This window comes from Bremerella sp. JC817, assembly GCF_040718835.1.
Lineage (GTDB): Bacteria > Planctomycetota > Planctomycetia > Pirellulales > Pirellulaceae > Bremerella.
Window position 1 is genome coordinate 1 of the sequence record NZ_JBFEFG010000240.1, and the last position, 57,671, is coordinate 57,671.

General features: G+C 56.3%; 54 protein-coding genes and 2 tRNA genes (1 of these 56 running past the window's edge). 30 read left to right on the top strand and 26 right to left on the bottom strand.

The features are described 5' to 3' along the window. Positions 1-520: 520 nt before the first annotated feature. Both AB1L30_RS01590 and AB1L30_RS01595 read left to right on the top strand, forming a co-directional pair. Positions 521-766 carry a helix-turn-helix domain-containing protein gene (locus tag AB1L30_RS01590; protein WP_367011573.1) on the top strand — a complete coding sequence of 82 codons (246 nt, stop codon included), beginning with the start codon at positions 521-523 and terminating at the stop codon, positions 764-766. Positions 767-1,136: 370 nt separating this feature from the next. Beyond that, entirely contained in the window at positions 1,137-2,039 is a 903-nt protein-coding gene (locus AB1L30_RS01595) for a tyrosine-type recombinase/integrase (protein ID WP_367011574.1), read from the top strand. A gap of 93 nt (positions 2,040-2,132) precedes the next feature. On the opposite strand, the gene AB1L30_RS01600 is transcribed toward AB1L30_RS01595, so the two are convergent. Continuing rightward, a tRNA-Ser gene (locus tag AB1L30_RS01600) sits at positions 2,133-2,214 on the bottom strand. 200 nt (positions 2,215-2,414) lie between these two features. On the opposite strand from AB1L30_RS01600, the gene AB1L30_RS01605 reads away from it, so the two are divergent. The 6 genes from AB1L30_RS01605 to AB1L30_RS01630 are packed head-to-tail and all read left to right on the top strand — an operon-like array spanning position 2,415 to position 6,764. Beyond that, on the top strand, positions 2,415-2,951 hold the full coding sequence (locus AB1L30_RS01605) for a hypothetical protein (protein ID WP_367011575.1): 537 nt from the start codon (positions 2,415-2,417) through the stop codon (positions 2,949-2,951). A 39-nt stretch (positions 2,952-2,990) separates the two neighbouring features. Further along, positions 2,991-3,644: a hypothetical protein gene (locus AB1L30_RS01610; protein WP_367011576.1), complete on the top strand. Its 654-nt coding sequence runs from the start codon at positions 2,991-2,993 to the stop codon at positions 3,642-3,644. Continuing rightward, positions 3,644-4,108, top strand: coding sequence for a hypothetical protein (locus tag AB1L30_RS01615; RefSeq protein ID WP_367011577.1), 465 nt, complete (start codon positions 3,644-3,646; stop codon positions 4,106-4,108). The genes AB1L30_RS01610 and AB1L30_RS01615 overlap by 1 nt, the downstream gene beginning before the upstream one ends. 3 nt (positions 4,109-4,111) lie before the next feature. Further along, a complete protein-coding gene (locus AB1L30_RS01620) occupies positions 4,112-4,483 on the top strand; it encodes a hypothetical protein (protein WP_367011578.1) in 372 nt (123 codons plus the stop codon). A gap of 35 nt (positions 4,484-4,518) precedes the next feature. Next, a complete protein-coding gene (locus tag AB1L30_RS01625; RefSeq protein WP_367011579.1) occupies positions 4,519-6,027 on the top strand; it encodes a radical SAM protein in 1,509 nt (502 codons plus the stop codon). After that, complete coding sequence (locus tag AB1L30_RS01630; protein ID WP_367011580.1) at positions 6,024-6,764, top strand: prolipoprotein diacylglyceryl transferase family protein; 741 nt, start codon at positions 6,024-6,026, stop codon at positions 6,762-6,764. Before AB1L30_RS01625 ends, AB1L30_RS01630 begins: the two co-directional genes overlap by 4 nt. A 62-nt stretch (positions 6,765-6,826) precedes the next feature. Here the strand turns inward: AB1L30_RS01630 and rho are convergent, their stop codons facing one another. Then, positions 6,827-8,011 carry a transcription termination factor Rho gene (gene rho, locus AB1L30_RS01635; RefSeq protein WP_367011581.1) on the bottom strand — a complete coding sequence of 395 codons (1,185 nt, stop codon included), beginning with the start codon at positions 8,009-8,011 and terminating at the stop codon, positions 6,827-6,829. A 1,146-nt stretch (positions 8,012-9,157) separates the two neighbouring features. Here rho and AB1L30_RS01640 point away from each other — a divergent pair. Next, a complete protein-coding gene (locus AB1L30_RS01640; protein ID WP_367011582.1) occupies positions 9,158-10,384 on the top strand; it encodes a thioredoxin domain-containing protein in 1,227 nt (408 codons plus the stop codon). Positions 10,385-10,443: 59 nt separating this feature from the next. Here the strand turns inward: AB1L30_RS01640 and AB1L30_RS01645 are convergent, their stop codons facing one another. The 6 genes from AB1L30_RS01645 to AB1L30_RS01670 all read right to left on the bottom strand — a co-directional run bounded on the left by AB1L30_RS01645 (position 10,444) and on the right by AB1L30_RS01670 (position 16,875). Next, complete coding sequence (locus tag AB1L30_RS01645; protein ID WP_367011583.1) at positions 10,444-11,391, bottom strand: rhomboid family intramembrane serine protease; 948 nt, start codon at positions 11,389-11,391, stop codon at positions 10,444-10,446. Positions 11,392-11,421: 30 nt separating this feature from the next. Next, on the bottom strand, positions 11,422-12,672 hold the full coding sequence (locus AB1L30_RS01650; protein WP_367011584.1) for a rhomboid family intramembrane serine protease: 1,251 nt from the start codon (positions 12,670-12,672) through the stop codon (positions 11,422-11,424). Between the two features lie 107 nt (positions 12,673-12,779). Next, positions 12,780-12,998: a hypothetical protein gene (locus tag AB1L30_RS01655; protein ID WP_367011585.1), complete on the bottom strand. Its 219-nt coding sequence runs from the start codon at positions 12,996-12,998 to the stop codon at positions 12,780-12,782. Next, positions 12,998-14,491, bottom strand: coding sequence for a glycerol kinase GlpK (gene glpK, locus AB1L30_RS01660; protein ID WP_367011586.1), 1,494 nt, complete (start codon positions 14,489-14,491; stop codon positions 12,998-13,000). The genes AB1L30_RS01655 and glpK overlap by 1 nt, the downstream gene beginning before the upstream one ends. A gap of 21 nt (positions 14,492-14,512) precedes the next feature. Next, on the bottom strand, positions 14,513-16,093 hold the full coding sequence (locus AB1L30_RS01665; RefSeq protein ID WP_367011587.1) for a glycerol-3-phosphate dehydrogenase/oxidase: 1,581 nt from the start codon (positions 16,091-16,093) through the stop codon (positions 14,513-14,515). Positions 16,094-16,212: 119 nt separating this feature from the next. Further along, positions 16,213-16,875 carry a tetratricopeptide repeat protein gene (locus AB1L30_RS01670; protein WP_367011588.1) on the bottom strand — a complete coding sequence of 221 codons (663 nt, stop codon included), beginning with the start codon at positions 16,873-16,875 and terminating at the stop codon, positions 16,213-16,215. Positions 16,876-17,129: 254 nt separating this feature from the next. On the opposite strand from AB1L30_RS01670, the gene AB1L30_RS01675 reads away from it, so the two are divergent. Then, positions 17,130-18,134, top strand: a complete 1,005-nt coding sequence (locus tag AB1L30_RS01675; protein WP_367011589.1) for a hypothetical protein — start codon at positions 17,130-17,132, stop codon at positions 18,132-18,134. A gap of 110 nt (positions 18,135-18,244) precedes the next feature. Here the strand turns inward: AB1L30_RS01675 and AB1L30_RS01680 are convergent, their stop codons facing one another. Then, entirely contained in the window at positions 18,245-18,607 is a 363-nt protein-coding gene (locus tag AB1L30_RS01680) for a response regulator (RefSeq protein ID WP_345085646.1), read from the bottom strand. 531 nt (positions 18,608-19,138) lie between these two features. Here AB1L30_RS01680 and AB1L30_RS01685 point away from each other — a divergent pair. From AB1L30_RS01685 to AB1L30_RS01710, 6 genes are all read left to right on the top strand, one after another. Then, positions 19,139-19,663, top strand: coding sequence for a chemotaxis protein CheW (locus AB1L30_RS01685; protein ID WP_367011590.1), 525 nt, complete (start codon positions 19,139-19,141; stop codon positions 19,661-19,663). A gap of 148 nt (positions 19,664-19,811) precedes the next feature. Continuing rightward, positions 19,812-21,533: a methyl-accepting chemotaxis protein gene (locus AB1L30_RS01690; protein WP_367011591.1), complete on the top strand. Its 1,722-nt coding sequence runs from the start codon at positions 19,812-19,814 to the stop codon at positions 21,531-21,533. A gap of 102 nt (positions 21,534-21,635) precedes the next feature. Further along, positions 21,636-22,463 (top strand): protein-glutamate O-methyltransferase CheR, encoded by an 828-nt coding sequence (locus AB1L30_RS01695; protein WP_367011592.1) that lies wholly within the window; start codon positions 21,636-21,638, stop codon positions 22,461-22,463. Positions 22,464-22,513: 50 nt separating this feature from the next. Further along, positions 22,514-25,624 (top strand): chemotaxis protein CheA, encoded by a 3,111-nt coding sequence (locus tag AB1L30_RS01700; RefSeq protein WP_367011593.1) that lies wholly within the window; start codon positions 22,514-22,516, stop codon positions 25,622-25,624. Between the two features lie 11 nt (positions 25,625-25,635). Then, positions 25,636-26,241 carry a chemotaxis protein gene (locus AB1L30_RS01705; protein WP_367011594.1) on the top strand — a complete coding sequence of 202 codons (606 nt, stop codon included), beginning with the start codon at positions 25,636-25,638 and terminating at the stop codon, positions 26,239-26,241. Positions 26,242-26,374: 133 nt separating this feature from the next. Beyond that, positions 26,375-27,907, top strand: coding sequence for an AarF/ABC1/UbiB kinase family protein (locus tag AB1L30_RS01710; RefSeq protein ID WP_367011595.1), 1,533 nt, complete (start codon positions 26,375-26,377; stop codon positions 27,905-27,907). Positions 27,908-27,926: 19 nt separating this feature from the next. Here AB1L30_RS01710 and AB1L30_RS01715 read toward each other — a convergent pair whose 3' ends face one another. The 3 genes from AB1L30_RS01715 to AB1L30_RS01725 all read right to left on the bottom strand — a co-directional run bounded on the left by AB1L30_RS01715 (position 27,927) and on the right by AB1L30_RS01725 (position 29,437). Continuing rightward, a complete protein-coding gene (locus tag AB1L30_RS01715) occupies positions 27,927-28,235 on the bottom strand; it encodes a polyhydroxyalkanoic acid system family protein (RefSeq protein WP_345085628.1) in 309 nt (102 codons plus the stop codon). A 102-nt stretch (positions 28,236-28,337) separates the two neighbouring features. Beyond that, positions 28,338-28,547: a hypothetical protein gene (locus AB1L30_RS01720; RefSeq protein WP_345085626.1), complete on the bottom strand. Its 210-nt coding sequence runs from the start codon at positions 28,545-28,547 to the stop codon at positions 28,338-28,340. A 182-nt stretch (positions 28,548-28,729) separates the two neighbouring features. Then, the gene (locus AB1L30_RS01725) at positions 28,730-29,437 is read right to left on the bottom strand and encodes a (5-formylfuran-3-yl)methyl phosphate synthase (protein WP_367011596.1); all 708 of its coding nucleotides are present in this window, start codon (positions 29,435-29,437) and stop codon (positions 28,730-28,732) included. 339 nt (positions 29,438-29,776) lie between these two features. Between AB1L30_RS01725 and AB1L30_RS01730 the strand changes: the two genes are divergently transcribed. The 3 genes from AB1L30_RS01730 (at position 29,777) to AB1L30_RS01740 (ending at position 33,737) form a co-directional block, all read left to right on the top strand. After that, positions 29,777-31,354 (top strand): sodium:proton antiporter, encoded by a 1,578-nt coding sequence (locus tag AB1L30_RS01730; protein ID WP_367011597.1) that lies wholly within the window; start codon positions 29,777-29,779, stop codon positions 31,352-31,354. A gap of 144 nt (positions 31,355-31,498) precedes the next feature. Then, positions 31,499-32,683 (top strand): HRDC domain-containing protein, encoded by a 1,185-nt coding sequence (locus AB1L30_RS01735; RefSeq protein ID WP_367011598.1) that lies wholly within the window; start codon positions 31,499-31,501, stop codon positions 32,681-32,683. 79 nt (positions 32,684-32,762) lie between these two features. Beyond that, positions 32,763-33,737: an SMP-30/gluconolactonase/LRE family protein gene (locus AB1L30_RS01740; RefSeq protein ID WP_367011599.1), complete on the top strand. Its 975-nt coding sequence runs from the start codon at positions 32,763-32,765 to the stop codon at positions 33,735-33,737. A gap of 24 nt (positions 33,738-33,761) precedes the next feature. Here AB1L30_RS01740 and AB1L30_RS01745 read toward each other — a convergent pair whose 3' ends face one another. Both AB1L30_RS01745 and AB1L30_RS01750 read right to left on the bottom strand, forming a co-directional pair. Further along, a complete protein-coding gene (locus tag AB1L30_RS01745; protein ID WP_367011600.1) occupies positions 33,762-34,613 on the bottom strand; it encodes a hypothetical protein in 852 nt (283 codons plus the stop codon). A gap of 252 nt (positions 34,614-34,865) precedes the next feature. Continuing rightward, positions 34,866-37,112 carry a hypothetical protein gene (locus tag AB1L30_RS01750; protein WP_367011601.1) on the bottom strand — a complete coding sequence of 749 codons (2,247 nt, stop codon included), beginning with the start codon at positions 37,110-37,112 and terminating at the stop codon, positions 34,866-34,868. 166 nt (positions 37,113-37,278) lie between these two features. On the opposite strand from AB1L30_RS01750, the gene AB1L30_RS01755 reads away from it, so the two are divergent. From AB1L30_RS01755 to AB1L30_RS01765, 3 genes are all read left to right on the top strand, one after another. Next, positions 37,279-37,605 (top strand): tetratricopeptide repeat protein, encoded by a 327-nt coding sequence (locus AB1L30_RS01755; RefSeq protein ID WP_367011602.1) that lies wholly within the window; start codon positions 37,279-37,281, stop codon positions 37,603-37,605. A gap of 160 nt (positions 37,606-37,765) precedes the next feature. Beyond that, positions 37,766-39,841 carry an excinuclease ABC subunit UvrB gene (uvrB, locus tag AB1L30_RS01760; protein ID WP_367011603.1) on the top strand — a complete coding sequence of 692 codons (2,076 nt, stop codon included), beginning with the start codon at positions 37,766-37,768 and terminating at the stop codon, positions 39,839-39,841. 228 nt (positions 39,842-40,069) lie between these two features. Further along, complete coding sequence (locus AB1L30_RS01765; RefSeq protein WP_345085599.1) at positions 40,070-40,486, top strand: hypothetical protein; 417 nt, start codon at positions 40,070-40,072, stop codon at positions 40,484-40,486. A 72-nt stretch (positions 40,487-40,558) separates the two neighbouring features. On the opposite strand, the gene AB1L30_RS01770 is transcribed toward AB1L30_RS01765, so the two are convergent. After that, the gene (locus AB1L30_RS01770) at positions 40,559-41,392 is read right to left on the bottom strand and encodes a hypothetical protein (protein ID WP_367011604.1); all 834 of its coding nucleotides are present in this window, start codon (positions 41,390-41,392) and stop codon (positions 40,559-40,561) included. Between the two features lie 194 nt (positions 41,393-41,586). Here AB1L30_RS01770 and AB1L30_RS01775 point away from each other — a divergent pair, with 194 nt between their 5' ends. Next, the gene (locus AB1L30_RS01775; RefSeq protein ID WP_367011605.1) at positions 41,587-42,378 is read left to right on the top strand and encodes a DUF1223 domain-containing protein; all 792 of its coding nucleotides are present in this window, start codon (positions 41,587-41,589) and stop codon (positions 42,376-42,378) included. Between the two features lie 39 nt (positions 42,379-42,417). On the opposite strand, the gene AB1L30_RS01780 is transcribed toward AB1L30_RS01775, so the two are convergent. From AB1L30_RS01780 to AB1L30_RS01795, 4 genes are all read right to left on the bottom strand, one after another. Continuing rightward, on the bottom strand, positions 42,418-42,711 hold the full coding sequence (locus tag AB1L30_RS01780) for a hypothetical protein (protein WP_367011606.1): 294 nt from the start codon (positions 42,709-42,711) through the stop codon (positions 42,418-42,420). Positions 42,712-42,820: 109 nt separating this feature from the next. Next, the gene (locus tag AB1L30_RS01785) at positions 42,821-44,173 is read right to left on the bottom strand and encodes a mandelate racemase/muconate lactonizing enzyme family protein (protein WP_367011607.1); all 1,353 of its coding nucleotides are present in this window, start codon (positions 44,171-44,173) and stop codon (positions 42,821-42,823) included. A gap of 129 nt (positions 44,174-44,302) precedes the next feature. Then, complete coding sequence (locus AB1L30_RS01790) at positions 44,303-44,935, bottom strand: response regulator transcription factor (protein WP_345085584.1); 633 nt, start codon at positions 44,933-44,935, stop codon at positions 44,303-44,305. A 644-nt stretch (positions 44,936-45,579) separates the two neighbouring features. Continuing rightward, positions 45,580-45,651 (bottom strand) — tRNA-Cys (locus AB1L30_RS01795). Between the two features lie 243 nt (positions 45,652-45,894). On the opposite strand from AB1L30_RS01795, the gene AB1L30_RS01800 reads away from it, so the two are divergent. Together AB1L30_RS01800 and AB1L30_RS01805 are read left to right on the top strand one after the other, a co-directional pair. Next, positions 45,895-46,221 (top strand): hypothetical protein, encoded by a 327-nt coding sequence (locus tag AB1L30_RS01800; protein ID WP_367011608.1) that lies wholly within the window; start codon positions 45,895-45,897, stop codon positions 46,219-46,221. Between the two features lie 145 nt (positions 46,222-46,366). Next, positions 46,367-46,714 (top strand): hypothetical protein, encoded by a 348-nt coding sequence (locus AB1L30_RS01805; RefSeq protein WP_367011609.1) that lies wholly within the window; start codon positions 46,367-46,369, stop codon positions 46,712-46,714. 34 nt (positions 46,715-46,748) lie between these two features. Here AB1L30_RS01805 and AB1L30_RS01810 read toward each other — a convergent pair whose 3' ends face one another. From AB1L30_RS01810 to AB1L30_RS01825, 4 genes are all read right to left on the bottom strand, one after another. Then, complete coding sequence (locus AB1L30_RS01810; protein WP_367011610.1) at positions 46,749-47,015, bottom strand: hypothetical protein; 267 nt, start codon at positions 47,013-47,015, stop codon at positions 46,749-46,751. A gap of 123 nt (positions 47,016-47,138) precedes the next feature. Further along, on the bottom strand, positions 47,139-50,699 hold the full coding sequence (locus AB1L30_RS01815) for an efflux RND transporter permease subunit (RefSeq protein ID WP_367011611.1): 3,561 nt from the start codon (positions 50,697-50,699) through the stop codon (positions 47,139-47,141). A 54-nt stretch (positions 50,700-50,753) separates the two neighbouring features. Continuing rightward, positions 50,754-52,034 (bottom strand): efflux RND transporter periplasmic adaptor subunit, encoded by a 1,281-nt coding sequence (locus tag AB1L30_RS01820; protein WP_367011612.1) that lies wholly within the window; start codon positions 52,032-52,034, stop codon positions 50,754-50,756. Further along, positions 52,031-52,510: a MarR family transcriptional regulator gene (locus tag AB1L30_RS01825; RefSeq protein ID WP_367011613.1), complete on the bottom strand. Its 480-nt coding sequence runs from the start codon at positions 52,508-52,510 to the stop codon at positions 52,031-52,033. Before AB1L30_RS01825 ends, AB1L30_RS01820 begins: the two co-directional genes overlap by 4 nt. Before the next feature lie 209 nt (positions 52,511-52,719). Between AB1L30_RS01825 and AB1L30_RS01830 the strand changes: the two genes are divergently transcribed. Together AB1L30_RS01830 and AB1L30_RS01835 are read left to right on the top strand one after the other, a co-directional pair. After that, positions 52,720-53,457, top strand: coding sequence for a hypothetical protein (locus AB1L30_RS01830; protein ID WP_367011614.1), 738 nt, complete (start codon positions 52,720-52,722; stop codon positions 53,455-53,457). Between the two features lie 103 nt (positions 53,458-53,560). Beyond that, positions 53,561-53,977: a nucleotide pyrophosphohydrolase gene (locus tag AB1L30_RS01835; protein WP_367011615.1), complete on the top strand. Its 417-nt coding sequence runs from the start codon at positions 53,561-53,563 to the stop codon at positions 53,975-53,977. A gap of 61 nt (positions 53,978-54,038) precedes the next feature. On the opposite strand, the gene AB1L30_RS01840 is transcribed toward AB1L30_RS01835, so the two are convergent. After that, positions 54,039-54,404 carry a hypothetical protein gene (locus tag AB1L30_RS01840; protein WP_367011616.1) on the bottom strand — a complete coding sequence of 122 codons (366 nt, stop codon included), beginning with the start codon at positions 54,402-54,404 and terminating at the stop codon, positions 54,039-54,041. Positions 54,405-54,543: 139 nt separating this feature from the next. Here AB1L30_RS01840 and AB1L30_RS01845 point away from each other — a divergent pair, with 139 nt between their 5' ends. Beyond that, a complete protein-coding gene (locus tag AB1L30_RS01845) occupies positions 54,544-55,158 on the top strand; it encodes a nitroreductase family protein (RefSeq protein WP_367011617.1) in 615 nt (204 codons plus the stop codon). 19 nt (positions 55,159-55,177) lie between these two features. Here AB1L30_RS01845 and AB1L30_RS01850 read toward each other — a convergent pair whose 3' ends face one another. Further along, on the bottom strand, positions 55,178-55,693 hold the full coding sequence (locus AB1L30_RS01850) for a hypothetical protein (protein WP_367011618.1): 516 nt from the start codon (positions 55,691-55,693) through the stop codon (positions 55,178-55,180). Between the two features lie 38 nt (positions 55,694-55,731). Further along, positions 55,732-56,856: a tRNA 2-thiouridine(34) synthase MnmA gene (gene mnmA / locus AB1L30_RS01855; protein ID WP_367011620.1), complete on the bottom strand. Its 1,125-nt coding sequence runs from the start codon at positions 56,854-56,856 to the stop codon at positions 55,732-55,734. 13 nt (positions 56,857-56,869) lie between these two features. Between mnmA and AB1L30_RS01860 the strand changes: the two genes are divergently transcribed. Further along, entirely contained in the window at positions 56,870-57,103 is a 234-nt protein-coding gene (locus tag AB1L30_RS01860; protein WP_367011621.1) for a hypothetical protein, read from the top strand. 217 nt (positions 57,104-57,320) lie between these two features. Continuing rightward, positions 57,321-57,671, top strand: partial view of a prolyl oligopeptidase family serine peptidase gene (locus AB1L30_RS01865; RefSeq protein ID WP_367011622.1) — the beginning only. 1,701 nt of this gene lie beyond the right edge of the window; only the first 351 of its 2,052 coding nucleotides appear in the window; it begins with the start codon at positions 57,321-57,323; the stop codon falls past the right edge of the window.

Genomic DNA, 57,671 nt, shown 5'->3' on the forward strand with positions numbered 1-57,671 from the left:
TCAAATTCTATAGCCACGAACGCCCTCACCAGTCGCTAGGCAATCGAACCCCGTGGACCGTCCACACCAGCCAGCGACTTGGAGCCCAGCAATCCACTTAAGAAACCGGCTCCCGTGGTCCGAAAATTGGGGTCCACTTCATGGGATTCTGAAAGTGGTCGACTATTCTACCGCGGCCAGTTAATTCGCCAGGTTAAGAAGCTGGGGCAAGCTAAAAACTTGGTCCGTATTCTGAGTGCTTTTGAAGAGGACGGATGGCCCTATCGCATCGACGATCCGCTTGACACAGATACCGGACGACGACGCGTAAACGATGCCATAAAGTCACTAAATAAAGGCCTCACTTCTATCCGTTTCTTAGGAGATGGTACCGGTGAGGGAATATGTTGGGAACTCAGAGACGGCTCTTCTGCTACCTGAGTGCTCCCCCTCTGCTCCGTGAAGGGATTTCGGTTGTCTATGGCATACTGCTTCTGTCGGCAGTTTGCCCTACCGTTTCAAGGCCATTCGGAGCTATTCGATGTCACAAGGTTCTAAATCTAAGTTGACGATCGAGGAAATTTTCAAAGCGTTTGCGGACCCGACGGTCGCCGAGCGCTTTCCGCCAATTTTGACTCTAGAGCGTGCATCGGAGCTTTTTGGCGTTCCCGAAGGCACGATCCGTGACTGGAAGTCACGTGGCCACTTGGACGCTTTTACCTCCAAGAAGGGAAAGCATGTCCGTTTCTTCCGCGACCGATTCGTCTTGTGGTTCTTCACAGATTGAATCGAAGTCTAGCCGAAGTTCTCGCGATGGCACGTTTCGACGTTCATCGAACCTGGCAATACGGACAACGTCAGTGTGCCATGCCTATTTGGACTATCCCCCAACGATGATTAGCCAAGTGAAAGAAAGAGATGATAAGAAGTCTCGCGTAGAGTACGAGCAAGTCGGCGAAATAGTTAGTATCTACCAGCGCGGCCAGTTTTGGTGGATTCACTACAGTTGGGAGGGACGACAGGTACGTCATTCCCTAAAGACACGAAGCAAAAAGGAAGCTCGTAGCAGAGCTCTGGCTGAGGAACGAGACCTAGTCAATGGGCAATTGAAGTGGCGAAGCAAGGTCCCTGCTATCTCAGAAGCTATCGAATTGTACATGAACCACTTGAGAGCAAAGGGGCGTGCATCCCGAACGCTCGACAAGTACCAGTTCTGTTTTGATCTGTTGGAAAAGATTGCCAAAGATCGTGGCGTCAAGAAGGTATCTGACGTTGACTTAAATCTGATAGATGCGTTTCGCGCGGATCGGATTGCCGGGAATACGGCGGAAAAGAGAAAACCCGCTGCTCCGAAGACGATTACGAACGACATCGTGTCTATCAAGCAGCTCGTGAATTTTTGCGTCAAGCGAAAGCTCATTCGCGAGAATCCACTATCGGATCTCGAAATTCGCAAGCCCCCCCGGACGATTCAGCCAGTTTGGTCTAGAGATGAGGTACAGGCGATATTGAATAAGGCCAGATCGCCTTTCCTGGAACCATTGATTTTCTACGCAGATAGCGGAGCGCGTTTCGGCGAGGGACGCTGGCTAACTTGGAAAGATGTGGATCTTGAGAAGGGGGTTGTCCATATTCAACCCAAGCAGGGCTGGAAACCCAAAACCGGAGAACAACGGGTATTCCATATGAGCGAACGGATGAAGGAGATGTTTGGGCAGATGCCGAAAAAGTACCGTTGGGTATTTACGGCCAAGCCAACTGCCCGCTATCCCGAGAAGGGACGGCAGATTTCCGAACGTACGCTGCTAACTTATCTCAGGAGAATCCCGGATGAACTCGGCCTGGAAGGTCATCTCCATACCTTTAAGCATTCTTTCGTAACGCATGCCCTGATTGATCTGAAAGTTCCGCGTGAGGTGATACGCCGCAGTGTGGGAACGCTGGACGATCGTGTGCTGGACTACTACGTCCATGTGCATGATCAGGAGGCCCAAAATATGATGAAACTTGTTTCCGGGACGTACCGGAAAACAACGGAAGATAACGATCCGTTAAAGTAGTACAAAACTAGTACAACTAGGAGAATCGAAGATGAAGCAATCGGCGCAAAATAAAGGCCGTCAACAGGTTACGTTGACGGCCTTGGCTCGAAGCGGAGGGCACGAGACTCGAACTCGCAACCCCTGACGGGGCATCACATTTCCAATGTGACCGCTAACCATTCGCTTACCCTCCAGCAGATACACCGTGAAGCATCCCATAAAGGGAAGCCTGACGGGGGCTCTAGGTTCACGGTGCATCTTACTTGATCGACTGATTTTAGAAAATAGCGGCAGAGGAAATTGACCGCAATGGGGGCCCTTTTCGCGTATGATGGTCGGGCAAGTACCAATCTTGTGGCGAACTCCTCTTCCGAAACTGATCTTAGCCAAACCATGACCGAGCCCTCTCGCGATCCTAATCCGTTTCAGTCGCCCCAATCCGAAGGGGAAATCGCGTCGGTCGCAGGTCGCCGCTCTTACGTCATCTTTTACTTGGCCGTGGCACTGACGATCGCAGTGGTCACGGGATTGCTCTTCCTGGCGCCAGGCTTGGCGCTTCTCGCGGCTCTGGTGCTCGTGCCGGCTAATATCCGATTCTTTTTGCGACTGGGACGCGATGCCGAGTATTCCGGACAATGGCCAACCATTGGCCATCAGCTCGGCCTGGTGATCCTTTCGGTATTGATGACAATCCCAGTCGTGATTGCCGCTGGTATCGCGTTTTATGCGGTCTGTTTAGCCGGCGCCACGATCGCCTTATACACTCTTCCCAAAACCGACGACTACGGATTTGGAACGGCCTTGCTTGGTGGCGTGCCGTTGGGATTGGCGGCTGGGATCGCCATGATTGTGCTTTGTTATCGATATACGATGAAAGTTATTCCGGACAGACCACGCCGCCTTGTCGATAAGGAAGAGAATGCCGAATAACGTTCGCTTCGCCTGGTCTGCCAAGAAAGTTACGACCTCATGAACAGTTCGTCGGATGTGTCGAAGGATGTCGCGGATCGGCAATGGTTCATTGTCCGGCGCTGGCAGGCCTATGCCGGAGAGCTCCGAGCGTTGGTGATTCGGGCCGTCTCGGTCGTGGTGTTGTACGGCTTCCACCTTGTTTCCCACTTCGGAGAGACGCCGGAGGTTCAAGAAACCTTTGCCGAGATGCATCGTCGGCTCACCATTATTTCGGTGCTGATGCTGGTGGTTTCGCTGTTGACCCTGCTTTTGATTTTGAAGCGGGTGCTGCCTGGCTGGCTTGCATTCCTGACGACAGCGGTCGATCTGCTGGCCGTCACGGCCGTCATCGCGTCGACCGGTGGGCCGATGCGATCGGCACTGATGGGCGGCTTCTTTCTCGTGATCGCGATGGCAGGCCTCCGTTTCGATTTGCGGCTAGTCTGGTTCGCTACCTTGGGAAGCATGGCTGGGTTCATGGCTGCCGTTGGGATACAGGACCCAAGCTGGTTCGATGCCGACCATGTTGTACCAGTGATCTATCAGCAAGGCATGCTCGTCTGCCTGGCCGCGACCGGCCTGGTCATTGGGCAAATCGTGCGGCTGAGTCGGCCACTGGCTGAAGAGTACCATGCACGCGTCGAACGTGCCGAGGCGAAGGAGACCACCTGATGCGTTCCGATTTGCCTCATGTGACTTGTCCCGAGTGTGGTGCAGAGAACAACTCGTTCGCCAACAACTGCTGGATCTGCCGGCATCCGCTGCATCAGGGAGAGGAAGTAGTTGAAGGAGAATTGCTGGCACCACCTCCGATGCCAGCGACGCGTCGACCTTGGGTACCAAACCTGGCATTGGCTCTGCTGATCATCGCAACCTGTTTGGTTGCGCTGGGGGTTGCGTCGGATAGTGCCGGAGCGTTGATAACCTTCGCTATCTTTGTGCTGCCGATTGCGGTGGCCTGTGGCGTCGTGATTTACCAGGGCTCGCAAAGTGAAAATAAAGCTTTCCGGACGATCTCCGAGATCTTTTCGACGTTGATCGTCACGGTGGGGGCGATGATCCTACTGGGTATCGCTGGGATTATCGCACTGTTTGCGTTCTGCTTGATGCTATTCGCTGGGCTAGCTGGGAGATAAATCATGGAACCTTTCGAAGGTGGTCCGGGGGAAGATGGGTCACTTGACCCCGATCAAGAACCGCGGAAACAACCGCACTGGTATGCCTGGCTACCGGTGGGCGTCGGCATCTGCGTTGTGCTGATGATTGCCGGGCTGATCGCCTTCTCCAGCATAATTCCTGGTGTACGGTGGGGAATTATTTTGCTGCTAACGCCAGTCTTGCTGCTGAATTTGTGGTGGCTGGTCGTCTATAGCCGTCGCATCCATACGCCGGCAGGCAGAATGATTTCAGGGCTGGCTAGTTTGGGCGTAGCGGCTGGAATGTTTGGGCTAGTCGTGATGGCGTTTGTCATTGCCTTTTTCTACTGCGCGTCGCAGTACCAATCGCTTTGATTGGCTTTGAGCCTGGGACCAAGAAAGATTCTTTGATGAACTACAACTTCCGCGACTACACCGTTTTGGGAATCACACAAAGCTTGTGCCCCGAATGTCATGGCGTTGTGCCGGCCAAGATCATCACACGCGGTAACCGGGTTTACTTCCGCAAGCGATGCCCGGAGCATGGCCAACGCGATGACTATGTCTGCTCGGACGTGGCCTGGTACGATCAAGCTCAGTTCAATGTGCCTGGCAAGATTCCGCGGGACTTTGGTGTCGAGCCTTCCAAAGGGTGTCCACTCGACTGCGGGCTTTGTACCGAGCACGAGCAGCATACGTGCATCGGCTTGCTTGAGATCACTTCGAGCTGCAACCTGGCATGTCCGATGTGCTACGCCGCCAGTGGTCCTGGCGGGAAGCATTTGACGCTGGAGGAATGCCAACGAACGATCGACCGCTACGTCGAAGTGGAAGGCAAGCCGGAAGTGCTGCAGCTCTCGGGCGGCGAACCGACGATTCATCCCGACTTCAGGGCAATTCTCGATTACGCTCTCTCGCGCCCGATCGACTACGTGATGATCAACACCAACGGAATTCGCCTGGCGCACGATCCTGGTTTGATCGATTTTCTCGCGGCGAGACGGGATCGCGTCGAGGTCTATTTGCAGTTCGATGGTTTCCGCGAGTCGACGTCGCTCCAGCTGCGTGGCGAAGCCTTGGTCGAAACCAAATTGAAGGCGGTCGAGAACTGCGGCGAAGCGGGCCTGCATGTGAATCTGGTTGCGACATTGCAGCCAGGCGTGAACGACGACGAACTTGGCAAGCTGGTCGAGTACTGTGCGGCCCGGCCTTGGATCACCGGTTTGAGCCTACAGCCGGCAACCTATTCCGGGCGGCACGTGTTGCCGGAAGAGCTGGAAAACCGGATCACGTTTCCAGATGTGATTCGCGGCATTGTCGAACAAACCGGTGGTATGTATACCGAAGCCGATTTCATGCCGCTCCCCTGTGCCCATCCCAACTGCCATCAAATGTCGTACGCGTACCGTCGCCAGGGAGAACTCGTTCCGCTGATGCGGTTCATCAAAGCGGCCGAGCATCTCGATCTGCTGTCAGGCGGGATTTCCTTTCAGCGTGGTGCGGTGAAGGATCTGCTCGAACGCTATCTGGTGCGCGAGGCCTGTTGTCCTGGCGGCAGTTGTGCCCCGCCCTCCTCTTCCGAGAGTAGTGGCATGCCTCTGACCGTTCTAAGTTCCAAGAGCCCGCTCGAAGAATTGATCGGCGCGTTAAACACTTCTGACCCACGCTATGCCGAGGCGGCCGTCGATTTCTTTTCCCGGGCCATGCAGGAACAGATCGGTGCGGAAGATGTTTTCCGGATCATGATCACCTCGTTCCTCGACGTCTACAACTTTGACGTCCGCCGGGTGATGAAGTGCTGCGTGCATCATCTATTGCCAAGCGGACATGTCGTTCCGTTTTGTGCCTACAATGTGCTCTATCGCGACGGGCACGTGCCGCTCCCGCCTCTCAAGTCGACTGCTGAGATCTCTGGATGAATCAAGTCATTTACATGGCCATCATGGGCGTGGCGATCACGGTCGGCTTTGTGCTACTGCGGTTGTTTCAAGAGAAGCTCGAACTGGCTCGGTGGGAAAAACTGGGGATTGCGGTCGGTGGTTTCTGCGGCGCTATGATCGGCGCGAAGCTCCCTTTCGCCCTGTACGACTACAACGGGCTGATGGATGGCACGGCCTGGTTCGCGCATGGCAAGACAATCATCGCCGGACTGCTGGGCGGCTACTTCGGCGTCGAACTGGCCAAGTGGGTCATGGATATCCGCACCAAAACGGGCGACAGCTTTGTGGTGCCGGTGGCCGTTTCGATTGGCATCGGACGCTGGGCCTGCTTTATGGCAGGCTGCTGTTTCGGGAAAGAGTGCAATCTGCCTTGGAGCTTTGCGTTTCCTTTGGCACCCGATGGCGGCACCCTGCTCCGCCATCCAACGCAGATCTACGAATCGATCTTTCACCTGACATGCGCTGTGGTCTTCTTCGTGCTGTGGAAGAAGAAATGCTTCCCGGGGCAGTTGTTTAAGATCTACCTGATCGCCTACATGACGTTCCGGTTCTTCACCGAATGGTTGCGACCAGAACCAACGTTCGCATGGGGATTGACGGCCTATCAGTGGGCAGCGATCGCGGCGATTCCTCTGTTTGCTTTTCTGATCTGGCGCGATCAGCAGCAACTGGATGCCCTAGCAAAAGAGCCGCCCATATCGGACGGCTCTCGTTGATTTGCTTTGTGCCGGCAAGGCCGCGGTGAAGTTGTTCTCGCCGCGGCGACAGCCGAACAATCTTATTGATATCGATCGCGGCTATTGGCGATCAAGCTCACGAACTGGTCGTTGTTCTCGTACTTGGTCAACTGTTTGGTCAGTTGTTCCATGGCATCGATGTGGTGCATCGAGGTCAACGTACGACGCAGAGCAATCACGGCATTGTGAGTCTCCGGATTAAGCAACAGTTCTTCGCGACGGGTACCCGACTGCGAAATGTCGATCGCCGGCCAGACGCGGCGGTCGGCCAACTTGCGATCGAGAACCAGTTCCATGTTGCCGGTTCCTTTGAATTCCTGGAAGATCACTTCATCCATCCTGCTGCCGGTGTCGACCAAAGCCGTACCGAGGATGGTGAGCGAACCACCTTCTTCAAACGAACGAGCCGTTGCGAACAGCTTCTTCGGGATGTCCATGGCCTTGACGTTGATACCACCCGACATGATGGCATTGTTGCCGCGGTTATCGCCAACCCATTTGTTGAAAGCACGAGCCAGACGCGTAATCGAATCGAGCAGTAAGAAGACGTCCTGACCTGCTTCGGCCAGACGTTTGCAACGTTCGATCACCAGTTGCGACAAGCGAACATGGCTTTCGATATCGCGGTCGAGGCTGCTCGCGATGACTTCACCCTTGATGCTACGCTGCATATCGGTGACTTCTTCCGGACGTTCGTCAATCAGAAGCACGACCAGTTTCACATCGGGATGGTTGGCGGTGATACCGCGGCTGACATTCTGCAGCAGCATCGTCTTGCCGGTACGTGGCGGAGCGACAATCAACGCACGCTGGCCTTTGCCAAGCGGAGTCAACAGATCGACGACGCGGTTGGTAAGTGGGCCGCCGTCGTATTCCAGCCTCAAGTGATGGGAAGGATTGACCGGAGTCAGGTCGTCGAACGACTTCACATTCAAATAGTCTTCTGGCAGCATGCCATCGACATCGAAGACATCTCGCAGGCGAGGACCTTGGCCGCGGCGGAAACGCTGGATCATGCCGCGAATCATCACCCCTTCGCGAAGTCCATAACGTTCGATCATTGTGCCAGGCACGAATGGATCGGTGCGTTCGCGAGCATAGTTGTTGGCGGGACTGCGGAGGAACCCGTAGCCATTGGGGTGCATCTCGAGAAGACCATAGCCAGGTTCCAATGGAATTGGTTCGCCTGGTTCAAATTCTTCGTTGTCGAGATTGTTACGTGGCACATTCGAGCTTGGCGGAGAAGATCGGCGACGTCCTCCTCCGGATCGTCCGCGACCCTTGGGGCCCGATCCGGATCCAGACTGAGAACCGCCGCTGTTGCCGCGCCGTCGCCCACCCGATTTCGAGCGGGTCTGCCGTTTGTTTGACATGAAAACTACCTAATCACAGAAGTCAGGTTCGACCCGGGACTTTAGAAAGTAGACCGGATCGCGGGTACAGATTCCTGAGGTTGCATCCCTGGTAAGGGACTACGACCTGAACGTGTTTGAAAGATTCCTTTTGCCTTGGGAGCTGGAAAAACTCGCCCTGCCTTTGCCGAGGACCGGCATCAGGCCGCTGCGAATTTGCCCACACACCTCTCTCAGCCTGGGGACGGAACATTCCGCCTGGAATGTCGCTGCGTGAGAGGTATCCGAGTTGCAATTCATCGAAAGCGAAGTTGCTCGTGAGAATTGCGACTTACGACCATGCCGGGTGCCCGAGGGCAAGCTGGCTGGCCATGTATGATTGCCGAGAGGTAATTCCGTTACCAATCGAGTCACAAATGAAAAATCGGTGGCTACTCAAAGCCCACATCGGAGAAGCCGTTGCTAGTTGCCTGGCAAGAGCTAGTTACCCGAGTGAGGTCGAATGGTAACCGAAACAGTTCCCTGAAGAACTGAAAGCTTCCTTGGTTTTCAAACTAGCCACCTAACGCCGTGGCCGCAAAAAGAAAACCGTACCTGCTCGAAGAACTTGACGTTAACTGATCATTGTCAGTTCGACGCCGTTGAGCAGAAAGGATGGTCATTGGCTCCAATGGGGTGAAACGCGAAGTTTCGTGGACAGACCAATGACGATCAAACTACTGGAATCATAAGGATTTACCAGAACGTGTCAAGCTATCATTCTTATTCCATCGACATACATTCTCTTTTTCTGCAAGCAATTTTGCGGAGTCGTAGCAAACCTTTGTGCCCAGGTGACTTATCGCCGCGCCAGTTTCTCTAACTGGTAGCTACCACGCGACTGTCTCGGCAATTTCATTCAGGAAATTCCGCAAAACCGGCATTTTCGATGCATTTCCCTTTGCAGCCGTCCCGATATCACCCCATGGAAAACCGAACCAAGCCAATCTTTGGAACTCGCTTACCGGGGCTCGTTCATTCATGTCGTCCATTATCCGAAATACCGCCCTCGTCCTCTTGTTGGCGATGCAGACGACGATTCTCGCCGAGGACGCCGTTCGCTGGGCACCAAGTGTTGATCTGGCCAAGCGTGTTGCCGCGGCTCAGAATCAACTCGTGCTGATTCACTTCTATGGGGATAACTGCCCGCCGTGCCGTCGTCTGGAAGCGAATGTTTTTTCGCAAGCCAGCTTCGCACAAGAACTGGAACGTAACTACATTCCAGTGAAGGTGAACGCCAGCAGCGAGCCGGAAGTCGCCAAAGAATTTGGTGTCGATCGTTGGCCGCAAGACGTGGTGATCACGCCTGCCGGTCAGATCGTTTACCGCATGATCAGCCCGCAGGATCAGAACCGCTACACCACCGTCCTGGCTCAGGTCTCAGCCAAGATGAATCCCAATGCTGGTCCTCAATCTGACCGCATGATTGCCCAGGCCGCGAACACCACCCCGGTCACTTCGCCAGCACCACCACAGCAGCCAGAACCTAGTGTCGCCGCGAGTGGCTCGCGTTACTCGAACTTCTCGGGCAACAGCACCGCTCCACCAGCGGCTGCTCCTAATGGCATGGCTCCTCAGCAGCCTGCCGCTGCACCGTCGAACTACTCGCGATTCGCTTCCCATGGCGGCAACGCCCAGCCAGGCATGCCAGCCGAACCAGCTTCACAAAGTCGCTTTGCTCCGGCTAATCCAGCCGCTTCGGCACCAGGCCCGGCAGCCGCTCCCGCTTCGTCGCAGTTTGCCTCGAACCAGCAGCCAGTCGCTCCACCAGCGATGCCACCACGCCAGTCGGCCCCTGCTCCATCGGCTCCTCCTGCTGCGGCACCGGCTGCTCAGCCAGGCCAGCCTAAGTTCGCCATGGATGGTTACTGCCCAGTGACTCTGGTCGAGCAGATGAAGTGGCAGAAGGGTGATCCACGCTGGGGTGCTCAGCACCAAGGTCAGGTTTACCTCTTCTCGTCGCAAGCCGATCAGCAGAAGTTCCTGTCGAATCCAAACAAGTTCAGCCCGGTCATGTCGGGTATCGATCCAGTCGCTTACCTCGGCAAGGGCCAAGTCGTTCCTGGCGATCGTCGCTTCGGTTTGACCTATCGCGGAACGCTCTACCTGTTCAGCAGCGAAGAAAGCCTGCAGGCCTTCTGGGGCGATCCACAGCGTTACTCGTCGATGGTACAGCAAGCCATGGCTTCGCAGAACATGCACCGCTAGTCGACGACCACCGATCATTCTCCACGAAAAAGCCCCGCTTGTTATAAGCGGGGCTTTTTTCATACGCCGATGATAAAGTCCACCAGGTCAGGTTCGTCATCGCCAGGGATATTCAATCGAGAGATGATCGCGCCGATTGCCATGCCCAAGGCAAACCAGCCGAGCATTGGGGCAACGACCCACACGGTCGCTCTGATGTCGAACAGATACAGGATAAAGCCGTACCCCAGCAGGATCCCGAAATGGAAGAAGGGTGATTGAAAGCTGAAGGTGACGTCGTCATCCATCGGATCATCTCGCCAGTGATGGCGCGTGAGTGTCGCGATCAGGATGTTGCGGCTGGGTGAGATGAAGAAAGCGATTCCCATCAGCAGAAAGATGATTGTCGTCATGCCGCAGGTCATCGGGGGAACAGGATTCGTGACACCCAACGAGTTCCATTGAATCAGACCGTTGCTGATTGCTTCCAGCAGCAGGAACAGCAAACCGAATTTCCACCTGCCAAGCTTTCCTTCGACGATCAGTCCCATCATCCACAGCATGTACAAGTTGAAGAGCAACGCGACGTAGCTGCTGTGCAGAAAGGGAGCGGTGAACCATTGCACCGGTTGCAGCCCCTTTCCCAGATGCAGTGTGAACGGATGGATCGGCTCGAGAGCTTCATGTTCGCGGGCTTGCTTCTTCAAAGCATCGAACTGTGTCTCTGCCTCTTTCAGCGAAAGCTGCCCGACGCCGGAAGGATCACGCATTCTGGTAGCACGTGGGTTCTGTTGAAGCCGCGCGATGTGAAACTGGAGGTCGCTGAGTCTCGCTTCCTCTGCTTCGGTTAACGGAGGAATGGAATTCGACTGCGATGGCAGGCGAAAGTTCAGATAGGGATCGACGATGACGCAAAGGCCGACCAGCACGATGATCGCCACCGAGATCACCGGCGGATACTTGGCACTGGGGAAGATATCGTGCGGAATTCGAATCCCACGACGTCGTTCAAATAGATCGAAAGACACGAGGCAGACCAGTCGGAGGGAAAGAGTTGGCTAGAATTCGAGTTCGTTCGCGGCGGCATTGTTCATTCTGCGAGCTTTGGCTTTCGCTGAAATGTCGTCATAGATCTGACGTTCGCGATGGCTTAGCTTATCGTAGTTGATCGCGACCAGGGTTCGCAGCGCCTGGCCTGGCTGGGCCATCGAACCAACAAGCATCGAAGCGAGTTTAAGGCGAACCTGGTTTTGCTTTGGCCGGCCTGCTTTCAAGTACTCTTCCATCGCGGCCACCGCGTCGTTTTCGTACTGCTGGTCGCAAAGCTGCTTGATGATGATCAAGAACTCTTTCTCAGGCAAACTCCAACTGGCATATTTCTCGCGCATGCTGATGTGAGCTCGATAGGCAAGTTGCGGGTTGTCCCCTGCGGCCAGGATCTCACGAATCTGCTTGACGCCCTGCTCGACCACTTTGGCCTGCTTCCGGGCAACCCCTTCCGGATCGCGTTCTTCCGGTTTCATCGTGTGACGACCCGCCCAGACCGAGAAGATATCGTAGTGCTCGCAATCGACCCAGTTGCGTTTGACCATCACCACGCCAATTGCCAGGCCCAGGATCGTTCCAAGAAGGTGGAGTGTGTGCGCCGTGGGGGCGATGATGCCGTGACGTTGCAGCATGGCCAGCGTGTAGATTACTTCAATCAATAAGAAGCAGCCTGCGAAGCCGTAGATTGGGACATCGACTTCCGAGACCTCTTGCTGAGTACGATATCGATTGCCGGCAAATGTGACTTGAATTGTATTGAGAGGAGCCCATACCAAGGCGATCCCCATCAGGCCAAATACGACACTGGATGCACCCATCGAGGCAGTGTGCAGGTTGGGTAAAAAGATGATGCAGAAAAGCTGTGCGAGGATGCCACGCAAAAGCGCGATGCCAAAGTAGATTGCCAGGAAACGCGGCCAGCCAATCTTGCCTTCGACGATCATGCCGAACATCCACAAAAAGACCATGTTGATCAGCAGGTGGATCATGTTTGCATGCAGAAAGGTCGAAGTGATCCCCTGCCAAGGCTTCAGGCCGACACCATATTGAAGTTTGTAGGCGTCGGGCCCGTCGTAGCCACCCCCTTCAAACGTCCAATCCGCGATCGTATGCCCCAGGCGGCGATGGGCCTGATCGAACTCTTGGAAGTGATGGACGAACGGGGTGGCGAAGAACAGCAGGACATTCAGCACGACGATCGTGAGCGTCGCGATCGGCGGATGGTAGATCGGGGCGTCGGTGCCGTGAGGGATGAATACCATGGGGCCATGTGGTACGAGGAGCAGGAAGGTTGAACGGGTATTCGCCGTTCGGGGGGCGATCTTCGCGGGAAGCTCAAGAAAGTTTGGCTTTCTTCCCAATCGCTGCGCTAACGCGGTGGAATCAAGACGAAGCTAATCGCCAGCAGCACGATCAAGAATCCAGCGATGCCAACGACAAGCCGCGTCGCGGAGTGCCCCAGGCGACGATCGAGAAACCCGATCTTATTCGATTGAAAGACGGCCGGCACGTCAAAAATCGCGGCCCACATGCCTCCGATGCCGATCAGCCCGGTAAAGATCGTCATGATCCATTCGCTCAACAGCATTAAGGGGCTCCTCCCTCCCAGTTCTGACTTCGTTTGACTGCTTCCAGCCACTTCGCATACATGCGGTCGATCGATTCGCGGTCGCCTTGGGGCGTGAACTCGCGATCGAGGGTCCACAGTTTACGCAGTTCGTCCTGCGATTCCCAGAAGCCAACGGCCAGGCCTGCTAGGAAGGCCGCACCCAAGGCAGTCGTCTCGCTGATCTTCGGTCGGCGAACGGTCGTACCCAGCAAGTCGGTTTGGAACTGCATCAAGGAATTGTTCACGCTGGCACCACCATCGACCTGCAGCACTTGCAGGGGCACGCCTGAGTCGCGCTGCATCGCTTCAATCAAATCGCGTGTCTGAAAGGCCATCGCTTCCAAGGCTGCCCGGGCAATGTGACCGGCAGTCGTACCACGAGAGATGCCGATGATGGTTCCGCGAGCGTTTGGATCCCAGTAAGGGGCACCCAAGCCAACAAACGCCGGCACGAAATAAACACCACCATTGTCGGAAACGGTCTCGGCCAACGGTTCGACTTCGCACGAGCTTTCGATGATACCCAGGCCATCACGTAGCCACTGCACCACCGCGCCGGCGATGAAGATCGAACCTTCCAACGCGTAGCTGACCTGATCGCCGATTTTCCAACCGACGGTGGTCAGTAGATTGTTTGTCGAGAGGACCGGCTTGTTGCCGATGTTCATCAAAGCGAACGCACCGGTTCCGTAGGTGTTTTTCACCATCCCTTGATCGAAGCAGGTCTGCCCGAACGAAGCCGCCTGTTGATCGCCAGCCATGCCGGCAATTGGGATCGCATGGCCGATGACGGCCGGATCGGTCTCGGCGAACTTGCCACTGCAATCGACGATCTCTGGCAGCATGCCGCGGGGAATGTGATAGGCAGCCAGAAGCTCGTCGTCCCAATCAAGCGTTTCGTAATTCAGCATCATCGTGCGCGAAGCATTGCTGAAATCGGTGACGTGACGCTTCCCGCCGGTCAGCTTCCAGACCAGATAGCAGTCGATCGTACCGAACAGCAGATGCCCCTGCTCTGCCGCTTCCCGGGCACCGTCGACTGTTTCGAGCAGATGCATCAGCTTGGTCGCCGAGAAGTAGGCGTCGAGCACCAGGCCTGTTTTCTGACGGATGGTGTCTTCCAGTCCTTCGCTGCGAAGTCGATCGCAGATGTAGCTGGAAACACGGCTTTGCCAGACGATCGCATGATGAATTGGTTCGCCGGTGCGTTTGTCCCAGACGACGGTCGTTTCGCGCTGGTTGGTGATCCCGATCGCCGCGATCTGGGCGAGATCGACCTTGCCGATCGCTCCCTTCACGGTGTTCAGTTGGCTCGTCCAGATGTCGTTCGGGTCGTGCTCGACATTACCAGGCGTCGGCAAGATCTGGCGAAACTCTTCCTGGGCGGTCGAGACAATTTTGGCGTCACGATCGAACAGAATCGAGCGACTGGAAGTCGTGCCCTGATCGAGGGCAAGAATATACTGGGCCATGAAAAAGTCCTTCAGGTGGGGTTAGGCAGGAAGAACCTGTTTGCCAAATCGAGTGTCCATCCGCTGAATGTATTGGTCGATGGTCGTTTGCCGGGCATCGGCTGAAAGCTTGCCAGCTTCAATCAAGGCATCTGCCACTGCTTCCAGATGCGCGACTGAAAGCGTCGGATCGAAGACCAGCATCAAACGACGTTCGATCACGTCGGCCATTGTCTTGGCGTTCAACTGCTCGATCGAAGCGGCCGCCGCCGTTTTCGTATCGGCTTCCGGGGCGACACCAGTCAGGTGCTGAAGCACAAACCGGGCGCGACCGCCGGGCGAGATTTTCGGCTTCTCCCCTTCTTCGTAGGTCTTCCGGTCCTGTGAATTGGCGACCTGCTTCTGACCGAGTTGTTTCAAGATCGTTTCGGCGGAATGCTCTGCCAGCGAACGACAGGTGGTCAGCTTGCCACCAACAATCGTATAGCACGGCCAAGGTGTGCCTTCGTGCGTGTGCAGCCAGTGACCGCGCGGGATCGATGCGGTCGAGCCCTCAGGCACGAAAGGCAAAGGTCGCACGCCACTGTAATGCTGCGTGATGTCTTCGTGCTTCAGTTCCACGTCAGGCAGCACCGAGTTCACACAGCGAAGCAGGTAATCAATTTCTTCTGGCGTTGCCGTGGCGACTTCGGGATCGCCATCGTGGCGCAGGTCGGTCGTGCCAATTAACGCTCCGCTATTCCACGGCAAGATAAAGACCGGGCGGCCATCGAAGGCTTCGGCATAGATGCCAGTTCGTCCGAGCTTCTCGACCAGGACAGGCTTATGCGAAATCAGATGCGAACCACGCGTGCCGCCAAACAAACGATTGGAAGGAATGCCCAACTGCTCAAGCGTTTCGTCTCCTGCGGGCCCCGATGCGTTGACGAGGGCGGAGGGTGTGATCGGATCGGTCGGCGAGTCGAAGTCGAGCAGGTTCTCAAATTCAAAGTGTTCGCCATTGAGTTTCGGGCGTCGATAAGTACGAAGCGTGAAGCGGACACCATTCTGCTGAGCGATCGTTTCGGCGTCGCGAATCAGCGTCGAGACGTACAACTCAGGGAATTCGATCTGACCATCGTAATAGCTGAACACATCCATAAAGCTCGGATCGAAGCCAATGGGTTTCCAGCGTTGGCTGCTGAGTCGTTTGTGTTTACCAAGCTGCTGACTGCCCGCCAGAAAGTCGTACATAGTCAGCCCGCTGCGAATCGCCCACGAGCCACGCGAAGGATTGCCAGACTGAAAGATTGGCAGGTTAAAGAACCCCGCCGCTGAAGAAACCAGTCCGGCAAACTGAGATTTCACCGGAATCATGAGTTCGAGAGGCGCGACGTGCTCCGGAGAATTGCGCAGAAAGCGTTCCCGTTCTGCGAGAGATTCGTAAACGAGTGACGTTTCGCCATGCTCTAAATAGCGAAGTCCACCATGAATCAGACGCGTCGACCAGCTAGTTGTGCCTGAGGCGATGTCGGCGTGATCGACCAAAACCACCGGAATGTGGTTCAGCAGAAGCTCGCGAGCCAGGGCCGCGCCGTTGATACCGGCCCCAAGGATCAGAACAGGGTTAATCTGGGGGGGCATAGTCGCGGTCCTTGCCATGGTGGCGTGCAATGGTTGAGATGACTCTCTATTATTGCACGCTATGGCCAGCTTTCCACAACCAACAGCCCCCTGGCCTGCGGTTGTGGTGCCGGTGACCGCTACATTTCTTCCAACTGGCGTTCCAGGTAGCTGATCTGAGTTCGGATCGATTCCAGGTTCGGATTCAATCGCAAAGCTCGGCGAAAACTATCCAGGGCCATGACATTTTCTCCCTGACGCAAGTAACACTGCCCCATGCCAATGGCGGCGGGAAAATGATACGGATTGATTTCCAGCGTCTGGTGATTGTCTCGCAGCGACCGCTCGAAGTTCTTTCGCTTGTAGTGGACCTGGGCTCGTTGGTTGTACGCTTCCGAATACCAGGGAGCATCGACAATCAAAGAATCGGCTTCCTCCAGAGCACACTCGAGCGAGTTGCCTTGGATTTGCGACATGACTTTACGCAGCCGATGCCGTTGGCTTTGCGTGCCGGCGCGGATCCATAGCGAGCGGATCCCGTTCTCGGCAATCAAGCGAACCCCACGATCGGAATCGTTCAGGGCCATGCCAACGGTATGGTTCGAGGAGTAGTCGCTTACAAAACACAGTGCCATCACGGCAGCTCGGCGAACTTCGGGCGAGCCATGCAATGAAAGTCGTTCCAAAGTGCCACACGTATAGACTGCAGCGACCCGATGAATGAACGAGGCGGTGTTTTCTTCCGCAAGATACTTTTGGAAGATGGAAAGCAGGACAGGTTGACGTTCTGGGCTCTCGCTCACAGTTCGATCTTAAAGCAATTGGGGCACATTCCACTCGTCCTGAGTACGAAAATCCTTTATGGTCAATCCATTGAATAAGTTCCGAGTGTAATCACGAGGTACCCGGGAGCAAACCCTCGATGACCCTCTCTCTATACAAAGTTCCGAACCTTTTTTTTGCACTCTTGACAGCCAGTTTCTGGCTATTAACGGGACCCATTTTGGGGCAAGAAAGGGTTGACTGGCGGACCGAAGCTGATCTCGATAAACAGCTCTTGTCGACCTTCGATTTGACGTGGGATCAGGTGCCGCTGCGGGATGGACTAACACGTCTATCGCGGACGCATCGCGTCGCGATCTTTCTCGATCGACGCGTCGATCCTGACCAGCCGATTCAAATGACCTTCAGTAACGAGCAGCTTGGCCTCGGGCTGCAGCGCATCGCAGCGACCGTGGGCATTGGCATGTCGCGTGTCGGCGACGTGATTTATCTTGGGCCGGAAGAAACCGCTTCACGATTGCCGACCGTTGCCGAGTTGCAAGCCGAGTTCGCGAAGGCTTGCGGGTTGCCCGCGGCGCTCGAACTGCTGGATCGCAAGCCACGTAGCTGGGAGCGTTTGTCGAAGCCTTCGGAGATTGTGACTTCCGTGGCCCAGCAAGCAGGCATGAAGATTCCGAATCTCGACGCAGCGATTAAGAACGACCTGTGGCCAGCGGCCGACTTTCCGGCGATGCGAACGACCGACTATTTGACGCTGGTCCTTGCTGGCTATCACGCTTCGTATCGATTGGCGAAAGCAGGCGATGGCGTCGAGATGATTCTGGTGCCGATCCCAGAAGAGCTGACGCTGACCCGCGTCTATCGCTTCGCGGGAAAGCATGACGAGGCGATCGAGAAGATTCGCCAGCTATTCCCCGACGCGAAGGTTGAGTCCGATGGCAAGAGCCAGTTGGCGGTCACCGGATCTCAGCAGATCCAGGAACAAGTCGCCAAGCTGTTGAAGGGAGGCACGGCCCGCAGCACGGTCGTGATGCCCGGCAAGAAACAGTACACGATGAAGGTCGAGCAGTTGCCGCTACAGTTGGTCGTGAACTCGCTACGGCAACAACTGGGGATGGAGTTTGAAATACCCAGCGGCCTCGAAGATCAAATGAAGACGCGAATCTCTTACAACGTCAAGGAAGCCGATCTGACGGCTTTGCTCGATGCCGTATTCGGCGACACGACACTCACCTACGAGATTGACGGCGACAAGATCGTTGTGTCGAAAAAGGAATAGTGGCCATGCCTGGCCCCCTTTCGAAACAGCGAAATGCGACGAAGTACCAGTAATGGACTTCGTCGCATTGCAAAGTTCGTGAGGGTTTCCCGTGGGGATGCCCTTCGTGCTTAGCAGCCGTGCTTTTCCAGCTTTTCGCGAAGCGTGTCCGCTGTGAATGGCTTCACCAGGTAGTCGGAAACACCGGCCTGGATCGCTTCCATCACGCGCGATTTTTCCGCTTCCGTGGTGACCATCATGATCTTCACGTCTTTGTCGATTTTGCGAATTTCCTGAATCACTTCCAGGCCGCTCTTGCCGGGCATATTCCAGTCGGTCAGGACCAGATCGAATTCGCCTGGCTTGAAGATTTTGACGGCTTCTTCACCGTCTGCTGCTTCGACTGCACTCGGCACACCAACCGCTTGCAAGGATCGAAGGATGATTTTTCGCATTGTGCTGGAGTCGTCGGCGACGAGAACGCGTACAGCCATGATTCGTATAGCTCCTCTTAGTAGCCTGCCCTCACGACCATGAATTGGTCGGTTGAGATTGCCGATTGGAAATGAAAATTTCTACCGAACGATAGGTTGTTCCGGGGTGCGGTCAAACGTGCTGCTTGAAAATTTCGCCAAATAGATCTGGCTCGTTCCGACCGCTAATAAGAAGGTCGAACGCCGAATTGCGGGCCTGCCGCACCCGGCTCGATTTCCCCTGAGATGGCGTGGTGCGGTAACGCACCTTTGTGTGGTGCGATTGTTCGGTTTGTTACGTCTAGGTTACGCAGGATGTGGAAAACACCTGGAGAAAAAATGACACCTGGGCAAACATTCTCGCTAACACAGACCGACCTTTATACGTGAACGTCGCAGGTACGCAGTTGGCTGGCTGCACCTTTTGACCACAGACGTAAATCCGAAAGTGACGGAGCACTCCATAGGGACAAGGTCGTCCCGCCCGATTTTCTCGGGGCAGCGGATCGGATCGAAATATTCGTTCCAGCACACTGATCGGGAGACTGAGCTTTGTCCGTCACAACTGAAGATCTGCAGAAGGAAGAACGTTCGGGCCACGAATCACAGCGGCGCGAAGGGCTGAACTCAATGCAACTGGTCAGTTTCCAACTGGCCAAAGAAGAATATGGGATCGAGATCACCCGCGTTCAGGAAATCATCCTGATGGGCGAGATCACCCGTGTTCCTCAAACTCCGAATTATATCAAGGGGCTGATCAATCTCCGCAACACGGTCATCCCGATCGTGGACTTGCGGCTCCGTTTTGGCCTGCAGCTGCAGGACGCAAACGACGAAACCCGCATCATGGTCATGAACGTTGGTGGAAAGACGGTTGGCATCATTGTCGACGCTGTCAGCGAAGTCCTGCGTATCTCGAAAGACCAGATTTCCTCGCCACCTCCGACCGTTGCTGGCTTGGGACGTGAATACCTCACTGGCCTGGTGAAGCTGGACAAACGCCTGCTTATCTTGCTCGACATCGACAAGATTCTCGGCAAAGCAGACGTGGAAATGCTCGAATCGCGAACCAGCTAAGGTTCGGAAAGAGCCTCGGATCGGCAATTGATTAAGGGAAGTCTCGCCACGCACGCCTGGCAGGACACGAATGCAGGGAGCAGACGAAATTCATTGGATGGGGCAGCTACAAATAAAATATTCCTTGAATTTTGCGAGACACGTGATCATGGCTTCGACCAAAGCAACCAGCAATCCAGCTAACGTACAAAACCTTCAGAAAGAACTGTCGGTAGCACACGCGATGAGCGAGAACTCGCCAGTCAACATTATGATGGCCGACAAGGACCTGACGATCACCTACGTCAATCCAGCCAGCCTCGCAACGTTGAAAAGCCTGGCTGCTTACCTTCCTTGCAAGCCCGAGGAAGTGGTTGGCCAAAAGATCGACATCTTTCACAACGACCCATCGATGCAGCGGCACGTCTTGGAAAACCCTAAGAACCTGCCGGTCCGCACGCTGATCAACGTTGGCGATCAACTCGCCGATCTGCTCGTTTCGGCTACCTATGACCACGACGGCAACTACCTTGGTCCCATGGTGACCTGGGAGGTGGTTACGGAAAAGCATGCCCTGGAACAAGCCGCTGCCGAAAAGTTCGCCATCGTCGAGAATGCTCCGATCAACATCCTGTTGGCGAATCTCGATGGCGTTATTACCTACATGAATCCAGCTTCAGAAAAGACGCTGCGTTCGATCGAACACGTCTTGCCAGTCCCGGTCGACCAGATCATCGGCAACACGTACGACATCTTCCACAAGAATCCAGCCCATCAGCGTAGCTTGTTGTCCGATCCGGCCAACTTGCCGGTCAAAACGCAGATCGAACTGGAAGGCGAATACCTCGACCTGCAGGCCAGCGCCATCTACGACAAGCAAGGCAACTATACCGGCCCGATGGTGGCCTGGTCGCTGATTACGGAACGCATCAATGCAGAAAAGGCCGAGCAGGCACGGGCCGTTCGCGAACGTGAAGAACAAGCGGAGCTGAAGCGTAACGTCGACGCCATTTTGGATGTCGTCAGCGCTGCTGCCGAAGGCGATCTCACCAAGCGTACCAATATTGAGCGTGCCGACGAAATCGGCCAGCTGGCAGCGGGGATCGATCGAATGATCGCCGACCTGCGTGACATCATCAGCCAGGTGGTCGACAGTGGTTCGCAGTTCGCTGAAGGTGCCACGGTGATCGCGGAAAGCTCGCAGTCGATGGCCAATGGTGCCCAGACTCAGAGTGCCTCGGTTGAAGAAATGAGCGCTTCGATTGAAGAACTGACTCGCAGTATCGACTCGGTCAAAGACAACGCCAGCGAAGCCAACGCCATGGCCGGCGACACCAGTCGTATGGCACAAGACGGCGGCAACGCGGTTCAGAAGTCGATCGAGGCGATGGAACTGATCAAGACCTCTTCGGAGCAGATCAGCGAAATCATCCAGGTCATTTCCGAAATCGCCAGCCAGACCAACCTGTTGGCCTTGAACGCTGCCATCGAAGCTGCTCGTGCCGGTGAACATGGTCTGGGGTTCGCGGTCGTCGCTGACGAAGTTCGCAAACTGGCCGAACGCTCGAGCGAAGCGGCCAAAGAGATCTCGTCGTTGATCAAAGAATCGACGCAGCGAGTTTCGGACGGTTCGATGCTTAGTGCTCAGACCGGTGCGGCCCTCGAGAAGATCATCGCCGGCGTCAGCTCGACCGCCAACAAGATCTCGGAGATCGCGACCTCGACAGTCGAACAGGCTCAGAACGCCAACGAAGTCGCTGGTGCCATTCAGCAGGTCTCTGGTGTCACCGAACAGTCGGCTGCCGCGGCCGAAGAGATGGCATCCAGCAGCGAAGAACTGGGAGCCCAGGCGACCATGCTTCGCGAACTGGTCAGCCGGTTCCGCATCTAAATCGGAACAACAAGTTATCTACGGTCGTCCCTTGCCTGGTGGCACGGGACGACGTGTTACTCGCATATCTCAGGAAAGACCGACAGGAAAAGGAAGGCAGGAATGACCGCATTCTCCGCAACATCGCAAGTTACTGACGATCAAATGCGGCGCTACGCCAAGATGATTTACGAAGTGGCAGGGATTGAAATCTCGCCGGCTAAGAAGCAATTGCTTTCGAACCGGATTCGTCGTCGTCTGAAAGAAACTGGCATCGCCGACTTCGAGCAGTACTTTAAGTTTTTGAGCAAGCTGCCGACGTCGCACCCGGAATGGGACGGTTTTCTGCAGGAAGTTACGACACACGAGACCTATCTCTTCCGCGATGAGTCGAATTGGAAATGGCTTCGTGGAGAGTTTCTGCCACAGTTGCAGAAGGACGGGAATGGTTCGTTGAAAGTCTGGTCGGCCGCGTGCAGCACCGGCGACGAAGCTTACACGATCGCTTGTTGCGTGGCCGAAGGGCTGCGGAACCCAGCGGCGTGGAAAGTCGAAATCCTGGGGACCGACATCGGCATCGGTGCGGTTCAAGAGGCTCAACAGGCCAAGTTCGGCGAACGTTCCATGCGTTTGGTACCGGCCGACCTGAAGCAGAAGCACTTCAACCAAATGGGCGGAGCGCATATCTGGGAGCCAAACTCAAAGTTGCGAGCAATGACGCGATTCCGCCAGCACAACCTGCTGGATCGAGTCACTGAGGGGCCGTTCAACCTGGTGTTTCTGAAGAACGTCTTGATTTACTTTAACGCGGACTCGAAACGACGCGTGATTGCCAACATCCAGAAGGCCATGAAGCCAGGTAGTTACCTGGTGGCTGGCGCCGCGGAAGGAATCAGTGATCTGATGGACGGCTTTGAACGTATCCATCCTTGGCTTTACCGTCGAACCTAATTGCCAAGGGATGGAGGCGTTTTCCTCCACAGTGAAACTGGGGCAGTAACATGAACAACAACAGTGCGACCCGCGACGATTGCTCCGACGATTTGTTGGCGGATTTTCTCGATGAGTCTAATCAACTGATCGAGCGAATCAACGAGCGTCTGATGGAGCTGGAAGAGTGGACTCGCAATGAAGAGACACGCGACCTTCCCATCGACGAGGCGTTGCTGAACGACATGTTTCGCTCGGCCCACAGCATCAAAGGCCTCTCGGCCATGCTCGGGCTGCCGCGGATCAACGAACTGACGCACAACATCGAAAATGTCTTTGATGCGGCTCGTCGAGGCCAGCTGCATATCGATCATGAAGCCGTAAAGGTGGTCTACGTCGCTGTGGATCGCCTCAGCGAAATCATCGACCATCTGCGTGACTATCAAAATGACGATTTAGACTGCGATAAGCAGCTAAACGCCATCACCGAGATCTTAGAAGCTGGCGGCGTTCTAAAGAGGCAAGGAGCCCAAGGCGACGTCGAGTCAGCTTTCAGTGATGTGCCCAATTCGTCATCCACCCAGCCGAGCCAATCCAGCGTAAGTGAGCCGATTATGGAACCTGCTGAATCGAACCGTGCGCCCGCCTCCTCTCCGGTTCAAGTCGACTGTCGCGAAATGTTCGCTGATGTTCATGATGAATCGGAGGTACCTGCCAAGTACCTGGCCATCTTCCTGGACGAGACGGAACTGTCTCTCGATGAAATGGTCGACTTGTTACTGGGCAATGACAGTGCCCAGCAGGAAGAGTCGGTGCGCACGATGATGTGCACCGCTCACCGAATCAAAGGGTCCGCGGCATCGATCGGTTTGAACCGACCTGCCAAGCTGGCCCACTTGATGGAAGACGTGTTGCAGCAGCATCGCGATGAAGGCAAAGCTCTCGTTCCGCTGTTGATCGACGCCCTGCTCGGCTGTGCCGATGCCCTTCGGACCTATCTCAAAGGTTTGCGAAGTGGCGAGCCGGTCGACGTTGACTTCGCAAATTTCGCCGGCGAATTGCTCGCCGCGGAAGCTGCCGGTGAATCGACTGATGGTGGGGCAGCCGAGCCTGCTGCGGCTGTTCAGGAAGATAAGTCAGAAGGAATCGATCTAGCCCAATTGCAGGAGTTGGCCAACGCCCACTATCAGTCCGACGAAGATACCCTGGTCCTGGCTCGGGTCGAACTCAATCCGGCGACGCCGCTGGTTGGCTTGAAAGCCCAACTACTTTGCGAAAAGCTGAGTCGCCAAGGGGTGCTCTTACTCACGGCACCACCACGCGAAAAACTGGAAAGCATGAGTGACCTGTCGGAAGTAATCATCGGAATGGTTACGTCCGCCACAGATTTCACTTTAGGCAGCGTCTTGAATGTCTCAGGCGTGAACAACGTTCAGCTTGATCGTCTGCCTCGTGAAGGTGGCAGCCTGCCTGCATCGGCTGCTCAGCCAACCGGAGAACAACAAGTTGAACAAACGGTTGCCCAGGCCGAAGAACTGGTGCAGTCGCTGATCAATGAAGAAATGGTGGAAGAGGTCGCGAACGACGAAACGCCGGTGAGCATCGAACCACCGGTCATCGAAGTTTCCGTGCTCGCATTGCCGCCGGAACCTGCCCCGGTGATTGTTACGCCGCCCAAAGTTGAGCCTGCTCCGGTGGTTGTGAAGCCAGCCGCCACGGCTGCTCCGGCACCTGTGGCCGCCACTGCGAAACCTTCCGCGGAAGCAAGCAAGCAAGTCGAAACCCACGCCAAGCCAGCGGAAACGCTGCGAGTCGATATCGAACGCCTCGATCAGTTGATGAACCTGGCCGGTCAGTTGGTGATCAGCAAGGCACGCTTCAACCAGTTGGGCGAAAACCTCCGCAACGCCATCCCGCACAAGCAGTGTCATCAATGGATGGAAGCAATCGATCTGACGTGTCAGAAGATGCTGCGAGAAGCGGAAGATGGCATCGCCAACAAAGAACTGGCCAATATGCATGGCCAGATCCGCAAGATGCAGCAGAACCTGGCTTCGATCGGCAAGGAAATGCAGCGTATCGATTCGATCCGTACCGGCCTGACCAGCTTCTTCGATGCCGTTCATCAACTCGACCGAGTGACCGATGGTATCCAGAAGACGATCATGGATACCCGCATGGTTCCGATCGGCCCGCTGTTTGGCCGCTTCCGCCGTGTGGTTCGCGACATCTCGCGCACCAACGGTAAGGAAATCACGCTGGAAATCTTCGGCGAGAAGACCGAACTTGATAAGCGAATGATCGACGAACTAGGTGATCCACTGATCCACATGGTTCGCAACTCGTCCGACCACGGGATTGAAACCCCAAGCGAGCGTAAGGCTGCCGGTAAGCCCGAGTGCGGTGTCATCACGCTGAATGCGTTCCATCGCGGAAACAGCATCGTGATTCAGGTCACCGATGATGGTCGAGGCTTGAGCCGCGACAAGATCACCAAGAAGGCGATCGAGAAAGGCCTGGCGACCCCCACCGATCTCGAACGCATGACCGACCAGCAGATCTATCAATTGATCTGGGAACCAGGCTTCAGCACGGCCGAAGCGATCACCGAGATCTCAGGTCGTGGCATGGGGATGGATATCGTCCGCGCCAAAATCGAATCGATCAATGGTGTCGTCGAAGTCGATAGCAAACTGGGCCAAGGAACGATCTTCACGATCAAGTTGCCACTCACCATGGCGATTTTGCCAAGCCTGATGGCCAAGATCGACGGCGACCTGTTCTCGATTCCGGTTGAATCGATTGTCGAGATTGTATGCTTCCGTCGCGACGACATTACGACCGTGCATGGCAAACGAACCGCCTTGGTTCGTGGTCGTCCGGTATCGATCTGCGAATTGCATGATACGTTTTCATGGGGACAGCCGTCGCTTCGCAAGGTCCAGAGTAACGATGTCACGATGATCATCATCCGCAACGACAGTCGCGAGATGGGCTTGGTGGTCGATGGCATCCTGGGCGAAGAAGACGTTGTAGTCAAATCGCTGGCTGAGAACTACCAGAACGTCGAAGGTATCTCAGGGGCATGTGTGCTGGGGAACGGTCGGGTGGCCCTGATCCTCGATCCTGCAGCCGTCATCGATCTGGCTGTCCGCAGCCAGGTGGAAGAAGCCATTTGCTAAGGAATGATTTCATGGATACAACCAGTACCAATCACCCGCCCCATTTGCACGTGCTTCACGACGTGCTGACGGCCGCCACTTACGAGGCGTCGTCGGCCATGAGCATTTGGACCGGCGGCAAGATCTCGTTAACGCTGGATTGCGTGCGTGAAGTCCCGCTCGAATCGATCACGGAAGAGTTCGACCTTGGCATGGAACCGCTGACGATGGTCGTGCTGACCATCGATGGTGATGCTGGCGGCACGATGATCCTCACGTTCGACGAAGAGAATGGCCGCGGCCTGGCGGCTTCGCTGTTCAAGCAGGAAGTTTCGACCGATCCCGAATGGTCGGAAACCGAAAAGTCGGCCTTGATGGAGACCGGCAACATTCTCGGATGTGCCTACTTCAACGCCATCGCTCGACTGGTTCAGGCCGAGTTCGTGCCGTCGCCCCCTGCCTTCCTGCAGGACTATGGGCCGTGCGTTCTCGAGCAGGCTTTGATGCTTCAGGCTCAATGCTCGTACGATGTTCTGATCTGCCAGACCACTTTCCTCAAAGGGGAAGAGAAGCTGAACTGGCATATCTTGTTCATCCCAAATCCGAAAATGGGCGAAGCCCTGCAGTCGGCCCAGTAACGCCACTACTATCGGTAGATTCGGAATTGTCGCCCCGCGATTCACACGCCTGCCTGGCAGACGTCGATGATCGATCGGGGCGATTTCGTTTGCCTTCCCATCTGGCTCTGATTTACGAAGCGGGACGAATGGCATGGCATCTCAAGCAATCAAGCGAACATGGGACTACGCCCAGCTGGCGAAGGACTCACTCAAGCTGCGTTGGTCACGCGATGACAAATCGCGTGAGGCCGCCCAAAAGATAGTTGCCCAGCGACTCGGGAAAATGCGAGGCCTGCCACAGAAGGTTGGCCAGATGATTGCCTTTCGAGCGAATCCATCCACGGCTGATTCGTTTTCGGAACTATACGAATCGACCGAGCCACTGCCTTGGGAGACGATGCGTCCGCTGCTGAAGGCGGCCTGGGAAATCGATCCGGAAGAGTTGTTCCGCGAGATCGATCCCAACGCGAAAGCAGCGTCGCTAGGCCAGGTGCACGCCGCCACCATGCAAGATGGACGCAAGTTGGCGATTAAGATTCAATACCCAGGCATTCGCGATGCCGTGATGGCCGACCTGAAATCACTTGGTTGGCTGGCGAGTCCATTTGGCAGTCTCTCACGAGACTTCGATCTGGATGGCTATCGGCAGACGATCCTCAGCGGACTCGAAGAAGAACTCGACTATCGCCGCGAAGCGGCCGCTCAGCATGCGTTCGCTGAAGGACCAGGCCGACATCCTTGGATCGTCGTGCCGGCCGTTGAAGCCGAATTGTCGACCGAGAACATTCTCGTTTCGCATTGGGTCGATGGCGATACATGGGAGGAAGTGCAAGCGACCTGGAGTCAGGACGAGAAGCAGGAACTTGGCCGCCGATTATTATTCTGGTTTGTTGATTGCCTGTTCGAGTATGGACAACTGCATGCCGATTTGCACCCAGGCAATATTCGTTTTCTTCGTACGAGCGATGGCCCGAAGATCGTGCTGTACGACTTTGGTTCCATTTATCGCATGCAGGACACCGAGCGGTGGGCACTGCTGCGATTGATTCGAGCCACGCGCGATCAAAGCGAAGCCCCCCTGCCCTTGTTCGTTTTGCTGGGGTTCCGTTTCGATTTGTTGGAACCAATGTCGGAACGTTTACCGGCGATGTGCCGCTTGCTATTCGAGCCGTTTCAGTCCGAGTTTCCTTACGACGTCAAGCAGTGGCAACTTGGCACGCGACTGAACGACTTGCTGGCCGACCACCGGATGAACTTCCGCATGGCAGGACCGCCAAAGTTGGTTTACTTGCTGCGGTCGTTTCAGGCCGTCATTCAGTACCTAAGCGGACTCGAGGCGAAAGTGGCGTGGGGACGCGCTGTCGAGCCTTATCTGACCCGCTACCAGCAACAAGCCGCACGACTGGCGGTGCCAAAGTTGCCAACTCATGACTTCAGTTCGCTCGCGCGGCACTTGAAGGTCGAAGTGAAACGGGCAGGCATTGTGAAGGCCAGCATCGCCTTAGGAGCCTCCGCGATCGAACGCTTAGAAACCTTGCTCGACCCCGAAACGCTAAAGCGGATCGAACAGGAGAAAATCGACCTGAAAGAGATCGTCCGCAACGTGCGACGCCGCGGCTATGTGCCTGGCGACGTCTTCGCATTGGTCGATACCCAGCGAGAAGTGAAAGTATGGCTCGAGTAGCTGGGGCCTGCCGCGTGGCTTAGCCGGCGAGGCACTTCACGAGTTCTTCTTTGATCGAACTTTCGATCCGGCCTTTGAACAGCATGGCGGCGAACGGAAGATCGCCATGCACAACGACCGAACTCGGCTGCACGTCCATTTCCCCTTTGATCGTCAAGCCAGCGGTCTTGAACGAGAACTGCATCACGTCGTCCTCGGTCCAGGTCTGCTGCATATCTTTGACCTGGCCTTCGAAGCGGCCGCGCAAATGCTCGAGCAAGTCCTTAACCCGCTTCGCGGCTTCTTCTTGACCGAGGGAATGGGGAACTTCGACCTTGAATCCAGGCATGATGTCTCTCTTCGTGAAAGGACTTAGGGTGGCAATCGCACTAAGCCAATCTTCGCCGATTGGCCCCAGATTTCAACCCGCCGCCGCAATCCACGAAAGAAACTAGTCTTCCATGCGGACGATGTCGTCGTAAGAGCGACGATCTTCAGGGTGCCACAGTGGAAGGCCCGTGGCGAGACGTCTTGCCAAGATGTCCAATTTCTCGTTCGATCCCGGGAGAGCACCCGTTGGATCAAATCGCTGCGAATCTACCTTTTCTGGTTCGTAATCCCAAATACCTAAGCGAATCGCATCGAGTACGGAACTTGGCACGGTCGAATTCTCCTGGGAGGCAACAAGAGCAATCTAAACGTCGATTGTGTCCGGCAGTATCGGGATAAGCCGCACCAGACGATCCGCCAGTATCGAAGCCCAATTTGCAAAAGTCAAGCAAGTTGTCAAACGAAATCGAGGATCGTCGTTCGGCGGAACTGGACGAGTCGTTGGTATCGATCTCAATTCGTCTGCGTACTAATGCAGATCGACTGTTGGCGTAGAGATGCTTGAAAGCTTTGGATCGCGCCGGCACAGACCTCGCCAGACCGTTCACCATGACAAACGGCACCCCGTACAGCCACGATGTCTGGATTGATTCTCGCCACTAGTTGTAAATCCGTTGTTCGAAGCGAACCGGCGAGGGCAAAGGAAATGTCGACATCGGCGACTTGTTTTCGCATTTCGATCAGCCGTGTCATGGACAGATGGTCGAACACATTGCCGGCCGATTTATCGAATGTGTCAACCAAAAAAATTCCGCAGCGCAGTTGTTGCGACAGTCGCAGCAGCGTGACAAAGTCAGGCGACTCGGCGAGTTGCTCGTCGGCATAAAACACCATCACACGCGTGATCGATTCCGGCATGCGTTCGTACACCTGGCGAAGCTCTTGATGCCACCCGTCGCGCGTGCGGCAGTGCGAAAGGCCAACTTTTACGCTATTCGCTCTGACTGGCACGGCATCGCTGCCAATCGCTTCATGCAGTTCGCCCAACGCGACACTAATGGGGAAGTCTTGGTGCCATCGATCGACGACCTGATGCCAGATCTCACTGGTCGTCGCGCCTAAAGAGCCTTGATTTGGTTCTTTCAAATCGATGCGATCGACCCCATTTAGAGCCGCGATAGTCGCTTCTTTCTCGTTTCTGACACTTACCAGCAATTGCATGACAGGCTTCTTCGGCAGCGACGCAACTCGCGAAAACGTAAAGAAATGGGTTCGATAGTACACACGAAGGACCGGCACATTCGTTTCGATTGACACCGGGTTCCCGCGGCCGTGCCACCTTGGCACGAAAACTTGGCTCTGATAGCCTAAATCCCTTCAGCATAACCTACCGTTTGGCACTCGTACCATTCCCGTCGTTTAACGGCGATTTCGCACGTTTGGTCAACAGGATTGCGAGGCCAGAGCATCCCTCTGAGCCATGCAAATAGGTGCAAAATGGGGCAGGCTGAAATTCAATCTACTGACGACATTCCAGGGATTCTCGGAGGACACCCGGCGGTGAGCGATCATCATTCAGGCGGCTCAGGTTCGGACAAACCTTTGCTGATCGGCATCGTTGTTATCTTGGTGGCTTACGTGGTGGCCTCGGCCCTTGGGTGGACAGCTTCGCCCAAAGCGATCGCCGCGCCGGAAGCAGCAGCGGCTGCCCACGACGAGGGGGCCCATGCTGAAGAACACCATGATGAGCATGGCGAACATGCCGTTGCCGAACATGGCGGTGGGCATGGAACACATCATGCTTTGCCACATGTTTGGGCTGTGGCCCCGTTTGTGATGCTTCTCGGGGCGATCGCGGTCTTCCCGCTGCTCAAGGCAACCGAGCATTGGTGGGAAAGCAACACTAATCGCTTAATTGTGGCGGTGGTTCTCGCCGGTATCACCTTGTTCTATTACATGACGATCTATGAAGAGGCGAGCCTGTCGGCTGTCTGGCATCGGATCGATCACGCCATCCTGGGCGAGTACATTCCGTTCATCGTGCTGCTTTTTTCACTCTATGTGATCTCGGGCGGTATCCGAATCTCAGGCGACTTGAAAGCCCATCCTTCGACCAACGCCGTGTTTATGATGGTGGGTGGTTTGCTAGCCAGCTTTATCGGTACGACCGGTGCGGCGATGCTTCTGATTCGTCCTTTGCTTGAAACCAACAAAGAACGTCGCTACCGTCAACACACGGTCGTGTTCTTTATCTTCGTGGTGTGTAACTGTGGTGGCTGTTTGCTGCCGATCGGCGATCCACCACTCTTCCTGGGTTATCTCCAGGGGGTCGACTTCTTGTGGACGATGACGGCACTGTGGAAGCCTTGGTTGTTGACCAACTTCCTGTTGCTGGTCGTTTACCTGCTGCTCGACAAGTTCTATTACTACCCGAAAGAATCGAAGGAAAACGTTCTACAGGACGAATTCCGAACGACTCCGTTGCAGATTCGCGGCTTGATGCCGAACGCTCTCCTGCTTTTGGGGGTGATCTTCTCGGTCGCATTGCTCGACCCAACCAAGCCACTCCCTGGCATCGGTTGGTACCCGTTTGTTTACCTGCGGGAAGTGGTGCAGTTGGCTCTGGTCGGACTGAGCGTCTGGCTCGGTAGCAAAGAAATTCGCGAAGCCAACCGCTTCAATTACCACGCGATTGTGGAAGTGGCGGCCCTTTTTGTGGGTATCTTTATCTGCATGCAGCCAGCCCTGGAAATCTTGAACGAACAAGGCCCAAGCCTGGGGATCGACACCCCGATGAAGTTCTACTGGATCACCGGTGGTCTGTCGTCGGTGCTCGATAACGCCCCGACTTACCTGGTGTTCTTCAAGACCGCCTTCCCGAATATGGATGCCAGCATGATCCAGGCCGCTTTGGCCGATGCTTCCGGCAAGAATCACTTCGAGCTGGTCGCGATCAGCTTGGGGGCCGTGTTCATGGGGGCTATGACCTATATCGGCAACGGTCCAAACTTCATGGTCCGGGCAATCGCAGAAGAAGGTGGCGTGAAAATGCCAAGCTTCTTCGGCTACATCCTGTTTTTCAGCATCCCGATTCTGTTGCCGATCCTGGCAATCGTCTCGCTGGTCTTCCTGATGTAAAAACGCCGACTGGCAGAAAACGCCGCATTGGGAAAGTTCACCCTTTGCGGCGTGGGGAAGATTATCCGATACTATGAACGGTAGCTGCGAGGACCGGACCGCGTAGTTTCGATGACTTTCCACGGATGAGAAGCGATACCGACGGTGGACTACACCTACGTCCGTCACGACCGTGACTTACAAGCTCTTTGCCAAACGTTGGCTTCGGACGAGCACATCTTCTTCGATACCGAGTTCATCTCGGAAGATGTGTATCTGCCCGATTTGTGCCTGATCCAAGTGGCGAGCCGCTCTGGTCTTGCTGTGATCGACCCGAAAGGGACGATCGATCTGACCCCGTTCTGGGATCTGATCACCAGCGACCAGGTAACCGTCGTGGCCCACGCGGCCCGCGAAGAGTTTCTGTTCTGTTTCCGCGCAACGGGCAAATGGCCGACACGGCTATTCGATACCCAGGTTGCCGCCGGATTGATTGGCATGGAGTTCCCTGTTTCGCTCAGCAATCTGCTGACCCGACTTCTTGGCGAACACTTGCCCAAGGGCGAAACTCGCACCAACTGGCGTGGTCGACCGCTCTCGAAGCAGCAGATCGAATATGCGCTGAACGACGTAATCTTCCTCGATCAAATCTACCGGCAGTTGGTCGAGCAGCTCGAAAGCCTCGGCCGCATGTCGTGGATGACCGACGAAATGGACCGCTTCCAGAATGCCTGGCAAGACTATTCGACCCGGCCTGGCTGGCGGAGCGTTTCCGGCATCGGCAACTTGAATCGTCGCGCTCTGGCGATCGTCCGCGAGATCTGGACCTGGCGAGATCATCACGCCAAGTCGCAGAACGTGCCTCCTCGCCGCATCCTTCGCGACGACCTGATGGTCGAACTGGCAAAGCGCAAGTCGGCCAAAGTTTCGCAAATCAAAGCCCTGCGCGGCATGAATCGTCGCGACCTCGACCCCTACATTGAAGATCTCGCCGACTGCGTTCGCCGGGCGATCGAACTGCCTGACGATCAATGCCCTGTGAATCATCGTGGCACGGCTAGTTCGCAGTACACCGTTCTGGGGCAATTTCTCAGCGCCGCCCTGGGCAGTATCTGCCGCGAAGCCCGGATTGCTCCAAGTCTTGCATGTACCATTCAAGATGTGCGCGATTTGGTGGCCTATCATTTAGATGGAGCGGGTGAGCTACCTCCCCTGGCGAAGGGGTGGCGTGCCGAAGTTATCGGTCGCACCATTGAAGACCTGCTGGATGGGACCCTGGTTGTCAAAATCGGGGACCCTCGGGCCGACGAACCCCTGGCATTCGAGCAGCACTCCAATCAGGCTGAATAGAGAAGCCGTATCATTTCCAGGGCTGGACTGTGAAGGACAAGGATTGTCGTGACTTGCCCCCGACGATCTTCCTGAGCCAATGTCTGTATTTCGATTAGTGCGTTTCCCGGCCCTGGCAATTCTCCTTGGATGCTGCCTTGCTTCTGTGGCGTTTGCCGCGGACGAAGCCGTCGAGACCAGCCAGCCGCCACTGCAACTGTTTGCCACCGGGCTGGCCGGGCACAGTGCAATGTGCTGCGATGGCAATGGCAACGTCCTGGTGACCAACTATCGCCATCTCGGTTCGGTCGGAAAGATCAGTACCGAACTCGGCGCTCTTGTTCTGTGGGATGCTCCTAAAGCGAATGCCGATCAGGAAGAGCCCTTCCCTCTCGTCGGACTGGCGATCGACGACGACCAGCGTGTGTTGACGCTCGATGCGGAGCATGGCCGGCTATTGCGTTGGAATCCCGAAACCAAGATGGTCGGCATCCTGGCCGATCGATATCAGGGTCGCCGTTTCGATTCGTTATTCGCGGTCGACGTTGGGCCCGGCGGAAACATTTATTTCACCGAACCGGAGCGTTCTTCCGGAGATGGTGCCAACGGCGCACTATACCGCTTTGATGTCGCCACCAATCGTCCTCAGCTACTGGCGGATAGTTTGCATCTGCCAACCGGCATGGTGCTTTCGTCGGATGGCAAGTCGCTGCTCGTGGCCGAGTCGGCTCAGGCCCGTATCGCGGTCTTCCAGCTGAAAGACGATGCCCCGGCCGAGAAGGTCGCCACCTACTTTCTGACCGTGATGCTTGATGTCGACAACGCCAAAGAGATCGGTCGTCTTGGGCACGTAACGCTGGACCGACGTGGTTGGTTGTATGTCGCCTTGTGGGATCGAGGCGAGATTGCCGTGATCGATACTACCAGCGGCAAGTTGTTGGAACTGATCCCATGCGGCAGCGATCGCGTGTTCGGCCTGACGTTGTGGCAAGACGCCTTGCTGATGTCGATCCCCAGCAAAGAAGCAATCTATCGATATGATCTTCGCCCGCTGATCGGCCGCCACGCTCCGTAACGGCCTGCTTTCTCTTGGATCGGTCTAGTCAAGCGGATTGGTATGCATCCATCGTTGCAGGTCGAGCATCGGCTGCTGATCGACTTCAATAATGCCGCGACGTGGTCGATCGAGGTCGACGATAATGAACACCAGCAGCACGATCAACAGGGTCAGTACATAGATGGCGATCGAGGCTCGCGTGCCCGATAGGCCGGCCGAGAATCCGACGACCAGCCCGGTCATCAAAAACGTCATGTACAGCAGGATCAAGACCAACTCAGGAACATGCCGACCGAGCGCCGCGTCTCGTTCGCCAAACGAGTCGGCGACATCGTTCAGCGACTGAACATAGAGCCCCGTCAGCACTGGATTCGGATTCGCCTTAGCCGCATCGGTGGCCTGCTTCCACGTCGCCTCGAACGCGTCGGCGGTATCTTTGGTTAGTTTCTTCCGGACATCGCCGTGCGAGAGGTCGACAGTGCTTTCCTCGATGCGTAGATCGAGGTAGTTCTGGATATTGGCTCGGGCCGAATCGCGGATATCGTCTGGCAGAAGCTCGGTGCGAAGGTAAGCAGTGCCGATCGCGTTCGATTCTTTTACGACTGCCACGCTACGGTTATCGTAACGCTGGAGCGATAACGAGAAGGTGAACCCCAGCAGCAAGCCAAGGATCCCCAGCATCGCGCCTTGGATCGAAGAGACGTGGCCGCGAGTTGCTTCCGAAACAGCCGACTCGTACTTGCGGCCGCAGCGATAGCCGATCTCGACGATTGCCGCCATGGTCGCGAAGAGGATGGCCACAATGACAATGGTTGGCAAGGCGTACATTAGTTCTCGCATACCATGGGACAACGCTACGTTGCCGGACGGACCGAAGCGTCCAGGAGGGAACATCAGCGACGCCAAGCCCGACGCCGGTCACGCCTTGCCTTGGCTGCAGCCAGAGGGCCCGCGTCACAAGCGAGCCAACCAGCCGTTTGCCGCGTCGCCGCGACGCTACAAATATCGTTCCGATTTCAGCGGTCGTCAATCATTCGTTCCGCTGCTTGCCGATTGGGATGATTGCGCACGAAAAAAGGCCAGGCCGCTCGATTGGTTCGAGGGGCCTGGCCTTGGTTGGATCTCGCCAGGTTCGCTAAGCAAAGCTTATTGGTAGCGGCTGAACGGGGTTGGGCTCAGCGGTGCTGGGCTGGGGCTGGCCGGCGGATTGGCCGGGCCACCAGTTGGCGGCTGGAAGCGTTGCGATTGGGCTGGCATCTGCGGCGAGGCCGTTTGAATAACCGCACCATAGAAGTGGGTCGATTCTTCGATGGCCAACCGGGTCGTTGGATCTTCGCAGCGAACTTCCGCACGGAAGGTATGGTTGCCTTCGCTACGGCCGCGAGCTTTCACTTTCACGATTAATTCCTGGCCGGCGTTGACCGATGCGACTGGGCTCATCTGAACGACGTCGCCCTGGATGGTCCCCTTCCCGCCTTCGATGGCGATCGGTTCGATGCTGTTGCCGAAGCTGATCGTCATCATCACACCGCGGGCTTCTTTGGTACCGCGGTTGTTCAGGCGGAATTCGTATTCCACTTCCTGTCCGACTGGGATCGGACCGGTTGGATCGTTGACGGCCAGTTTCAAGTCGGCGACTGACTCGACGCGGGTCACCATTTCATGCTGGCTGTTGAGGCCCTGGTCGGCGTTGGCAGCAACCTGCAGGACGTTGTTTCCTTCGGTCATCAGCGTCGCGATGATCTGCAGTGCCTTCTCGGAATTCGGTTCGAGGGTTGGCATGCTCCAGACAACCTTGCCGGCGGCTTCGTCGTATTCACCACCGTGCGATGCCGACAGGAACTTCGAGCCTTCTGGCAGTCGAGCTTCCACCTGAACGGCACTTGCCGGAGCATTACCGGCGTTGGCGACGATCACAGCATAGCTGGCCGTGGTGGCGGCATACTTGATGGCTGGGCCCTGAGCATTGACAGCCAATTCGGCCCGACGGACCAGGACGTCATGCTGAGCCTGAGCAAAGAGCCCGTTCTCGGCAGCCGTTTCGGCTCGCAGCGACAAAGTGCCGGCCTGCTTGGCGGTCAGTTCCAGTTCCAGAACTTTCTGATCGCCAGGACCAATGGTGCCAATTGAATCGATAACCGTTGGATTCTGTCCCTTCTTGATCGGCATGATCGTGATCGAAACGTTGTCGGCTGGGCCACTACCCGCGTTGCGAGCGATGACTTTGAAGATCTGCGAGTCGCCAAACAGAATGTCGTTCGGGCCTTCGATCACCATTTCCAGCTTCGGTTCCAGAACCGAGAGTTGCGACTTCATCTGCAATGGAGCGAAGGCTACTTCTAGACCCAGTTCAAACGGCCGCGTCTGCGTCGCGATCAGGGTCAGTTCGAGGTAGCCTTCATTACGACCCAGCAAAACCGGGATGTCCCATTCGACTGCCTGGCCACCACTTTGCGTGGCAATTTGTCGAGGCGAACCCAAGGTGCCTCGCAGATCTTGCAACTGAATCCCTTGCGGCAGGGGAACATGAATGGTTAACTGGCGGGCATCGTCCTTGCCCAAGTTGCGAGCGTAGATGCGATAGTTGGTTGGTTTGCCCAGCACCATGGTTTTCGGACCGGTGGTTTCGATGGCCACGGCTGGGTTGTTGACCGCAAACAAGCTGTTCGCCGAAACTGGTCCACTGGGGGCAGTTGGTAGCGTTGCTTCTACGCTGGTCGTTGCTGGCGAGCGTTGTGGCATTGCCGTGCGTGCCGGAGCAGCTGGTTCGGTCGATGGCCAAGGCTGAGGCCTGCCAGCTTCACCTGACGTCGGGCCGGAACCGATCGAAGCAGCGCCGTTGGCGGACGGCGTGGTCGATGCTGGCAGATAACGAAACGGAGCCGCGGCAGCCGAGTTGGTGGGCTGATTCGGCATCGCTGGTGGTTGCGAATGAGGAGCTTCCAATTCCGGAGATTGCTGAGATGCTTCTTCCGGAGCGGCGGCTGGTGGATTGGTGCGGAGGCGACGTAGTGCTTCATCCAGCGATGAAGGAAGCCCTGCTGGGGCGGGACTGGGGCTGGATGGCACTGGTTCCAGAGCGGGACTGGTCAGCTGGCCGTAGCGACGACGGCTCGATTGACGTGTGCCCGACTCGCCAGAGGTTAGAATCGTTTCCGTTTCGGGCCAATCGCCCGTGGCGGAATCGATCCTGGCCGGCATCGGTTGCAGCGGTACCGAGCTATCGGGAGCGCTGAAGCGACTTGGCGCCGGGGACGACATGTCGTGTACGGCAGATTGCTTGCCTTCGGCGGCAACTTCCCGCTGGGGCATCAAACCTGAAATGACAACGTGGCCAAGGGCAGCCAGGACAATCAGTCCCGCGGTTCCCAGAATTGCGCTACGATGCATCATTGAATTTCCTGTCGTCCGTCAAAACAATATTTGGATTCCACTCTCGGTATCGGTTATTCAGAGATTACCGGTTTAGGGAATTGTTCGGATTTTGGAAAATGGATGGTTTGGGCACCCTTTTCCGGATATTCCGGTTTGATGTAACTCCATTGAAAGCAACAACTTCGTGACCACTTCACGCAAAGAACAGATCGTCAGCCTGTTGGAATCGGACCCAAATGACACCTTTTTGAGGTATGGGCTGGCGATGGAACTCCGCAAAGAAGCCAGTTATCCCGAGGCTCGAGCCGAGTTCGAGAAGCTGATGCGTGGCAATCCGCCCTACGTGGCGGCCTGGTTTATGTGCGGGCAAATGCTGGCCGAAATGGATGAAATTGAAGAGTCCCGAACTGTCCTCCGCGAAGGGATCGAAATTGCTCGCCAGCAAGGAGATGCCCATGCCGCCGGAGAAATGGGGGAATTGCTGGCATCGCTGGGGAGTTTCGGCGAGTAACTCCACGCCCAGGTGGTAAACCGGTTAGAATAAAACGAATCGGCTGGTTGCGTTGGGGCATCCAAGCCGAGGGCAGCCAGGTCCAGCGATCCGACAAGACGCTGGCAACCGGTCTCGTCCTGCCGAGCCGAGAAAAGCGAGCAGAGAAAAGGGAGTCGGAGTGCAATTCCAGCTAGCGTCCGCGTTCAAACCAGCCGGAGATCAGCCTGCCGCGATCGAGGCTTTGACCGAAGGAATCAAATCGGGCAAGAAGCACCAGTGTCTGCTCGGGGTGACCGGTTCCGGTAAGACGTTCACCATGGCGAACGTCATTCAAAACATGCAGCGCCCGACCCTGGTGATCTCGCACAATAAAACCCTGGCCGCGCAGCTCTATTCCGAATTCAAAGAGTTCTTCCCCAACAACGCGGTCCATTACTTCGTCAGCTATTACGACTATTACCAGCCGGAAGCCTACATCCCGCAGCGGGACATCTATATCGAGAAAGATGCCTCGATCAACGACGAGATCGACCGGCTGCGTCTGGCGTCGACTAGTGCCCTGGTCAGCCGTCGCGACGTGGTGATCATCGCCAGCGTCTCGAGTATCTATGGCTTGGGTTCGCCGGACGACTATAAGAAGATGATGGTCAGCATCCGGAAAGGACAGATCGTCGATCGCGATGACATCCTTTCCAAGCTGGTCGACATTCTTTACGAACGAAACGACGTCTCGTTTGAACGCTCGAAGTTTCGTGTTCGGGGCGACTGTCTGGAAATCTGGCCATCGTACGAAGAGTTCGCCTACCGCATCGAATTGTGGGGAGACGAAGTCGAGCAGTTGGCGATCATCAACCCAACCACCGGCGAGATCATTTCGCATCAGGAACAACTGTTTATCTACCCGGCCAAGCACTTTGTGATGCCGGAAGAGCGGATCGAGAAGGCGGTTCAAAAGATCCGAGCCGAACTGAACGGTCGCCTGGAAGAGCTGAAACAAGCTGGCAAATTGCTGGAAGCGCAGCGATTGAATGCCCGTACTCGTTTCGATCTCGAGATGATGCAGGAGGTCGGCTTCTGCCCTGGGATCGAAAACTACAGCCAGCCACTTTCGGGCCGGCCATCGGGGGCTCCGCCAAGCACGCTGTATGACTTCTTCCCCGACGACTTCCTGTTGTTCGTCGACGAATCGCACGTGACGGTCTCGCAGATATCGGCCATGTATCACGGCGACCGCAGCCGCAAGATGAACCTGGTCGAACATGGTTTCCGGTTGCCGAGTGCCCTGGATAATCGCCCACTGAAGTTCGAGGAATGGGAGAACATCCTCAACCAGACGGTGTTCGTCTCGGCGACTCCTTCCAACTACGAGCTGGAAAAGACCGCCGGTGAGGTGGTCGAACAGATCATTCGTCCGACCGGGCTGCTCGATCCGGTGGTGGAAGTCTGCCCGGCTCGCGGTCAGGTACCTCACTTGCTGGAACAGATTCGCGAACGGGTAGCGGCGGGCGATCGAACCTTGGTCACGACGCTCACCAAACGACTCGCCGAAGACCTGGCGCATTACTTCTCGGAACAAGGGATCGCCTGTAAGTGGCTCCATAGCGAGCTCGATGCCTTCGAGCGTGTCGAGTTGCTGCGTGACCTGCGGGAAGGCAAGTTCGACTGCCTGGTCGGGGTGAACCTTCTGCGCGAAGGTCTCGACCTTCCGGAAGTTTCGCTGGTGGCGATCCTGGATGCCGATAAGGAAGGCTTCTTGCGTAGCGAAACGTCGCTGATTCAGACGATTGGTCGATCGGCTCGTAACGTGAATGCCAAGGTGATCATGTATGCCGACCGGATTACGGCCGCCATGCAAAGTGCCATCGATGAAACGGCCCGTCGTCGCGAGATCCAGCAGGCGTACAACGAAGAGCACAACATCACCCCGGAAACGGTCAAAAAGAACATCCGCCGGGGGATCGAGGCGGAAGCGGACGCTCATCGCAAAGCGAATCAAGCTGTCGGCTTGACCGACGATTCCGAGATCATCACCCAGGAATACATTTCCGAGCTGCAAAAGGAAATGATGGACGCCGCCGAGAATCTCGAGTTCGAACGGGCCGCCGCCATTCGTGACCGAATCTCGAAGATGGAAGATTCCATCGGCAAAAAGAAGAGCGAAGTCGATGTCAAAGATGGTGGCAAAGGCCGCAAGAAGGGGCGTCGGACCCGCGGTGGCGGCAAGATCCCACGCCCCAAGAAAGGGGCATCTTAAAACGATTGCATGCCAGCACTGCTGCTGCATGCGTGGTGATGTAGGAAAGCTGGTCAGAGCTTGACGAGGCCGTTCGATCGGAGTGGGGCGAAATTTCGATTTTGCCGATTTTCCGAGGCTTAATTGGCCGACTCTAGAAGACGTAAGTGTGTCAGGTTGCCGAATCGACGCGACCAGAAACGCGCCGAGACTGCGCGACGACAACCATCATCCTGGAGTATGTACAGAATGACCAAGCTGATCCCCTTCACCTTTGTTTTGGCGATTGTCGCCCTGACCTCGCAGGTCAATGCTCAAGAGCTGAAGGTTGTCGATCACGACAAGCCGGAGACCCCGACGGTGGAAGAAATGCCGTCGCTGGGCAACGCCACTCCGGAGATGTGGTTCTACCTGCAAGAACTGCGACGCTATGAAGATCCATCGGCGGCTCGCCGTCGTCGTGCGGAACTGACCGCCGCCGCTCGTCGTTCGCGGATGTTCTCGCAGCAGTGGTACGGCATCAACAACCTTCGCCCAACGGCCAACGCGGTTCCAATGATGTACCGCTACTCGGCTCACCAGTCGAATGTGCCTTGGGACGCCACCCAGCACACCTACTTCCGTATGGCTACGCCTCCAGTTTCGGGTGGCCCACGCCAGTTCTAAGCCTGGTGGAAGCGACAAAACAAACGATCAAGGATCGGCCCAACCGCCGGTCCTTCTTCATGCGCGGTCTGGTTATGGCGTGGGTTCTTCCAGACGATAGTCTTTCAGCCAGTTCTTAAGCCGGCCCGCCTGAAGCGGCTCGATCGATTCGAGCTCGTACGTGCTGACGCCGACATGCATCGCTGAGCCTGGCCGAACGGTTACCGTCACGTGACTCGGAACGACGCTACTGCGAAACGTTTGGTACTGAACGTGTCCCGCGAGCGTGCCCCAGCGCGTCTCGCAGTCGTAAGAAAGAATCCGCCAGTCGCCATCGGTCGCCAGGCGAATCGTGCCACCGGTAACCAGCGTATCGGCCGGGCGGACGGGCGCGTTGTAAGTGAACTTCAGCGTCGCAACCTTCGTTTCAGGATCGATGGAAAGGGAATGGATTGTCGTCGCTTCGTGGTCTTCCACCAACGAGATCAACGACTTTCCACAGATTGAATAGCCGGCATGCAGCAGCGGGAAAATCGCTTCGCCGGCACGAGCAAGTTCTTTCTCGCGCTGCTTCCCTTTCACCAGACGCTTACGTTGGTAGTCGTTATCGTGATCGGGACCTGCGAGCGTGAAGCCATACTTGGGATTTACAGCGATGACAGATCGCTTGCCATCGCGAGTGCCTGCCACGCAGATCTGCTGGTTGTCGCTGGCGAACGTAACGTGATCTTCGCTCCAGTGAACGCCTAGCCCGGTGTCGTCGTTGATGGCATTGGTATAGCGGCAGCTACCGGCGACACCTCCCGCGGTGGCCTCAAGCCTTTTCCAGCCATCGATGGCGGAATCGGGCATGGTCGGCGCTTCGGCAAAGAGCCACGTCGACAACAGAAGCAGGCAAGGTAACGAAAGCAGGTGGCGATACAACATCGAGATCCTCATCCGTGACTCGGGGGTGGCAAGTGCCGCTGCATGGGCGGTTAGCTTCCTATTGAACGCACTTCGCTGGCGTCGATCAAGTAAATTGTCGTATGTCGCGCAGCATACTGACGGGTGAGGAGGATCCGGCGAAAATGATGGCATACTGAAAGAAGCGTCATCAGCAACATCAGGAGATACCGCGGATGAAAACTCGACTTCCTTCATTTGCAGTAATCTTGGCGGCGGCAACGCTGGCCGGAGGAGCCGCGATGGCATTGGCACAAAAAGAAATGCAATCGCTGGATATCGAACCGGCTGAAACCGATCCGCCGGTGGGGATCGCCATCGTCGAGCTCTACACGTCGCAAGGCTGCAGCAGTTGTCCGTCGGCCGATCTGGTGCTGCGAGAATTGAAAGCGACCGCGGCCGAATCGAAGCTGCCGATCTACCCGCTCTCGTTTCATGTCGACTATTGGAACAACCTTGGTTGGCCCGATCCTTACAGCGAAGATCTCTTTACGCGTCGTCAGCGAGCATATGCGACGGCGATGGGAAGCCAACGCGTTTACACACCGCAGATGATTGTGAATGGTCGCGTCGAATTTGTTGGTTCCGACCGGGCAAAAGCGCGGAAGGTGGTTGAGCACGCGCTGAAGCAAAAGGCCGAGGTTGAGATCGAATTAAATGTCAAGCCAGATAGTCCGATGCGGCAGGTCACAGTCGCCTATCGCTTAAAAGGACCGATCGAAGGACGCTATCTCAACATCGCCCTGGTCGATAATCCTGCAGCAAACGAAGTCCCTAACGGAGAGAACGCTGGCCGCACATTACAGCATGCGAACGTCGTCCGGGCGTTGCGACCGGTGGCGATTGCGAATGCGGAGGGAAGCGTCGAATTTGAACTTCCCGAAGATGTGGCTGAGGCTGCCTGGCAGGTCGTCGCTTTCGTCCAGGATCCACAAACGCTGGCGATCGTCGGTGCGACGGCGAAATAGGTCGGGCCGAATGATTGGCTGTGAACGCGTGCTGACCGATTAAGACTCCCACTCCGGTTGCCGCCGAAGAATTGAAGGCATGACGAACTGATCGAGCCGTTCATTGGTCGCCACACCGATGCCAGGCCCTTCCCAGGCCGCGACCTGACTCGCTTCCGCGATTGACAGGCAAAACGCCTTGCATACGAGGTTTACGAGCCATACCGTGCTTCGCTTGTCGTTGGGAAGCTCGTGAAACAAGACTTCCATGGCAGAAGAGAGCGTCTTGCCACGAACGACGGATGATCTCAGCCGCTCGACCAGGCTTGGGTCGAGATGTGGTTTGCTTTCCATGGGGCGACTTCCTGAGAGACATCACAAGTGGTTTGCCAGATTGCAGGTAGATGTTCGTCAAAAATCTAGCATCTAAAATGACACCACATGCCCCTCATTATGGCTGGCATCAAAACCCTAACCCTGGCCCAATCAGCGACCCGGTCCTTACGGTGCCATCCGTGATGTTGAACATGCCGGGGAATCGATCGCGCCAGCCATCGTTGCCAGCAGGGCAATATTGGCGACCGTTCCCTTCGATTGCGGCAATCGTTGGCAGTCGTGCAGCGATACTGGCAGAGTGCAGGAACGAAGCGCCGGGGCAGGTCAAATCCTGCACGCACAGAAACAGTCCGTATTTCTGCGCGGCGGCTCCCATCAGCAACGCTTCGGAATGTCCCTTGCAAGCCTTCAAGGCGACACCGCTGTAGCCCTGCTCGCGCGAGAGGAAGAGCGTTTCGAGGTCGATCAACGACTCATCAATGACCACCGGTTTGATTTCTGCAGCGGCATGCATCTTGTTCTCCGGATGCTTTCGCAGATCGCGATGGGTTGGCTGTTCGATGTACTGAACACGCTGCATCGCGGCTGGACTGGTCGCTTGTAATTTCGCCAGAAAATCGAGCACATACTGGACACTGGCACACTTCTCGTTGAAGTCGAGCGAATAGAACCAGGCAGTGATTCCACGCTTTGCCTGGGCTTCGCTTGAAACGGCGTCAATTTTAGTGACCCGGGCCACATCCCAGTCGAGGTCGTCGCCATTCAGCTTGATCTTCAGGTGGGTAAGGCCATCGGCTGCGATCCATTGATCGAGCGTCTCGGGCAGGCCGTCGCCGACGGGCGAAGTTAGTTCGCCGGCATCGAGTGGATCGAGCGCCCCGACCAGGTGATACAGAGGCATCGTCGCCCGAGGCTCGCGGAGCGTGTACCTGTCGAGGTGTTCGCCGGCAAAGTCTTCATTCAGAAAGCTCGCCAGGTCTTCTTCAATGAACTCTGGGCCGAGCGTGTTGTAGCTGTTCAGGCCAAGGGCTTTGCCGTACGCATCATGGATGGCGGCATCGACTGGGCTGCCAGCGACCATCAACGCGAGCATGGGAATCGCTTCGGGAAGCCCCTGCTCTCCTTCCAGTTGTTTGCCAATCGAAAGCAGCGGCTGGTGAAGCGACCGCGCGTGCTGCAGCGGATGCGCTGGCTGATTCAGTTGACTGGCTTCGGCGGAAAAGCGGTGCGCCACGTCGATCATCGATTTCAGCGTTTGCTCGCTGTCGACTTGCGAAGATGGCCAGCCCCAGACGTTGCCCATCGGCATCGAACCATACCCTTTGCCGATCTGGCCGGCCCGGGTTTCGACGGTAATCTCGACGTTGAAGAGAGTCACATCCGTGACGACGCGCCCACCGAACTTCATCGGGCTGCGGTACTGGATGGTTTGCGTCGAGGGAACGACGTCTCGGATGACGATATCGGTAGGCTTGCTCATGAGTGGCTCATCCATGCAAGGAGGGGAAGGAGGAGCCACCCATGGTAAGCGTTCTCAGGCGACGTGCAATTACCCACGAAGCCTGAGTCGTTACCTGATTCGACAGCGATCGATCGCGAGAGGGTCTACTTAGACCAGACCCTTGCGGACAGCCCAGACAGCGGCCTGAGTACGATCGGAAACACCGACCTTACGCAGAATGTGCTGGACATGTTCTTTGACGGTCTCGTAGCTGATGTGCAGAGCCTGAGCGATTTCCTTGTTGGTCAGCCCCAGGGCCAACTGGCGAAGGACTTCGCTTTCACGCTGCGTCAGCGGAACTTCGACGTCGGCGTTCAAGCGTGGCGTTGCCAAGGCACCGGTCACACGACGCAGTTCGTCACGCGTCCAGGCGTTTTCGCCACGGTGAGCCGTGCGAATGGCGTCCAGCAGGCGATCCTTCGGATCCCCCTTCAGAACGTAGCCCGCGGCACCCAGGGCCACGGCACGTGCGACGTAGGTTGGGTTGTCGTAGGTCGACAGAACGAGGATCGCCAGGTTAGGGTGATCCAGCTTCAGTCGGCCGAGGGTCGTGAGGCCGTCCCCTTCCGGCATACGAATATCTAGCAGCACGACGTCTGGTTTGACTTCGTCGACCAGCGTGATCGCTGCGTCACCAGTCGCGGCCTCGCCGACGATCTCGATGTCGCTATCTGCCACCAGCGTCTTCAATCCGCAACGGACCACTTCATGGTCGTCTGCAACTAAGAGTCGAATTGCCATCGATTACTCCACATCAATCTCATGGTATGCCGCATCCTAGATTCTGCTGAAGAATCGAATCAAACGCGATGCTGACAGGTTCCGTCTTGGTCCCTCGGCAGCATTTCATCTGAGGCAATCTCTGGCCGATCTTGCCTTTCGATACGGTTGTCTACTGTTTTTGCCCTTGGATTCGCGGTACTCGCTGAAACGAGTTTCACGAAAAAAAACTTGCACAAGAGGTAGATACCCCACTGGTGTCGTACTCAGTTCAGCATACCACCCGCTAGAGATAAAGTAACTTAACCCGCGAAAATTGCTAGGGCTGGCACCCACAGCAGATGGATACTGACCAACTCATCGATCAAAAAACTCGGGTGTTTCAACTACTTACGCCGAGGTGCTTGCGGCTTCCCCGCACTAACCTCGTGCTCGACAGTAAGCGAAAGTTGAGCACGTGTTTGAGATTCTTAACGAATCATGCTGAAACGCCGCAATGCGGTGTCAAGAAAAAAAATGGGAAATACTTCTTGCTACGGTAGCATTTGATCCCAATTTTTTAGATAGGGTTTACCGTAAGTCCCCTGCAATACGCGACATTTGGAGCCGGCCGACCTGGGGATGATGGGATATTCGCGGAGAATGTCGCGAGAGAAAAAAGAAAGAGGCGCCGGCCGGATTCGAACCGGCGATGGTGGATTTGCAATCCACTGCCTTAGCCACTTGGCCACGGCGCCTTAACTTTGCCACCTTAAGTGGTGATCAGCGATTGGTCTGATTATTTCAAATTCGCTGACTTTGACAATGGTATCGGCTGCTAAGAGACGATCTCTTTATCGATTTTCTTAACAACTGGCAAGCTTTCTCTAGTTCGCAGGAAGCAATTCTTTGGCAGTGTGCTGTTGCCCGGTGCTGGCATGGTTCGATGACCATATCCATCACCAAATACAACTTACTGCCTTAGGAAAAGGAATCTTCCGGTGCGGCAACTTTTAGCTTGGGTGACCAGTTTCACCAGGAAAGACCAACTCGTCAACCAAGCGGTTCGTCAGTTGGCCGAAATCGCTCAACAAAAGGCAGAATTGTTTGCTAGCGATCTGACCCCCGAAGAGCTGGAAGGTTATCGCCGGGCGCGTCTTCGCCAAACCGTGCGAGAATATGTCGACTCGCTCCGCCAGCAGCGGCCTGAATCGAGCCGTCAGCGTCAGCAATTGCTCGATGCCATCCTCGATCGCCTGGCAGTGGGCGAGAATTATTCGTCTGCTGCGATGATCGAATCGTGCGAAGCGCCCCGACAAGCGGCATAACCGCTAAGCTCGCCGGCAATCGGAAATAATTCTCACCACGACGCGATTCGTGAGGGTTTCGGCCTGCGATCTTTGCCGATCTCGCAAAAGGTGCCTAATCGGGCATCCCCTTCCCTAACTCATGCCCAGCGTGAATGCGAGATTGATGATGAATCCTACCCAAAATCAATTGCCTGACCTGCGCAAAATTAACCAGCGATTGGCATTGAATTCCGTTCGAGTTCAGGCCTTCCTGAATGGACTCGCTCCGCGGATGGACGCCCTGGTGGCGGCTGCTCGTGAAGGAAACCTGGCCGAAATCGGTCGAGTCAGCCACTTCATCCACCGCTGCTGCGATGTCTACGGCTATGAAGAATTAGCTTCGCGTGCCGCCGACGTCTGCGAAGCGGCTGCTGCTTGCGAACCGATTTTGGAAGTCGATCGAAAGATCGTGCGATTGGTTGGTGCGTTTGCTCGAACCAACGAGAAGATGGCGGTCGCCTCCCAGGTCTAGGTCTGGGGCTGCCGACGCAAGGATGGGGACGCGACTAGTGTCCCCCCTCCAGCTTCTTGAGACGCTCCTCTTTCTCGAGGGCTTCTTTGCGTTCTTTCTTTCGCGCCTCTTCGTTCTCGCGGTTGGTGCCAAAACCAACCACCATCACGCCTAGCGAAACCAGCAACACCACGTAGATATAGGCCAGGACCCAGCTTTTGCCTTCTTCTTCCTCACCGGCCCCTTGCGCGAAGACAGGGCTTGCCATGACTTGCATGAACAACAGGACGAACAGGATCGTGGCTCGGCGAAGGGTCAGCATGGAGAGTTCCTGCGATTAGGCGCGGTCAAAACGAGAACCCTAGTTTAACCTGAAGGATTGGCACCGCAAAACCATCCCTCGCACCATTTTAGCGGTTCCCTGCCCTGTTGTCCGGAACCCCACTCACTGGCTGCTAGGTGCGGTGGCGTATTCTGGTTTGGGTAATTCGGCGGCGGTGTCTTCGTTTTCGTTGTCCTCGAGATCGTCGCCTTCCTCTTCTGGGCGACGCCACCGCGAGATCAGACCTTCATAGGTTTCCACGGTCAGGCTAAACAAGCTTGGCACTAAAACCAGCGTCAGGAAGGTCGAAACGAGCAAACCTCCCAAAACTACGCTTCCCAGCCCGCGATAAAGTTCGCTACCGGAACCTGGGAACAGCACCAGCGGCATCAGGCCGAGAACTGTTGTCATCGTGGTCATAAAGATCGGGCGGATACGGGACCGGACACTTTCCAGCACCGACTCGCGCAGGTTCATGCCATCTTCCCGCATGTGATTTAACGCCTGGTGCACAATCAGAATCGGATTGTTCACCACCGTTCCGATCAGGATCACGAAGCCGAGCATCGTCAGCACGTCCAGCGGCTGCAGCACGAACAGATTTAACAGCGAGAGCGCCATCACGCCACCGACCGCCCCCAGCGGCACGCTGAGGATGATCACGAATGGATAGATCCACGATTCAAACAAAGCCGCCATCAAAAGGTACGTGATCAACAGAGCCAGGATCACATTGAATCGCAGCGAGATCCAGGTGTCTTGCAGCTTATCGGCCGTCCCGGAAAGGCCAATGCGATAGCCATCGGGGATTGTGCCGTCGGCGATCATCGGATTGACGATCTCGTTGGTGATCCGCTGCATTGCGTCTTCCAACGCCATTTCAGGCGGTGGCGAAACTTCGATGGTGATCGACCGGAGTCGTTCGCGATGGTTGATTTGCTCTGGGCCACTCTTCAGGCTCACGTCGGCGAGCGCCGTTAGCGGAATCAATTCGCCGCCAGGCGTGGCGATGGGAAGCGAAGCAATCTTCTGCGTTGAATCGGCAAAGTGCGTCTCGCCGATGATCGTCAGGTCGATCTTCTTACCATCCAGGAAGTAGTCACCGGCATAGGCACCGTCGATCAAGGCATTGGCGGTGTAACCGAGGTCCGAGCTCGTCACACCCATTTCGGCGGCTTGCACCAGGCGTGGTTCGATATGCAGTTCAGGACTCGAAAGGTCGAGGCTCGGCACCGGACGAACCTGGGCCGATGGCATCATGTTCGGGCTTTTGACTTTGCCTAAGATCTGCCCGCCAATCCCAACCAGCGTCGGAAGTTCCGGCCCGGTGATTTCAACTTCGACCGTACGACCGCCGGTCAGACCTTGCTCGAATAGGCTCGATTGCTTCGCCACGGCGAACGTCCCTGGCAGCTTTGCTCCGACCGATTGCACGAGCGGAACCAACTCGCCGCAGCGCTGGTCGTCGTAGGTTCGCAGCCCCATGAAAACCTGGCGTCCACGAGCGACAAAAAAGAAGTCGCTGATCGCCGGGTACTTCGCATTTTGCACCGCCGGATCGTTCGGATCGACGTCCCAGTAAGGCTTCAATTCGTCTTCGACCGTTTTGCCGAGGGCCATCAGCTGATCGATATTGTAGCCTGGCGGCGGCAGCAGAATTCCGAACACGAGGTTTCGGTTACCGGTCGGAAGGTATTCGACCTTTGGCCATAAAGCCCAGCTTAAAACAACCGTGGCAGCCAGAATGATTCCGATCACCGCGACGCGGCGAAAGACGGTTGCCATCAGCCAGCGATTGAGCGCGACGACCAACTCGATCGTCGCATTGCCCATCTTGCCGATGGCGGCTTCCAGCCCCGATGCAGCAGCCGGGGCGGCTGTTTTCGCATGGCCATTGCCGTTCGAGGGATTGTGCTTGCTCGACTTGCGTGAGCCATGGAAGAGACGCGAGGCAGCCGTCGGGATCACCGACATGGAAACGACCAACGAAAGCGCGACGGCCGCACTAATTGCCAAGGCAATGTCTCGGAACAACTGCCCCGCTTCTTCCTGCACAAACACAATCGGGAGGAACACCGCAACGGTGGTGGCCGTCGAAGCGAAGACCGCCCCCCACACTTCCTGCGTTCCTTTGGAAGCCGCTTTCAGTGGCGGATCGCCCAGCTGATAGTGACGATAAATGTTTTCCAGCACAACGACCGCGTTGTCGACGAGCATACCGACGGCGAACGCCAGACCGGCAAGGCTGATCACGTTCAACGACCGCCCCAACGCCCCGAGGATCAAAAACGTTCCGATGATACTGGTTGGAATCGCCAACGCGACCACCAGGGCCCCGCGAGCGAACCAGAAGCCTGCGACAATCAACAGCACTAAGCAGGGAATGAACAGCCAGCCACTGACCGTCGCCGAAGCGATCGCCAACGCCATGGCCACGGGAATCAGCATCAGCGTGCGAACGCCCAGATGCAAAAACAGCATCAGCACGCAGATGGTCAACGCACCGCCGATAAAGATGTTTTGCTGAACCAGGTCGACCGACGAATAGATGTAGTCGGTTTCGTCGTAGACCTGAACAAGCTGTAGCCCTTTGGACTTCAGCAGGCCTTCGTCCAGTTCTTCGCGAACGTGTCGCAAGCCATCCATCACGTCCAGCACGTTGGCGTTGGTTTCGCGAATGCAGTTGATCCCAATCGCCGACTCGCCAAAGCGACGCATGATGCCGGTTGGCTTCTTATAACCGTGTCGCACTTCGCCAACATCACGAACATAAACCGGCACGCCGTCTCGGACCGCCAGCAATTGATTCTCGACCTGCTCCGGCGAACGGAATTGCCCCAGCGTTCGCACGACCCAGCGACGCTTCCCTTCCCAGAAGTCGCCGGCCGAGGTGTCTTCGTTCTGGCCAGAGAGGACGCGGCGAACGTCGGAAATCGTCAAGCTACGGGCAGCCAGCCTTTCGGGGTGGACGATCACCTGAATCTCGTCTTCCAGGCCGCCGATCACATTCGACTGCGAGACACCACTGACTCGTTCAAAGCGGGCTTCGATTTCATCTTCGGCGAATCGCTTCAACGTTTGGATGTCGAGCGATTCTGGCGGGAGCAGTTCCTGGAACTCGTAATGCTCGTCGGCAGCTCGGCGCAGCTTTAGCATCTGCACCCCGATGTTCGGAGCGAATTCAACTTCGTCGATGGTCTCTTTCAGTTGCGGATGCTTCTGGCGGAACTCGGCGAACTCTTCGTCGGACGGACGACGGGCACTGAGCACGAACCAGGCAATTGGTCGATCGGAAGAATTGGCCGTGCTGATGATCGGTTGATCGGCATCTTCCGGATAGTCAGGAACCTGGGCGAGGCGGCTGTTCACCTTCAGCAAGGCTTCGTCCATGTTGGTGCCGACGAGAAACTCGAGCGTGATCTTCGCCGACGAGTCGCTGCTTTCCGAAGTCATCTTGCGGATGCCTTCGACGCTCTTGAGTTGCTCTTCCTGTTCGATGACGATCTCTTGTTCGATTTCCTGCGGGCTGGCACCAGGCCACTTCGTTTCCACGGTGATCGTCGGCGTTTCGACCTCAGGCGTCAGGGCCATCGGCATGCGAAACAAGGCGACCGTGCCGAACAGTGCGACGAGCAGCACGCCGACGGAAACTTTGACAGGATTGTTGAGGAAAAACTCGATCATCGGATTAGCTTTTGCGTTGGGCGGGATGGGGGATGAGGGGCGGTTTCGCAATCCTTACGTGCCGGCGGCTGGTCCTTCCGGGGCTGGCAAGATGTTCACGGTCTGGCCTGGTCGAAGACGCTCGTTGCCTTGCGTGACCACCTGCATGCCAGGCGTCAGTGGTCCAGTGACTTCGATCGAGCCACCTTCCGAAACACCAAGCGTCACGGGGATCGGTTTGACAACGTTGCCCTCACTCATCGGGGCTTTCTCGACGGCGAAGACCATCGGCGACCGGCCACCCAGGACAACGGCATCCTTTGGGACGAGCAATGCCGTCTTGCGTTCACCGGTCTGCAGTAGCACGTTGCCCATCATGCCTGCCTTGAGCACCGGCTTCTCGCCGTCGAATTCGTTCTTGATGCGGATTTTGACCGGGAACGTGCGGGCTCGGACGTCTGCTTGTGGCGTGATCGAAAACACTTTGCCGGTGAACTGCCGGCCAGGGTAAGCGAACACGGCGACTGTCACCTCGCGGCCCAATTGAACGTAGGGAATGTCTTGTTCCGGGACGTTGGCCACCAGGTCGACCTGGTCGAGTTGGGCCACTTCGGCAATCGCACCACCGCTGGTCGCCCAGGCACCCACTTCGGTCGACTTCTTGACGACAAAGCCCGTGAATCGCGAGCGAATCGTGTACTTCTTGATGCGATCTTCCAACTCTTGCACGATCGCCGCTTGCATCGCGACCTGGGCTTTGGCTCGAGCGATCTGTTCGATGCGTGGCCCCGCGACAGCGAGTTCGTAGGCCGCTTTCGCTTCGAGATAGGACTGCTCGGCGCCATCCGAAGCGGCGACCGCTTCGTCGCGAACTTCCGCGGAAGTCACTTTGCGGTTCTCGTACAGTTCGACCGCACGGTCGCGTCGAGCTTTCAGATAACGAACCTGAGCTTCCGCAGCCAGCATCCGCGCTTGCATCTGCTGCACTTCTTCGGTCCGGGTGCCATTTTCCAACTCAGCCAGTTCCGCCTTGCGCATTGCCAGTTCGGCCTGGGCGGCTTCTTTCTGAAGTTCGATCGTATTGGTCAGAAGCTGAGCGACGGCGGCACCATCTTCGATGCGGTCCCCTTCTTCGTAGTTGAACTCGATGACGCGACCATCGACCGCACTTCCCAGCACGGCGTGCTTGATCGGCATGACCGTGCCAACAAACGGTTTGTGGGCGGCGATCTCCCGCTGCTCGACTTCCGCGGTCCGAACCGGAGAAGCGGGCGCTTGAGCGAACGTGCTGGCGGTCAGACAGAGCACCGCAGGGGCAACGAGGAGGAGCGACGTTAAGGAGGGCAGCGATTTCATGATGGTGATGAAGTCGTGAAGGTTTGGGGGAATGGGGAAGGAGCCGGCAAACCATCGAGATTGGCTTGCACACGCCCCAGCAGGGAATGCAATTGCGAGACCTCTTCGGCGGATAAACCTTGCACCGCTTGCTCGCGAACGTGGGTCAGGATCGCACAAATCTTTTCCCACACGGGCTCCGCCGCAGAACCGATTTCCAGGTGCTTCTTACGGCGATCTTGCACGCATGAAGCACGGCGAATCCAGTCCATGGCTTCCATGCGGTTCATGATGCCCGAAAGGGTGGGCTTCTCGATAAACATGCGTCGTGCCAGCTCGCTTTGAGTCAACGGTCCATCCACCTTCAGCCAGGCAATCACCTGGAACTGGCGGAACGTGATCCCGAAGGGACGCAGCTCGGCGTCAATTCGTTGCTGGAAGTGTTGTGCTGCCAGACAAACCCAATAGCCGGTGCTGGCATGAAAATCGTACTGCATAAAAACTTGTCGGGGGTAGATAGTTAGCCTGCCTAATCAAGTATGCCTGCAGTGCGAATGGGTGGTCAAGACTTTTCTCGTTTCGCGCAGCATAAAGCTTACAATCGTTAAACTCTGCTGAGTCGAAATGTCGATGAGATTCAAGACGCGGTCTCTTCAAGCGGCCGCACGCTTCGACCCAAAATTGGCCTTCAGCGCGGGAGGCGATCATGGCGCTCATCGATGGCGAACGACCCAACATGAAAAGCTTTGCAATCAAAACGATTCCGCACCTCGCCGTAGTGGGGGTCGCTCTTAGCACTTCCCTTGCGTGGGGACAGCAGTTGACAGCATCGCGTTGGTCGACCGACAATCCACCGACACCCTCGCTGGTGGATCCCCAAATTAAGCCGTCCGACGCCGAGCTTCGTAGGCTCCCGCCTATCGATGCCCAGCCTCCGGTACCTACCCAAACTAACAGCGTTTCGGCCAATGCTCCGGCACCTAAATCAGACCCAATTGCGGCCAAACCGCAAAATGCGTCTCTTTCCCCCCACGCGGCAGATCCCGTGGACTGGAGCCGGCCAAGTGTGGTGATTGGGCCAGAAGTTTCTGGGCGAACGGTCAGTCACGAAGAAACATTGACCGCATCGCAGCCGGCCCAGGCGCCAACTTCGCGCTTCGCTTCGATGCCATCGCTTCCGAAGATGCCGGCACCTCCGGCAGGTGGCTCGCGGTTCACGCAATCGCCTCCTCCGGCATTGCCACCCGTCGCAGCGCCCGAAAAGAAGGCTGAGAAGAAGCCAAGTCAGCCTGTCTTTGCCCGCGTCTTTGATGAAGAAGTCGAACGAAAAGAGCTGAGCCAGCCAGAAGTTGCGACTTCCAACGATGACGGCTTGTCTCCGATCTTCGCTTGCCGATTGCTCGGTTTGCCAGCGATCAAGGCAGAAAACGAAGGCGATCTCTAGTCGTTGCCGGTTGCAGCGGCCTGAGAATTCCTCAATTATGATTCACGCTGCCTGGGCGAGTTTGGCCTGGGCGGTTTCTAGGAATCGAAGAGGAGCGAGCCACGTGACCGATCAACCATCTTCTTTGCGTCAACGCATCGACGCGATCTCGGACGACCCAAGCACCCCGGTGGGGCAGCTTCGCGACATGGTCTCGCATTTCGTCGCCGAACGAGACTGGCGTCAGTTTCATGCTCCCAAAAACATCAGCATGGCTCTAGCAATTGAGGCTGCCGAACTGATGGAGCATTTCCAATGGATCACCGTCGAGGCCTCGCGAGCCGAAATGGAGCCTGACAAACGGGCCGCCATCGGTGAAGAGATCGCTGACGTGATGTGCTATGCGATGGCGCTGTGCAACGAGATGAACTTCGACATCGCCACGCTGATGCGCGAGAAGATGAAGAAGAACGTGCTGAAGTATCCTGCCGACGAGTTCCGTGGGCGTTACGGCAAAGAAGACCCGCCGAAAGAAGCGTAGTCGCGGCCTCGGGAAATATTTCGCGGAGAGCCCCCTGCCCAGATGGGCTGATTGGTGATGGCTACCAGACCGAGAACATCACGAACGCGATCCCTCCGAAGATCGTCAGCAGCAGCAAGACCTGGGTGGTGATGCCAATCAAGAGATGCGTTGCCACTTTCGGGGAGGCGCCGATCATCAGCAGTCCATACAGTGTCACGGCCAGGCCGGCTGCCATGGTGAAGAGGATCGCACAGATCAGCATGATCGACAGCGACGAGTATGTCGCGAACATGTGACACGCCACCACAATTGGGACCATCACGATCCCAATGGCAGGCAGAAGCCATGCCAGGCTGACGCGGCGAATGATCAGCTCGGCGTTGACGCCAGGATTGCTGGCGGCCGAGGGAGATTCAAACGGATTGTCGGATGAATTGGTGTCCATGGAGGATGGTTCTAGCATACCACCCTGGTTTGGTGCAGCAGCGATTTTGAGGGATGGGTAGGCGAAACGTGCCTTTCGCGCCAGAATAAGACCTGGCAAACCATCGATTCGTTCTCACGATATACGCGGAAAGCAGGGCATGGACACCTTCGACGCCATCTACGGCCGCCGGTCGATCAAGCATTATCACGACGACCACGAAATGACCGAAGAGGAAATCACCAAGCTGATGGAAGCGGCTTTGCAGTCGCCCACCTCTTTCAACATTCAGCATTGGCGATTCGTGGTTGTTCGCGATAAAGAAGTCCGCCAGCAGTTGAAAGCAGCCGCCTACAATCAGGCCCAGGTCGCTGATGCTTCGCTGTTGATCGTGCTGACGGCCGACATGCATGCCTTCAAGAAAGAGCCGGAACGCTATTGGAAGAACACGCCGCCAGAAATCGGCCAGCGATTGGTCAGCATGCTGGTCGGTTTGTACGACAACCAGCCAGAACTGCAGCGTGACGAAGCGATGCGTTCGATGGGAATCGCTGCCCAGACGATCATGCTCGCTGCCAAGAGCATGGGCTACGATACCGGCGCGCTGGTGGGTTACGACCCTGGCAAGGTTGCCGAAGTCATCAATCTGCCCGACGACCATGTTCTGGGCATGATGATTGTCGTCGGTAAGGCGAAGCAAGGTGCGTGGGGTAAGCCTGGCCAGTTGACGCTGGAAGACGTGATCGTGAACGACAAGTTCCCGGCGAAGTCGTAAGACAGCTTGCTCCCCTGCTCTACTCGCTCGGCTTGGCCGGCTTCTTGCTGAACATCGGGCGAATCGTGTAGGCGTAGCAAACGAAGTAGATCACGACCCACAGCCCGATTGCGATCCACCCGAACAACATATCCTTGATGTTGATCGAGGGGACGACGAGTTGCACCAGCCTCGGGACGAATTCCACCGTCAGGGCAACGCAGAGCAGGCACCACATGAACAAGCCGAGCGTGACGGCGGCTGAAAAGAACAGTTCTCCGAACTGCTTCTTGCTGTTGGGAAACAGGTCGGGCGGATACTTTCTCAGTTTCAGATAAGCGTGCAAGAAGGTCAGCCCGAACAATGGCAGCCATCCAAGACCCGCGATCAAACCGTTGACGATCGCCGCCAACAGGATCGAGACCAGGCCCAGAATCGCCAGCGCCCAAAACAGTGTGAATGGTTTGCTTGGGACTTGCGTAGCAGGGCTTTCTTCGCGAGCGATCCTTTCAGGCGACTGAAAGGGATTATCAGGCGGAGTAGCAGTCGGTGGCACGCGAAAAGCTTTCGGCAGTGAGGCTCAGGATCGTGCGGTTACTCGATCCAACCGCCACCCAGTAGCGTATCGCCGTCGTAGCAGACGACAGCTTGCCCAGGGGCAATGCCATTGCGTGGTTCGTCGAAGGTAACCGAGATCCTGCCTTCGGGAAGCACGTTGACCGTGGCTGGCAGGGCTGGGCTATTGTAGCGAATCATCGCCTCGCAGCGGAACGAATTCTCGCCTGGCTCGACCAACCAGTTGCAATGGCTGGCGGTCAATTCGGCGCGGCCTAAAGCTTCGATCTTGCCGAGCACAACCTGCTTGTCGACCGGGTCGATCTTCACGACGTAATGAGGTTCCCCCAAAGCGATCCCCAGGCCTTTTCGCTGGCCAATCGTGAACCGCTCGATGCCATCGTGTTGGCCGACCACGGTGCCGTCGGTCAGCACAAAGTCTCCAGCCGTTTGCGCGCCCGGACGACGCTGCTTGACGAACTGGTCGTGCTTGCCACTGGTGACGAAGCAGATTTCCTGGCTGTCCTTCTTATCAGCCACACGAAGACCGGTCTCGCCAGCCATCGAGCGGATCTCTTCCTTGTGGAAGTCGCCGACCGGCAGCATCATCCGCTTCAGGTATTGTCGACCGATGCCAAACAAGACGTAGGTTTGGTCTTTTCGTGGATCGACGCCCCGTACCAGGCGCGGCGTGCCGTCGGCATCGTCAGATGGGATCAGCCGGGCATAGTGACCGGTGGCAACGTATTCAGCACCAACGCTGTCGGCGTAATCGAACAGCTTGCCGAACTTGATCCAGTTGTTGCACATCACGCAAGGATTCGGCGTGCGGCCCCGGATGTACTCGTCGGCGAAGTACTCCATGATTTGCCCGAACTCTTCCTGCAGATTCAGGGCATAGAATGGAATGTCCATTCGATCAGCCACCCGGCGTGCGTCGGCCGCGTCTAACGCGCTGCAGCAACCTTGCTTGTGGTCGGCACGTTCGTTGAGGATCTGGAGCGCCGTACCGCCACCGGGCGCATCAAGGCTGCAGTGAGCGACCGGCGACTCTTCGCCATGGCGCATGAACACCCCGATGACGTCGTGTCCGTCACGTTTGAGCAGTTGAGCGGCGACACTACTGTCGACCCCTCCGGACATGGCTAGAACAACTCGGGCCACGTAATGAATCCTGTTGGAAACGTTCGATTCCGGAAAATGGCTTGCTGCCAATGGGCATCCGTTGGCGGCGATGATTCTCGCCATTTTAGAAAATCATCCTATTGTCCAGACACCCCCGGCAGCGGTGGGGATCCGCGAAATGCTTAAATTTCTCGGCAAATCGCTGCTAAACCCTGTCGAGAAGACGCCGATCAGCCCGATGGTCGGCGAGTCCCAGTTTTCCGAATCGAGATCGGCAGGGAAATAATTTGGGGTGAAAATGCGATCTGTCCCCCTGGGCTCAAAACGATCTCGATTCGACCGCTCGCCTAGGTTGTCACGATAGGGCCGGGGGACATACGATGGGGTACAGAATAACGCAGCTTTCCCGGACGCCGCATCACATGGAGCCAACAATGCGAACGATCCCGTTGCTTCTCTTGAGTTTGTTCTCGCTACTCGCACTACACGGAGGAAATCTCGCCATGGCACAAGAGGCCAACGAACCTGTCTCGGACGATCCGAATCTCTGGTTGGAAGATGTCACCGGCGACAAGGCTCTGGACTGGGTCAAAGAGCAAAACAAGCTGAGCGTCGCCGAGCTGACCGAATCGGAAGACTTCAAAGAACTGCAGGACAAGATTCTGAAGATCTTGAACTCGAACGAACGCATTCCATTCGTCGCCAAACGAGGCCCTTACTACTACAACTTCTGGCAAGATGGCGAGCACCCACGTGGCTTGTGGCGTCGGACGACCCCGGAAGAATACAAGAAGGAAAAGCCGGAGTGGGACGTGATCATCGACGTCGATGCCCTGGCTGAAAAAGAAGGCGAG

Coding starts and splice junctions, on each gene's coding strand:
- AB1L30_RS01590 (WP_367011573.1), top strand. CDS start 521: ATGTCACAAGGTTCTAAATCTAAGTTGACGATCGAGGAAATTTTCAAA.
- AB1L30_RS01595 (WP_367011574.1), top strand. CDS start 1,137: ATGAACCACTTGAGAGCAAAGGGGCGTGCATCCCGAACGCTCGACAAG.
- AB1L30_RS01605 (WP_367011575.1), top strand. CDS start 2,415: ATGACCGAGCCCTCTCGCGATCCTAATCCGTTTCAGTCGCCCCAATCC.
- AB1L30_RS01610 (WP_367011576.1), top strand. CDS start 2,991: ATGAACAGTTCGTCGGATGTGTCGAAGGATGTCGCGGATCGGCAATGG.
- AB1L30_RS01615 (WP_367011577.1), top strand. CDS start 3,644: ATGCGTTCCGATTTGCCTCATGTGACTTGTCCCGAGTGTGGTGCAGAG.
- AB1L30_RS01620 (WP_367011578.1), top strand. CDS start 4,112: ATGGAACCTTTCGAAGGTGGTCCGGGGGAAGATGGGTCACTTGACCCC.
- AB1L30_RS01625 (WP_367011579.1), top strand. CDS start 4,519: ATGAACTACAACTTCCGCGACTACACCGTTTTGGGAATCACACAAAGC.
- AB1L30_RS01630 (WP_367011580.1), top strand. CDS start 6,024: ATGAATCAAGTCATTTACATGGCCATCATGGGCGTGGCGATCACGGTC.
- AB1L30_RS01640 (WP_367011582.1), top strand. CDS start 9,158: ATGTCGTCCATTATCCGAAATACCGCCCTCGTCCTCTTGTTGGCGATG.
- AB1L30_RS01650 (WP_367011584.1), bottom strand. CDS start 12,672: ATGGTATTCATCCCTCACGGCACCGACGCCCCGATCTACCATCCGCCG.
- AB1L30_RS01655 (WP_367011585.1), bottom strand. CDS start 12,998: ATGCTGTTGAGCGAATGGATCATGACGATCTTTACCGGGCTGATCGGC.
- glpK (WP_367011586.1), bottom strand. CDS start 14,491: ATGGCCCAGTATATTCTTGCCCTCGATCAGGGCACGACTTCCAGTCGC.
- AB1L30_RS01665 (WP_367011587.1), bottom strand. CDS start 16,093: ATGCCCCCCCAGATTAACCCTGTTCTGATCCTTGGGGCCGGTATCAAC.
- AB1L30_RS01680 (WP_345085646.1), bottom strand. CDS start 18,607: ATGGCTGTACGCGTTCTCGTCGCCGACGACTCCAGCACAATGCGAAAA.
- AB1L30_RS01690 (WP_367011591.1), top strand. CDS start 19,812: ATGGCTTCGACCAAAGCAACCAGCAATCCAGCTAACGTACAAAACCTT.
- AB1L30_RS01695 (WP_367011592.1), top strand. CDS start 21,636: ATGACCGCATTCTCCGCAACATCGCAAGTTACTGACGATCAAATGCGG.
- AB1L30_RS01700 (WP_367011593.1), top strand. CDS start 22,514: ATGAACAACAACAGTGCGACCCGCGACGATTGCTCCGACGATTTGTTG.
- AB1L30_RS01705 (WP_367011594.1), top strand. CDS start 25,636: ATGGATACAACCAGTACCAATCACCCGCCCCATTTGCACGTGCTTCAC.
- AB1L30_RS01710 (WP_367011595.1), top strand. CDS start 26,375: ATGGCATCTCAAGCAATCAAGCGAACATGGGACTACGCCCAGCTGGCG.
- AB1L30_RS01715 (WP_345085628.1), bottom strand. CDS start 28,235: ATGCCTGGATTCAAGGTCGAAGTTCCCCATTCCCTCGGTCAAGAAGAA.
- AB1L30_RS01725 (WP_367011596.1), bottom strand. CDS start 29,437: ATGCAATTGCTGGTAAGTGTCAGAAACGAGAAAGAAGCGACTATCGCG.
- AB1L30_RS01740 (WP_367011599.1), top strand. CDS start 32,763: ATGTCTGTATTTCGATTAGTGCGTTTCCCGGCCCTGGCAATTCTCCTT.
- AB1L30_RS01745 (WP_367011600.1), bottom strand. CDS start 34,613: ATGTTCCCTCCTGGACGCTTCGGTCCGTCCGGCAACGTAGCGTTGTCC.
- AB1L30_RS01750 (WP_367011601.1), bottom strand. CDS start 37,112: ATGATGCATCGTAGCGCAATTCTGGGAACCGCGGGACTGATTGTCCTG.
- AB1L30_RS01765 (WP_345085599.1), top strand. CDS start 40,070: ATGACCAAGCTGATCCCCTTCACCTTTGTTTTGGCGATTGTCGCCCTG.
- AB1L30_RS01770 (WP_367011604.1), bottom strand. CDS start 41,392: ATGTTGTATCGCCACCTGCTTTCGTTACCTTGCCTGCTTCTGTTGTCG.
- AB1L30_RS01775 (WP_367011605.1), top strand. CDS start 41,587: ATGAAAACTCGACTTCCTTCATTTGCAGTAATCTTGGCGGCGGCAACG.
- AB1L30_RS01780 (WP_367011606.1), bottom strand. CDS start 42,711: ATGGAAAGCAAACCACATCTCGACCCAAGCCTGGTCGAGCGGCTGAGA.
- AB1L30_RS01785 (WP_367011607.1), bottom strand. CDS start 44,173: ATGAGCAAGCCTACCGATATCGTCATCCGAGACGTCGTTCCCTCGACG.
- AB1L30_RS01790 (WP_345085584.1), bottom strand. CDS start 44,935: ATGGCAATTCGACTCTTAGTTGCAGACGACCATGAAGTGGTCCGTTGC.
- AB1L30_RS01805 (WP_367011609.1), top strand. CDS start 46,367: ATGATGAATCCTACCCAAAATCAATTGCCTGACCTGCGCAAAATTAAC.
- AB1L30_RS01810 (WP_367011610.1), bottom strand. CDS start 47,015: ATGCTGACCCTTCGCCGAGCCACGATCCTGTTCGTCCTGTTGTTCATG.
- AB1L30_RS01815 (WP_367011611.1), bottom strand. CDS start 50,699: ATGATCGAGTTTTTCCTCAACAATCCTGTCAAAGTTTCCGTCGGCGTG.
- AB1L30_RS01820 (WP_367011612.1), bottom strand. CDS start 52,034: ATGAAATCGCTGCCCTCCTTAACGTCGCTCCTCCTCGTTGCCCCTGCG.
- AB1L30_RS01825 (WP_367011613.1), bottom strand. CDS start 52,510: ATGCAGTACGATTTTCATGCCAGCACCGGCTATTGGGTTTGTCTGGCA.
- AB1L30_RS01830 (WP_367011614.1), top strand. CDS start 52,720: ATGGCGCTCATCGATGGCGAACGACCCAACATGAAAAGCTTTGCAATC.
- AB1L30_RS01840 (WP_367011616.1), bottom strand. CDS start 54,404: ATGGACACCAATTCATCCGACAATCCGTTTGAATCTCCCTCGGCCGCC.
- AB1L30_RS01845 (WP_367011617.1), top strand. CDS start 54,544: ATGGACACCTTCGACGCCATCTACGGCCGCCGGTCGATCAAGCATTAT.